At 50.9% G+C, this 57,671-nt stretch carries 57 protein-coding genes and 1 tRNA gene (1 of these 58 running past the window's edge); 44 read left to right on the top strand and 14 right to left on the bottom strand.

The features are described 5' to 3' along the window. The 32 genes from ACO0LF_RS12315 to ACO0LF_RS12470 all read left to right on the top strand — a co-directional run. Positions 1–192 carry the 3' portion of a gp16 family protein gene (locus ACO0LF_RS12315; protein ID WP_423014367.1) on the top strand. 231 nt of this gene lie to the left of the window's left edge, so only the last 192 of its 423 coding nucleotides appear in the window; the start codon falls outside the window, past its left edge; the stop codon is at positions 190–192. Continuing rightward, positions 189–608, top strand: coding sequence for a Mor transcription activator family protein (locus ACO0LF_RS12320; RefSeq protein ID WP_423014368.1), 420 nt, complete (start codon positions 189–191; stop codon positions 606–608). Before ACO0LF_RS12315 ends, ACO0LF_RS12320 begins: the two co-directional genes overlap by 4 nt. 14 nt (positions 609–622) lie before the next feature. After that, positions 623–1,273, top strand: coding sequence for a hypothetical protein (locus tag ACO0LF_RS12325; RefSeq protein WP_423014369.1), 651 nt, complete (start codon positions 623–625; stop codon positions 1,271–1,273). Between the two features lie 153 nt (positions 1,274–1,426). Beyond that, complete coding sequence (locus tag ACO0LF_RS12330) at positions 1,427–1,780, top strand: putative holin (RefSeq protein WP_423014370.1); 354 nt, start codon at positions 1,427–1,429, stop codon at positions 1,778–1,780. Between the two features lies 1 nt (position 1,781). After that, positions 1,782–2,414, top strand: coding sequence for a transglycosylase SLT domain-containing protein (locus ACO0LF_RS12335; RefSeq protein ID WP_423014371.1), 633 nt, complete (start codon positions 1,782–1,784; stop codon positions 2,412–2,414). Then, positions 2,411–2,959 (top strand): hypothetical protein, encoded by a 549-nt coding sequence (locus tag ACO0LF_RS12340; protein WP_423014372.1) that lies wholly within the window; start codon positions 2,411–2,413, stop codon positions 2,957–2,959. The genes ACO0LF_RS12335 and ACO0LF_RS12340 overlap by 4 nt, the downstream gene beginning before the upstream one ends. Continuing rightward, positions 2,949–3,191 carry a TraR/DksA C4-type zinc finger protein gene (locus tag ACO0LF_RS12345; protein ID WP_423014373.1) on the top strand — a complete coding sequence of 81 codons (243 nt, stop codon included), beginning with the start codon at positions 2,949–2,951 and terminating at the stop codon, positions 3,189–3,191. Before ACO0LF_RS12340 ends, ACO0LF_RS12345 begins: the two co-directional genes overlap by 11 nt. Before the next feature lie 9 nt (positions 3,192–3,200). Then, positions 3,201–3,527 (top strand): hypothetical protein, encoded by a 327-nt coding sequence (locus ACO0LF_RS12350; RefSeq protein WP_423003633.1) that lies wholly within the window; start codon positions 3,201–3,203, stop codon positions 3,525–3,527. Continuing rightward, positions 3,527–4,036 carry a DUF1804 family protein gene (locus tag ACO0LF_RS12355; protein ID WP_423014374.1) on the top strand — a complete coding sequence of 170 codons (510 nt, stop codon included), beginning with the start codon at positions 3,527–3,529 and terminating at the stop codon, positions 4,034–4,036. Before ACO0LF_RS12350 ends, ACO0LF_RS12355 begins: the two co-directional genes overlap by 1 nt. Beyond that, the gene (locus ACO0LF_RS12360) at positions 4,033–5,826 is read left to right on the top strand and encodes a hypothetical protein (RefSeq protein WP_423014375.1); all 1,794 of its coding nucleotides are present in this window, start codon (positions 4,033–4,035) and stop codon (positions 5,824–5,826) included. The genes ACO0LF_RS12355 and ACO0LF_RS12360 overlap by 4 nt, the downstream gene beginning before the upstream one ends. A gap of 15 nt (positions 5,827–5,841) precedes the next feature. Continuing rightward, on the top strand, positions 5,842–7,404 hold the full coding sequence (locus ACO0LF_RS12365) for a DUF935 domain-containing protein (protein WP_423014376.1): 1,563 nt from the start codon (positions 5,842–5,844) through the stop codon (positions 7,402–7,404). 1 nt (position 7,405) lies between these two features. Then, entirely contained in the window at positions 7,406–8,572 is a 1,167-nt protein-coding gene (locus ACO0LF_RS12370; RefSeq protein ID WP_423014377.1) for a phage minor head protein, read from the top strand. A gap of 86 nt (positions 8,573–8,658) precedes the next feature. Beyond that, complete coding sequence (locus tag ACO0LF_RS12375) at positions 8,659–9,204, top strand: phage virion morphogenesis protein (protein WP_423014378.1); 546 nt, start codon at positions 8,659–8,661, stop codon at positions 9,202–9,204. A gap of 204 nt (positions 9,205–9,408) precedes the next feature. After that, positions 9,409–10,494: a phage protease gene (locus ACO0LF_RS12380; RefSeq protein WP_423014379.1), complete on the top strand. Its 1,086-nt coding sequence runs from the start codon at positions 9,409–9,411 to the stop codon at positions 10,492–10,494. Positions 10,495–10,551: 57 nt separating this feature from the next. Further along, positions 10,552–11,469, top strand: coding sequence for a Mu-like prophage major head subunit gpT family protein (locus tag ACO0LF_RS12385; protein ID WP_423014380.1), 918 nt, complete (start codon positions 10,552–10,554; stop codon positions 11,467–11,469). A gap of 80 nt (positions 11,470–11,549) precedes the next feature. After that, on the top strand, positions 11,550–12,020 hold the full coding sequence (locus ACO0LF_RS12390) for a hypothetical protein (protein WP_423014381.1): 471 nt from the start codon (positions 11,550–11,552) through the stop codon (positions 12,018–12,020). A gap of 1 nt (position 12,021) precedes the next feature. Further along, positions 12,022–12,435, top strand: coding sequence for a gp436 family protein (locus ACO0LF_RS12395; protein WP_423014382.1), 414 nt, complete (start codon positions 12,022–12,024; stop codon positions 12,433–12,435). Then, positions 12,435–12,878 (top strand): phage tail terminator protein, encoded by a 444-nt coding sequence (locus ACO0LF_RS12400; protein WP_423014383.1) that lies wholly within the window; start codon positions 12,435–12,437, stop codon positions 12,876–12,878. The genes ACO0LF_RS12395 and ACO0LF_RS12400 overlap by 1 nt, the downstream gene beginning before the upstream one ends. A 10-nt stretch (positions 12,879–12,888) precedes the next feature. Continuing rightward, entirely contained in the window at positions 12,889–13,077 is a 189-nt protein-coding gene (locus ACO0LF_RS12405; RefSeq protein ID WP_423014384.1) for a DUF7210 family protein, read from the top strand. 34 nt (positions 13,078–13,111) lie between these two features. Continuing rightward, positions 13,112–13,876: a hypothetical protein gene (locus ACO0LF_RS12410; RefSeq protein ID WP_423014385.1), complete on the top strand. Its 765-nt coding sequence runs from the start codon at positions 13,112–13,114 to the stop codon at positions 13,874–13,876. A gap of 107 nt (positions 13,877–13,983) precedes the next feature. Continuing rightward, entirely contained in the window at positions 13,984–14,457 is a 474-nt protein-coding gene (locus tag ACO0LF_RS12415) for a DUF6631 family protein (protein ID WP_423014386.1), read from the top strand. Between the two features lie 166 nt (positions 14,458–14,623). Beyond that, positions 14,624–18,679, top strand: coding sequence for a hypothetical protein (locus ACO0LF_RS12420; RefSeq protein ID WP_423014387.1), 4,056 nt, complete (start codon positions 14,624–14,626; stop codon positions 18,677–18,679). Positions 18,680–18,798: 119 nt separating this feature from the next. Then, on the top strand, positions 18,799–19,077 hold the full coding sequence (locus tag ACO0LF_RS12425) for a hypothetical protein (protein WP_423014388.1): 279 nt from the start codon (positions 18,799–18,801) through the stop codon (positions 19,075–19,077). 2 nt (positions 19,078–19,079) lie between these two features. Then, positions 19,080–22,697, top strand: a complete 3,618-nt coding sequence (locus tag ACO0LF_RS12430; protein ID WP_423014389.1) for a hypothetical protein — start codon at positions 19,080–19,082, stop codon at positions 22,695–22,697. Between the two features lie 84 nt (positions 22,698–22,781). Next, on the top strand, positions 22,782–23,876 hold the full coding sequence (locus ACO0LF_RS12435) for a hypothetical protein (RefSeq protein ID WP_423014390.1): 1,095 nt from the start codon (positions 22,782–22,784) through the stop codon (positions 23,874–23,876). A gap of 3 nt (positions 23,877–23,879) precedes the next feature. Then, entirely contained in the window at positions 23,880–24,863 is a 984-nt protein-coding gene (locus ACO0LF_RS12440; protein WP_423014391.1) for a LamG domain-containing protein, read from the top strand. Further along, on the top strand, positions 24,860–25,249 hold the full coding sequence (locus tag ACO0LF_RS12445; protein ID WP_423014392.1) for a hypothetical protein: 390 nt from the start codon (positions 24,860–24,862) through the stop codon (positions 25,247–25,249). Before ACO0LF_RS12440 ends, ACO0LF_RS12445 begins: the two co-directional genes overlap by 4 nt. A 2-nt stretch (positions 25,250–25,251) precedes the next feature. Continuing rightward, positions 25,252–27,162, top strand: a complete 1,911-nt coding sequence (locus tag ACO0LF_RS12450) for a hypothetical protein (protein ID WP_423014393.1) — start codon at positions 25,252–25,254, stop codon at positions 27,160–27,162. Continuing rightward, on the top strand, positions 27,155–27,376 hold the full coding sequence (locus ACO0LF_RS12455) for a hypothetical protein (protein WP_423014394.1): 222 nt from the start codon (positions 27,155–27,157) through the stop codon (positions 27,374–27,376). Before ACO0LF_RS12450 ends, ACO0LF_RS12455 begins: the two co-directional genes overlap by 8 nt. 101 nt (positions 27,377–27,477) lie before the next feature. Then, a complete protein-coding gene (locus tag ACO0LF_RS12460; RefSeq protein WP_423014395.1) occupies positions 27,478–27,708 on the top strand; it encodes a Com family DNA-binding transcriptional regulator in 231 nt (76 codons plus the stop codon). Further along, on the top strand, positions 27,656–28,447 hold the full coding sequence (locus ACO0LF_RS12465; protein WP_423014396.1) for a DNA adenine methylase: 792 nt from the start codon (positions 27,656–27,658) through the stop codon (positions 28,445–28,447). Before ACO0LF_RS12460 ends, ACO0LF_RS12465 begins: the two co-directional genes overlap by 53 nt. A gap of 305 nt (positions 28,448–28,752) precedes the next feature. Further along, on the top strand, positions 28,753–29,100 hold the full coding sequence (locus ACO0LF_RS12470; protein ID WP_423014397.1) for a hypothetical protein: 348 nt from the start codon (positions 28,753–28,755) through the stop codon (positions 29,098–29,100). Between the two features lie 159 nt (positions 29,101–29,259). Here ACO0LF_RS12470 and ACO0LF_RS12475 read toward each other — a convergent pair. Further along, positions 29,260–29,349: transfer RNA gene (locus tag ACO0LF_RS12475), tRNA-Ser, on the bottom strand. A gap of 323 nt (positions 29,350–29,672) precedes the next feature. On the opposite strand from ACO0LF_RS12475, the gene ACO0LF_RS12480 reads away from it, so the two are divergent. Next, the gene (locus ACO0LF_RS12480) at positions 29,673–31,442 is read left to right on the top strand and encodes a GGDEF domain-containing protein (protein ID WP_423014681.1); all 1,770 of its coding nucleotides are present in this window, start codon (positions 29,673–29,675) and stop codon (positions 31,440–31,442) included. Between the two features lie 71 nt (positions 31,443–31,513). Here ACO0LF_RS12480 and serS read toward each other — a convergent pair whose 3' ends face one another. From serS to ACO0LF_RS12505, 5 genes are all read right to left on the bottom strand, one after another. Continuing rightward, entirely contained in the window at positions 31,514–32,809 is a 1,296-nt protein-coding gene (gene serS / locus ACO0LF_RS12485) for a serine--tRNA ligase (RefSeq protein WP_423014398.1), read from the bottom strand. A gap of 107 nt (positions 32,810–32,916) precedes the next feature. Next, positions 32,917–34,365, bottom strand: coding sequence for a DUF4139 domain-containing protein (locus ACO0LF_RS12490; protein ID WP_423014399.1), 1,449 nt, complete (start codon positions 34,363–34,365; stop codon positions 32,917–32,919). Positions 34,366–34,447: 82 nt separating this feature from the next. Continuing rightward, the gene (locus ACO0LF_RS12495) at positions 34,448–35,755 is read right to left on the bottom strand and encodes a replication-associated recombination protein A (RefSeq protein WP_423014400.1); all 1,308 of its coding nucleotides are present in this window, start codon (positions 35,753–35,755) and stop codon (positions 34,448–34,450) included. Positions 35,756–35,764: 9 nt separating this feature from the next. Beyond that, positions 35,765–36,412 carry an outer membrane lipoprotein chaperone LolA gene (gene lolA, locus ACO0LF_RS12500; protein WP_423014401.1) on the bottom strand — a complete coding sequence of 216 codons (648 nt, stop codon included), beginning with the start codon at positions 36,410–36,412 and terminating at the stop codon, positions 35,765–35,767. Positions 36,413–36,465: 53 nt separating this feature from the next. Continuing rightward, positions 36,466–38,802 carry a DNA translocase FtsK gene (locus ACO0LF_RS12505; RefSeq protein ID WP_423014402.1) on the bottom strand — a complete coding sequence of 779 codons (2,337 nt, stop codon included), beginning with the start codon at positions 38,800–38,802 and terminating at the stop codon, positions 36,466–36,468. A 271-nt stretch (positions 38,803–39,073) separates the two neighbouring features. Between ACO0LF_RS12505 and trxB the strand changes: the two genes are divergently transcribed. Next, positions 39,074–40,018, top strand: coding sequence for a thioredoxin-disulfide reductase (trxB, locus tag ACO0LF_RS12510; protein ID WP_423014403.1), 945 nt, complete (start codon positions 39,074–39,076; stop codon positions 40,016–40,018). Between the two features lie 22 nt (positions 40,019–40,040). Further along, positions 40,041–40,676, top strand: coding sequence for a Smr/MutS family protein (locus tag ACO0LF_RS12515; protein WP_423014404.1), 636 nt, complete (start codon positions 40,041–40,043; stop codon positions 40,674–40,676). Between the two features lie 64 nt (positions 40,677–40,740). Here the strand turns inward: ACO0LF_RS12515 and ACO0LF_RS12520 are convergent, their stop codons facing one another. From ACO0LF_RS12520 to ACO0LF_RS12530, 3 genes are all read right to left on the bottom strand, one after another. Beyond that, on the bottom strand, positions 40,741–41,928 hold the full coding sequence (locus ACO0LF_RS12520) for an ABC transporter substrate-binding protein (RefSeq protein WP_423014405.1): 1,188 nt from the start codon (positions 41,926–41,928) through the stop codon (positions 40,741–40,743). A 2-nt stretch (positions 41,929–41,930) separates the two neighbouring features. After that, positions 41,931–42,269 carry a P-II family nitrogen regulator gene (locus tag ACO0LF_RS12525; protein ID WP_110253085.1) on the bottom strand — a complete coding sequence of 113 codons (339 nt, stop codon included), beginning with the start codon at positions 42,267–42,269 and terminating at the stop codon, positions 41,931–41,933. 121 nt (positions 42,270–42,390) lie between these two features. Continuing rightward, positions 42,391–44,004, bottom strand: coding sequence for an NAD+ synthase (locus tag ACO0LF_RS12530; protein WP_423014406.1), 1,614 nt, complete (start codon positions 44,002–44,004; stop codon positions 42,391–42,393). A 26-nt stretch (positions 44,005–44,030) separates the two neighbouring features. Here ACO0LF_RS12530 and ACO0LF_RS12535 point away from each other — a divergent pair, with 26 nt between their 5' ends. Next, on the top strand, positions 44,031–45,212 hold the full coding sequence (locus ACO0LF_RS12535; protein WP_423014407.1) for a GNAT family N-acetyltransferase: 1,182 nt from the start codon (positions 44,031–44,033) through the stop codon (positions 45,210–45,212). A 31-nt stretch (positions 45,213–45,243) separates the two neighbouring features. Next, positions 45,244–46,284 (top strand): serine/threonine protein kinase, encoded by a 1,041-nt coding sequence (locus ACO0LF_RS12540; protein WP_423014408.1) that lies wholly within the window; start codon positions 45,244–45,246, stop codon positions 46,282–46,284. 112 nt (positions 46,285–46,396) lie between these two features. Here ACO0LF_RS12540 and ppa read toward each other — a convergent pair whose 3' ends face one another. From ppa to hemC, 5 genes are all read right to left on the bottom strand, one after another. Further along, positions 46,397–46,933 (bottom strand): inorganic diphosphatase, encoded by a 537-nt coding sequence (gene ppa, locus ACO0LF_RS12545; RefSeq protein WP_423003977.1) that lies wholly within the window; start codon positions 46,931–46,933, stop codon positions 46,397–46,399. Positions 46,934–47,091: 158 nt separating this feature from the next. Beyond that, positions 47,092–48,288, bottom strand: coding sequence for a heme biosynthesis HemY N-terminal domain-containing protein (locus tag ACO0LF_RS12550; protein WP_423014409.1), 1,197 nt, complete (start codon positions 48,286–48,288; stop codon positions 47,092–47,094). Positions 48,289–48,292: 4 nt separating this feature from the next. Beyond that, on the bottom strand, positions 48,293–49,453 hold the full coding sequence (locus tag ACO0LF_RS12555; protein WP_423014410.1) for a uroporphyrinogen-III C-methyltransferase: 1,161 nt from the start codon (positions 49,451–49,453) through the stop codon (positions 48,293–48,295). Beyond that, positions 49,450–50,232: a uroporphyrinogen-III synthase gene (locus tag ACO0LF_RS12560; RefSeq protein ID WP_423014411.1), complete on the bottom strand. Its 783-nt coding sequence runs from the start codon at positions 50,230–50,232 to the stop codon at positions 49,450–49,452. The genes ACO0LF_RS12555 and ACO0LF_RS12560 overlap by 4 nt, the downstream gene beginning before the upstream one ends. A 25-nt stretch (positions 50,233–50,257) precedes the next feature. After that, positions 50,258–51,205, bottom strand: coding sequence for a hydroxymethylbilane synthase (gene hemC / locus ACO0LF_RS12565; protein ID WP_423014412.1), 948 nt, complete (start codon positions 51,203–51,205; stop codon positions 50,258–50,260). A 308-nt stretch (positions 51,206–51,513) separates the two neighbouring features. Between hemC and trpS the strand changes: the two genes are divergently transcribed. From trpS to ACO0LF_RS12600, 7 genes are all read left to right on the top strand, one after another. Next, positions 51,514–52,533, top strand: a complete 1,020-nt coding sequence (trpS, locus tag ACO0LF_RS12570) for a tryptophan--tRNA ligase (RefSeq protein WP_423003987.1) — start codon at positions 51,514–51,516, stop codon at positions 52,531–52,533. A 68-nt stretch (positions 52,534–52,601) separates the two neighbouring features. Next, positions 52,602–53,828: a winged helix-turn-helix domain-containing protein gene (locus ACO0LF_RS12575; RefSeq protein ID WP_423014413.1), complete on the top strand. Its 1,227-nt coding sequence runs from the start codon at positions 52,602–52,604 to the stop codon at positions 53,826–53,828. Positions 53,829–53,981: 153 nt separating this feature from the next. Further along, a complete protein-coding gene (locus ACO0LF_RS12580) occupies positions 53,982–54,437 on the top strand; it encodes a universal stress protein (RefSeq protein ID WP_423014414.1) in 456 nt (151 codons plus the stop codon). Between the two features lie 112 nt (positions 54,438–54,549). After that, positions 54,550–55,179 carry a response regulator gene (locus ACO0LF_RS12585; RefSeq protein WP_423014415.1) on the top strand — a complete coding sequence of 210 codons (630 nt, stop codon included), beginning with the start codon at positions 54,550–54,552 and terminating at the stop codon, positions 55,177–55,179. A gap of 210 nt (positions 55,180–55,389) precedes the next feature. After that, positions 55,390–55,788, top strand: a complete 399-nt coding sequence (locus tag ACO0LF_RS12590; RefSeq protein ID WP_423014416.1) for a response regulator — start codon at positions 55,390–55,392, stop codon at positions 55,786–55,788. Positions 55,789–55,814: 26 nt separating this feature from the next. Then, positions 55,815–56,699 carry a helix-turn-helix domain-containing protein gene (locus ACO0LF_RS12595; protein ID WP_423014417.1) on the top strand — a complete coding sequence of 295 codons (885 nt, stop codon included), beginning with the start codon at positions 55,815–55,817 and terminating at the stop codon, positions 56,697–56,699. A gap of 101 nt (positions 56,700–56,800) precedes the next feature. After that, complete coding sequence (locus ACO0LF_RS12600; protein WP_423014418.1) at positions 56,801–57,640, top strand: universal stress protein; 840 nt, start codon at positions 56,801–56,803, stop codon at positions 57,638–57,640. The last annotated feature ends 31 nt before the right edge of the window (positions 57,641–57,671 follow it).

Genomic DNA, 57,671 nt, shown 5'->3' on the forward strand with positions numbered 1-57,671 from the left:
GCTGACCGTATGCCGAGGATGCAGAAGATAGAAGCCCTGCTTGCCGAGGCGAAGCGGCCCTGGGCGTATGTAACGCCAATGGTCGAGAACCTTGGGTATGAACGGATTGAATTCTGCTCAGTAGCCGACCTCGGTAAGATCATAGCAGCGCTTGTGAAAGACGCAGAAAGAAACGGGAGAGCCACGTCATGACCCAGCGCGACCCAGAATCCATTGTTAAGCTCCTCATCAGTATGATCGGGGAAAGTGCCGCCATCAGAATGATGGATACCAAAAACTTTGGTGGAGGCAGCTTTGACTTTCCGAAGTCAGAAACGGGCCTGGGTGCGCAAACGTTCGCTGCATTGGCGGAGGTCGTAGGCATGAGCAACGCGCATCGCCTCTGCCGTCACTTCGGTGGCGAACGTCTTTATATACCAAACCTTGCAAACCAATATAGACAAGAACGCAACAAAAATATCGTCAAGAAGTATAATGGCGGAACAGCAGTCCGTGAATTAATGCGGGAATACGGGCTTTCTGATCGCCGCATCTGGGAAATCCTAAAGAATACAGATATGAGCCAAGTCAATCAGATAAGCCGATATGTGCAAGAAAGTTTATTTTGAACAGTGAGGCTGAAATGAAAAACCTGATATTTCTGATGTGTCTTTTTACAATGACGTCCGTATACGCCGACGCTTTTAAGTGTTCAGTGAATGGCAAGGTTGTTTTTCAAGAATTTCCATGCGTAGGTGCTGGTGAAAAAATCCAGACTGAAAAAAGAGATCAGCAGAGACAGGACGATGGTTACGAGAACGTCAAGAGGGAGAATGCAGAATATGCACGTAGTCTTAAGGCTGAATACGACAACCTTAAAGAAAAGCAGGAGTCTCAAAAGCTAAAAGCTGAAATCAACGCGAAAATTTACAATGAGAATCTGCCCAAAATGCGTGCCGAACAGGAAAAAGCAGATATAGCCAAAGCAGAAAAATTTGAACTGCAACAAAAAGCAAACAAAGACGCTTTGAAGACTTGTTTAGAAACCAAATGCAGTTCAAGCTCCTATTATGTGCTGTTGAAGGACATGTTGAAAATAGACGTAGAAGACACTATCAAGAATTGTTCAACACAAGTACTAACAGGTGGCGACTTATTCTATTGTTCTGTTCCGCTTGTTGACAGTGGCCGTGTTAGGATAGCGAGATTACAAATGGAACTTGGAGTACCAAGTAACATTCCAAATTTGGTCAAAGTGAAAACGAAGAGAATAACGTCAGTCAATGTTTATTAGTCTTGGTTTGACTTAGCTTGAATTAGTATTAGAGCCGCTGACTTAGAATAGCGGCTTTTTGTTTGTACTGAACCCCTTCAAATAGTTTCAAAAGCAAGGTCTATCTATCCTTGGTGATGTATCAATTTACATCAACCTTGATAGGAGAATACCTTGAAAACACTTCCCCGCATGACAGAATGGCTGGTGGCCGCAGTGCTGCTGTCACTGGTAATCGGTGCATTCTACCCAAACCAATTTCCCGTAAGCCTTTATAAACTGAATCTGATTGCCATCGCCGCTGTGGTCGGCTACTGGCTGGATCGCAGCTTGTTCCCATACGCCCGCCCTGATGCATTCTTGGCGCGTGACCTGGAAGACATCGAAAACACGGCAGAAGTGGAAGATTCTCCGCTTCAGTTTGAGCTGGAATGTTCCCTGCAGAATGACATTCTGGCCGCAGTATCAATGATACGCCGCGCCATTATTGTTGCCGCTGCCATGGTCGCCGTGGGCCTGGGAGCCTAAAATGCGCCACTTCCTACCCGCATTCTCGATACCGACGCTGTTTGCGTATGTCATGCTGGCGTGCATCTGGTGTACATCGTCAGTCCAGGCACAAGAAATCCCAAAGGCAGCCCACCAGTACAGGAATGACTTAACACGCATTGCCCGGTCTGTATGGGGTCTTGATGCTCCAGTTCCCGTATTCGCTGCCCAGATACACCAGGAGAGCGGGTGGAACCCAGGCGCAGTCTCTAAGGTCGGCGCACTTGGTATGACTCAGTTTATGCCAGCGACAGCCAAATGGTGGTGCTCGTTAAACAGTATCAGTGCGGCTGACTGTCAGCCCCGCAATCCTATATGGTCGATGCGGTCACTGGTCGGATATGACTACTGGTTATATCAGCGCGTCTATGGTGATACTGAGTTTGACCGACTATGGGCGATGAAACGCAGCTATAACGGTGGACTGGGCCACTGGCAGAAGGAAGCTTCACTGGTATGGCCAGCACGCGACCACGACACTATAGACGCCGCCTGTGGCCTTGCTAGTCGCGCCCGCATCCATTGCGCAGAAAACCTGGGCTATCCAGATCGCATCCTCAACAGCTTCCAGTACAGATATTCAGCCTGGGGCAGAACGGTAGGCCAGCCATGAAATTTTTCTCAAACCTCGGCTGGTTCGACCTGCTTGCTGTTGTCTTCGGCATGACCATAGGCGCTGCTGCTACGCACGTCTTTGACACCGCGCAAATAGAAACCACTAAAGCTGCGATGGCAGGTGTTAAAGCCCAGCATAGCGACCAACAAGCCCAGGCCGCACAAGCTGCCCTGCAGCGTCTGCAAACCGCTAATGAAAGGGCCGATGCGCTGCAGACCGCACTGGACGTAACTGAGCAGCGCCTTTCCATCACCAAAACGGAGTTAAATCGTGAAATCCAAAAAAGCACCACTGGCCGCGCTTGCCTCAATGGCCGTACTGTCGGCCTGCTCAACCGCGCCGCAGCAGGTAGTGAGCCTGCCACCCTGTCCAACGCCTCCAGCGGGCCTGTTGAGACGAATGCCGGCATTGCCACTGATACCGACATCGCCACTTGGATCAACAGCGCCGCAGCCCAGTACAACGTCTGCCGGGCAAGGCTTGACGCCCTGATTGATTGGCACGTCAACCCCGCAAAGGCCAGCACAGAGCATGAGCAGTGATATCTCCGACCAGGCCACCGACCTGGAAGAAAAAAACCGGGAAGGCGCGATTCAAGCGGAGCTGGCCAGGCTGGCCAGCCTGAAGGCAAAGGCACCGCAAGTCAGCGCTGAGTGGTGTGTTGTTTGTGACGAACCGATATCAACAGAACGACGCAAGGCTTCCCCAGGGTGCCAGATGTGCATTGATTGCGCCAGGCGAAACGATGCAAGACAAAGAATTTTCAGGCGTTAAAGGAACTCTATGCAAATAAGTAACGACGATTTAGCCCGCATCCTGGGCCGGATGGAAGCCAAGCTGGATGCACAGGCACAGTCATCCCAACGCCAGGAAATTGCGCTGGCCAGCCTGGATACAAAGTTGACCCAACGCCTCGACGGTCACGAAAGCCGCCTGCGCGTCATTGAGGTGGCCAACCCGGCAAAGATTGCCGAAAGCGTTAAAGATCACGAGCAGCGCATCCGCGCCCTAGAGACGAGCAGCAACCGCGCTGGAGTGATAGCGGGTATAGGCTCCAGTGTCGGTGTCGCTGTCATTGTTGAAATCATTAAACGAAAGCTGGGGCATTAATGGCAAAACCCGCAGACGTGCGTGCCAAGGTGCGCAAGCACTATGTATTTGATCGTCTCTCACTTGAGCAGGCGGCCAAGCTGGCCAGCGTCGCGTATGCAACCGCCCGGCGCTGGAAAGAAAAGGCCCTGGAGACTGGCGACGATTGGGACAAGCTTAAAAGTGCGTCGGCCCTGGCAGGCGGCAACGTCGAACAATTGTCCCAGCAGATTTTAACGGAAATGCTGGTGCAATTTAACAGTGTCCTGGACTTGATCAAGGCCGACGACAAAATGCCTGCCGTCCAGCGCGTCGAGCTGCTGTCCAGCCTGATGGATAACATCCATAAGTCCATGGCCGCGATGAAACGCTTTCTGCCAGAAACCAACGCTCTGGCGATTGGCATGCTGGTCTTGCGTGGCCTGGCGGAGTTTGTCCAGGAGCGCTACCCAGAACACGGCGGAGCCTTTGTTGAAATCCTAGAGCCATTTGCAGACGTATTACCCAAGTTACTGGCCAAGACAAAATGAACCTTGATTTTTCCATTACCAGCACTGAGTTCAAGAACCAGATTGCAGAGCTGACAGCCGCGTTACGTAGGGACATAGAAGCGCACCACATCGGCCTGGATGCTTCTAAGACTGCCATCGCCGAGCGCCGCAAGCGTGTCTTGATGGGTGACTTTCAGTTTTTTGCTTACACCTACTTTCCACACCATATCAGGGGTGAGCCGTCCTTATTCCAGGGCCAGTTCTGCCAACGCTATCCGCAACTATTGAGGCAACCTGGGGGCGTTAAAGAATGGTGGATAGCTCCCAGGGGTGAGGCAAAGTCATCCATGCTGACCAAGATCGGGCCAGTCTGGATTGCAGTTCAGGCGCTCCTGCAAAGGGAAGAAATCAGGAAAGAAATAGGCTGGAGTGATCCAGCCCCTACTTTTATTGACTACATCATTCTATTGGGAGCTGAGACCAAGTTACCAACCAAGCTGCTGGAAGTCGTTAAAACAGAGCTGACGGTTAATGCTGCCCTCGCCATGGATTTTCCGGAAGTGTGCGGCAAAGGCCCGACATGGAAGGTCGGCGAATTCATTACCAAGACCAATGTCAAGGTAGAACCGTTCGGTGCAGAACAAGCGATTCGCGGAACGTTCCACGGAGCCAGCCGCCCAAAGCTGTTGCTGGGTGATGACTTGATCACCGATGCGGAAGCCAAAAGCCCGACTGAACGTGACAACCGCTGGAGCTGGCTGAGCAAGGCCATTGACTACCTCGGCCCGCCTGACGGTAGCGTTAAATATCTGGGCGTCGGTACTATCCTGGACAAGGACGACCCGATCAGCCGGGCCAAGCGCACTATCGGTCATATCGTTCATCACTTCCGCGCCATCCAGACCATGCCAAGCAATATGGACTTGTGGGCCGAGTGCGAGGAGCTGATGCGTAACGCAGACGTTGCCCAGGCTGCAGAGGCAGCCAAGAGTAACCGGGTCGTTGCCAATGATGACCTGGTGTCTTATCGCTTCTACCTGGCAAATAAGACCGCCATGGATGAAGGTGCAGTCACCTCCTGGCCCACAGTCCGGTCTCTGTTTTGGCTGATGCGTCAGCGGGCCACGGCATCAAAGGCGTTTAACACCGAGATGCAAGGTGACCCACGGACAGATGAAGACAAGGTATTTAACAAGATTCATTTCTGGGTGAAGCGCCTGCAGGACTGGCTGATCTTTGGAGCCTGTGACCCATCCATGGGTAAAGGCCAGACATCAGACCCATCCTCTATCCTGGTTGGCGGCCTTGACCCTACTACGAGGCGTTTGCACGTTATGGAGGCATGGATAAAGCGCCGGGTTCCATCGAAACTGGAATCTGACTTGATAGACATGCAAAGAGAATTTAAGTGCCTGGGTATTGCGTTCGAGAACAACAACGCTTATGAACATTCCCGCCAGTCTTTCATTAAAGCCGGACTAACAAAGGGTGTGGCACTACCGCTGATTGGTGTTACTGCCACAGTGCCAGCCGAGGTCAGGATAGATTCAATAGAGCCATATATCACAGATGAATTTGCCCCGACGATCATCCTACACGCGAAACTGATCCAGTTACTCAGCGAGCTGGACACCTGGCCGGAACCACAATCGAATCACCACTATGACGGTTTAACGGCTTTGCATTTGTTGCACTGGATCGCAGTCACCAGGGGCGCGGGCATGTTTGAATTCCAGAGCGTTAAACGCCGAAACGAAGAGCCCCGCTCGTTTGCCTCCGACTGGACGCAAGACGACACCCCCGACTACCAGGGCCGGGGCGGATATTAAACAGGAGCAGGAACAATGGGAACAATCGTCGATATCAACGGCAATCCGATACAGCAGGAAATCTTGCACGAACCACAGACGGCCCGCATAGCCACATTACCGACCGAGTATGCGAACCATCCAAGCCGGGGTTTAACGCCTTACAGGCTTGCCCAGATACTGGAGGAAGCAGAACGCGGCAACCTCCAGGCTCAGGCTGACTTGTTTGCGGACATGGAAGAGAAAGACGCGCATATCTTCAGCGAGATCAGCAAACGTAAGAACGCTATCCTAACCATTCCCTGGAAAATAGAACCTCCAGAGAATGCAACGCCAGCCGAAAAAGACGACGCAGCCTGGCTGACCGAAATCATGACTCAGGTCAGCGGCTTTAGCAATTGCCTGCTCGCCCTGATGGATGGCATAGGCTACGGGTACTCAAATGTGGAAATGGAATGGGGCATGATAGAAAAGCAGTGGATACCCGCTGCCTTGCATCATCGGCCCGCCTCCTGGTTCCGCCTGGCGCAGTTCAACCAGGATGAACTGCGTCTGCGCGATAGTAGCCCCCTGGGTGCAGAGCTGATCCCTATGGGATGGATAAAGCACGTCCACCGGGCTAAGTCGGGCTATATTGCCCGCTGTGGCCTGCACCGGGTACTAGCCTGGCCCTACCTGTTTAAAAACTTCGCCATCCGTGACCTGGCCGAGCTGCTGGAGATTTACGGTATTCCCATTCGTCTGGGTACTTACCCAACAGGTACGGGCGAAAAAGAGAAAGCAACGCTGCTGCGGGCCGTGACCGAGATCGGCCACGCTGCAGCCGGGATCATCCCGGAGGGAATGAAAATAGAGTTTGAGCAGGCGGCAAGAGGTACACATGATCCACATCTCGCCATGAGTGATTGGGCAGAAAGGTCTGTGAGCAAGGCTGTCCTGGGCGGAACACTAACCAGCCAGGCAGACGGCAAGTCCTCGACCAATGCACTTGGCACCGTTCACAATGAAGTACGTCACGACCTGCGTGATTCAGATGCAAAGCAAGTTGCCGCGACCATAGGCCGCGACCTGTTCTATTCACTGTTAGCGTTAAACAGACCGAATGCCAACCCGCGACGCTTACCATTACTGGTCTTTGACACATCAGAGAAAGAAGACTTTACAACTTTTGCCACGGCCTTGCCTAACCTGGTGGACGTAGGCACACCTGTTCCAGTTTCCTGGGTACAGAAGAAGCTTGGCATCCCAGCGCCACTGAAAGATGAACCTATCCTGGTACGCATGCCAGGGACGAGCGCTGCCAACATCAAAGGCAAAGCGCTGGGCCTGAGTGCCTTTGCTGCACTCAGCGCACGTAACCAGCAAACTTCAGCAGACACCCAGGCCGTGACGCTTGAGCAAGAAGCAGCGGAAGCCTGGCAAGCGGTAGTCAGTCATATAGAAAGCCTGGTCAATGAAGCCGATAGCCTGCCAGCGCTACAGGCGACCCTGCTTAACGCCTATGCGGGCCTGCCCCTGGAAGACCTGCAGGCGGTCATGGCGCAGGGCTTTGCCGCAGCCCTGGTCGCAGGTATGTATGAAGTAAAGGCAGGTCGATAGCGTGGCAGACCTGGAACAACTCCCACCATGGAACAAGCCGTTCCAGGAGCAGCTTACCTTCTTCAAGAAAAAGCTGAATCTGCCCACTGAGCGCTGGGACGACATCGTGCGCCAGGCGCATGACCGGGGCTTTATGGTCGCAGGCGCGCAAACTGCAGACCTTTTGACGGATTTGCACAATGCAATACAAAAGGGCATCGAGCAAGGCACTGGCTTAGGGGCGTTCAAGAAGGACTTTAAACAGATCGTTGCCAAGAACGGCTGGACGGGTTGGACTGGGGAAGAGTCGGAAGCCAGGACGGCCTGGCGCACCAAAGTCATTTACCAGACAAACATGAACGCCAGCTATGCCGCCGGGCGATGGCAACAGCTAAATGACCCTGAGCTGGCAAAAGCAAAGCCGTACTGGCAGTATTTGCATAGTGACAGCGTGACCTTCCCAAGACCCTTACACAAGTCCTGGCACGGTTTAACGCTGCCGCGTGACCATCCTTTCTGGACAGAGCATTTTCCGCCTAACGGCTGGGGATGTCAGTGCCGGGTCATCGCAGTCACAAAGACCGTATACATGAAGGCTGTAGCTAACGGGCGCGGCCCTGCAGATGCGCCAGGCAATACTGATGGTATTGACGACGGGTTTAACTATGCGCCAGGTGCAAACATTGCCACCTCGTTCCGGGAGCTGGTGCAAGACAAATTGATCACTTACCCCCCGGCCATCAGCACGGCGCTGTCCCGGCTGATGAACAAGACTGTGCATGCTGAGGATGTCGTCCAGTTCGTCAAGGACGCTTTAGCCAACCCAGATGTCACAGAAAACCAGTTCCTGGGCTTTGTGGAAAATCCTGCCGACATACAGAAGGCCGTGGGCGAAGACACAACAGGCTTTATGGTCATGCTCAAAAGTGAGTATGCCAGGCACGTCAATAAGAGCCACAGCCGTGATGGCGGCAAGCAGCGCCCGCCAACGCCGGACGACTTTGCCCATGTGCTGACAGTGTTAAATGAGGCCGACAAGCTGACGCCAGGTGATGCATCCAAGCATGAGCTGCCCACGGTCAAGGCGAGTAAGGAAATAAATGGGGATTTGATAACGGCGGTGTTTGAATTGCGCCTGGGCAAGAAAAACCGGGTGTTAAACCTGTTGTCAATGTATATCAAGACATAGCAGGCATCTGGCTGATGTATGTTCCCCCCAACCATTACGTCCAGGACGGTGACGCCAATGCCTAAAATAATAGCACAGGAAAGCCAATGTTAGAAATTCAAAGCAATGACCAGGTAGTCCAGACCCTGCTGTCCAGGATTGTGGCCGCTACCCAAAACACCGAGCCAGCTATGCGGGCAATCGGGGAAAACCTCATGGAAGTCAGCAAACAGAGTTTTGAGAAATCGGCTTCCCCGGCAGGCGTTCCCTGGGCCAGCAATACCCAGACAACAATATTGCGTTACCTGGAGCAGTTGGGCGGCGGCAATTACAACAAGGCCGGGAAACTGTCCAAGAAAGGCGCAGACCGCGTCATGTCAAAAAAGCCCTTGATAGGCATCAGCAAGGACTTGATGCGCCAGTTTAGCTATGTGGCTACACCAGATTCTGTTACAGTCAGTAATAGCATGGTGTATGCAGCCATGCAGCAGTTTGGCGGTACACGCTCGCAGTTCCCTAACCTGTGGGGTGACATTCCGGCCAGACCGTTCATGCCATTAGACAGCGACGGCAAACCGGATGATATGGCCCAGCAAATGGTGGTCGAAACCATCCAGGAATACATCGAAGACGTGATAAACAGCCAAAATTGATTTGCGGGCTTTTGGGGCGTTTAAACCAGTCAGGACGCACCAACCCGCAGGCCATCCTGTTTCTACCGCGTTAAACACGCGTTAAATCGCCCCACAGCCGCCAATCGTCCCGGCACCCCCACCTCAAAACCGACAAAAACAAAGCAATAAGGCACTGAACCCCTTCAAATAGTCCACAGGTTGTCTTGCGCCGATCATGGCGACATGGACAAAAAAACCTTACTCAAAAAACGCAACGGCACGGCTTTAGCAGCCTTGTCTTTGCAAATCGATGTCAAGGCAGGCAAAGAGATTCAATTGCTGCCAGCCGGCCGTTTTACCGCCATCGATGGCCGCCCCGCAAGTATGGAAGGCTGTAACTGTACCGAATGGGTACTGGATGCAGACAACGCGCAAACCTTGATTGCCGCTGCCGCTGCCCGTGGTAACCCTGCGGTAATCGACTATGACCACCAAACCTTGTGGAAAGAAAAGAACGGCCAGCCAGCACCCGCTGCAGGTTGGTTCAAGACGCTTGAGTGGCGTGACGGTGTCGGCCTGTTTGCCATTGATGTGGAATGGACGCCTGCAGCAGCCCTGGCCATCGAGACCAGCGAGTACAGGTTTATCAGTCCGGTAATCAATTTTGATGCAAATACGGGTCGTATTACCAAGCTGACGATGGCAGCACTGACTAATTACGCAGGTATAGACGGGATGCAACAGGCCAGGCTTGCTGCTCTGTCATCCCATTTTTTTGATGATGAAGAAGAGGAGCAACCAATGAATGAACTGTTAGCAGCACTGCTGAAAGTCCTGGGCCTGGACGACAAGGCAAACGAAGCCACGGCCCTGTCAGCACTGAATGCCTTTGTGATCAAGGCGAAAGAGCAACAAGACAGCGTCACAGCCTTGTCCGCCCAACTGGCATCTGCAGGGACGACTACACCTGACCCGGCCAAGTTTGTGCCCATTGAGGCAGTGAATGCACTGCAGACACAACTGTCTGCGTTAGCAAACCAGGTCAACGGTAGTGCCGTGGACAAGGTCGTTGAAGCTGCCCTGGCCGCAGGAAAACTGCTGCCAGCCCTGGAAAAATGGGCGCGTGACCTGGGCACAAAGGACATGGCTGCCTTGAATGCCTTTATCGCCACGACCCCGCAGATCGCCGCCCTTGCAGGTACGCAGACATCCACTACCAAGCGTGAAATCGATGGTGTAGCGCTGTCCGCAGAAGAGTTGGATGCCGCCCGCTTGCTCGGCCAGACGCCGGAAGCCTATGCCGCTGGCAAGAAGAAGTACGGCAAGTAAGCCCCAGTAGATCGACTACGGTTGACAACAAACACTTAACATCATCAGGAGAGTTTCATGGCAATAGTTACGCCCCCACTACTGAAAGCCTTATTTACAGGCTTTCTGAACACGTTTCAAGGCGCACTGCAGTCCGCACCAACCCAGTACGAGAAGATAGCCACTGTTGTGCCGAGTACGTCGGCCAGTAATACCTACGGCTGGTTGGGCCAGTTCCCAGATTTGCAAGAATGGATTGGTGAACGTCAACTCAAAGACATGGCAGCGTATGGCTACGCTATCACCAATAAGCTGTATGAAGGCTCGGTGTCAGTAAAGCGTACTGACATCGAAGACGATAATGTCGGTGTGTACACGCCTCTTTTCCAGGAAATGGGCCTGAGTGCTGCACGTTATCCAGACAAGCATTCGTTCGGCATTCTCAAGGTCGGGCAGTCCACACTTTGCTTTGATGGGCAAAATTTCTTTGACATTGATCACCCTGTCTATCCAAATACAGACGGCACAGGCACACCTCAGAACGTCTCTAACCTGCTTACGCCTGGCTCTGGTGCTGTGGCCCCCTGGTATCTGCTTGACACATCCAGGGCGGTAAAACCGATCATCTTCCAGAAGCGCTCATCACCTGAGCTGACTGCAATGCAGTCGAATGAAGATGAAAGCGTGTTCATGAAAGACATCTACCGTTACGGTGTTCGGGCTCGCTCCAACGTTGGTTTCGGCTTCTGGCAAATGGCGGTGTGTAGCACTAAGCCACTGACCAAAGCAAGCTTTGAAGAAGCTTATGACTTGATGCGCGGCTTCAAAGGTGATGGCGGCATTCCCTTGAACATCACGCCAACCATCCTGGTTTGTCCAACAGTCCACCGTTCTGCCGCCAACGAAGTCATCAAAGTGGCACGCATGGCCAACGGCGCGGACAACCCAAATTACAACTTGGTCGAAGTACTGGACTCTGCCTGGGTGAACGCATAACCAACTAGCCAGGTGTCGCCCCTCCCCCAGTTGTGGGGGGAGGCTTGGGACAGGAACATACAGAACATACAGGAGTAGCTATGGGCAAGAAACAAGACAAAGCTGGTGATGATGCTGAAAAACAGCCCGACCAGTCAGCGGGACAAGGGCAACAAGAGGCGCAGACCGAGCCAGTCCAGGACAAGCAGCCAGACCCATCTGGCCAGGGCCAGTCTGCAGGTGATGAAGGCAAGCAGGTTGAACAAACCGAATCGCAAGCCCAGCAAGACCAGGCAGTAACTCAAGACGCGGCATTGACAGAGCAGCCACCAGCAAACGACAAATTCCAGTCACTCGTCAAGGCGCTGATGCAAGTCAAGGCAGAAGATATAAACGCAAATGCTGTTGACATACGCCGCATCGTCAATATTCGCACAGTCAACGTGCCTAACAATCGCCGTTACAGGGGCGGCATCTGCTTCACCGATCAGGGGCAACCAGTCAACCTGGACGACCTGACCGAAGAGCAGTTCAAAGCCATCATGAGCGACCCTTACCTGCGGAAAGAGTGATATGTACTGCAGTGTTCAGGACTTGATTGATGCCTTTGGCGAAAAAGAGCTTATCTCTTTGAGTAACCGCGACGTGCCAGGATCAACTGTAAATGTGGACGTGGTCAACAAGGCTATTAGTCAAGCCCAGGCAGAAATCGATGTGTACCTGGAGGGACGCTACCCGCTGCCTCTCGCATCGACACCCATCATCCTGCAGCAAATCAGTCAAGACCTGACACGTTTTTTCCTACACACCAGGATTGACGATGATCACCCGGTATCGAAGCGCTACAACCAGAGGATCAGGCTGTTATCTGAAATATCCAAGGGCAAGTGTTCACTCGGCCTGGATGTTGAAAACAAGGTGGCGATGACTGCAGACACTGTTCAGATTGCACCTGGTCGCAGTGTGTTTGGTGGGAGGGACTGGTAATGGCAATTGATGATTACCTGTTCATAGAGAAGCCTTTGATTGCCCGAGTCAAGGAAGAAATGCCTGGCTTGCAAGGGGTCTATGCATGCGCCAACCTGGCCGACCTGGCGACACAGCAGCAGATCACCCCTGCGGCGCATGTCATCTACGTTGGTGATGATCCAAGCACATCACCCCAGGGCACCCTGGGTAAAACCCAGGCAGTCATCCAGCTTTGGGCAGTGATTCTGGCTGTGTATGACGCTGACCCTAAGAATACGGGCGAAGGTGCCAGACGCATTGCCGGGCCTTTGATTGCCTCATTGCTGCGGGCAGTCTGCGGATGGAAGCCGGATGACACCGTTAAACCCTTGGTGCGCAGCAGACCGGTTCCACCTCATTACGCAAATGGGTACGGCTATTACCCATTTGTTTTCAAAGCCGAGTTTGTTTTTAATACTTAACGGAGGATTTATGAGTAATCAAAATGTAGCAGTTCGCCTGAAAAAACCGCACACACATGCAGGCGTTAAATATGAGACAGGTGCAGAAATCTCAGTGTCGCCTATGGATGCTGAATGGCTGACTGCAGTCGGTGTGGGTGAACTGGTCAACCCGGAAAAGGAACCAGACGGCAAGAGCGGCAAAGACGCCAAGAAATAAAACGGATTGACTACATTACAAAGGAGTCCATAACATGACTTACCAACCACAATACTATCTGGGCCAGGGTAAAACATTCTTTGGCTTGCGAGACGCCAACGGCAATCCAAAATCATTGCGCTGGCTCGGTGACGTTGACGAAGCAAAAATCACTTTTAAAACAAACAAGGTCGAACGCAAAGAGTCCTGGTCTGGCGAGCGCGGCAAATCCATGAGTCTGGTGCTCGATAAGGAAGCCAACCTGGATTTGACACTGATGGACTTCAGCCCTGAAAACGTCAGCCAGGTGATCTTCGGTAAGAGCAGCCTCATAGCGAATGGGACGGTGACAGGAGAGGTGCTGCCAAGCGGTTTGGTCAGTGGTGACCGGATAGCGCTGAAATACCCTCAAGTGTCAGCCGTGACAATCACCGATTCTTCAGCTACACCTGTGACACTGAACCCAAGCAAGTATGATGTGGAAGCAGTATACGGCGCGGTGACTATCAAAGATGCCACAGGCTTGACCGAGCCGCTCAAAGTAGCCTATACACATGGCGGAGTGAACTCAATATCAATATTCAGCAAGATACCGGATGATGTTTACTTCCGCTATGAGGGCATTAACCTGGCACAAGGCGGTGCACCCATCATAGTAGAGCTGTACAGGTTGAAAACGGAACCATTGAAAGAACTGGCTCTGATCACTGAAAAGCAAGGCGATATGAAAATCAGCGCTGAAGTCCTGATTGACAGCACCAAGCCTGCCGATGGTGAGATGGGCCGATTCGGACGAATACTCCAGGTATCGACCGCTTAAAAAAAGCCGTCACTAGACGGCATGCATCCCACTGAAGCCCATCAACTGATGGGCTTTTTGTTTGCTCTCTACACTGGTTGCACTTACCCAAACAACCAGGAGCGAACATGTCAACAGCAGATAACACACCGCCACAAGACGACCTGAGCAAGGTCATTCCAACCGTTAAAACCATCATCATTGCGGGTGAATCATTGCCGATTCAGCCCTTCAAAGTGGGTCGCCTTCCTGTGGTCTTAACTGCCGTCCAGCCAATTGCTTATGTATTGATGGGCAATGCTGAAACTGCAAAGCTTGACATACTCAACCTTGTTATCGCGCACACAGACGACAGTCTTAATCTGCTCGCTGTCTTGGCGGACAAGCCGCGTGACTGGGTAGATGACCTGGATTTAGACGATGCAGTAACTCTGCTGTCCGAACTGTTGGAGGTCAACCTTGATTTTTTCGTCCAGCGAGTGCTGCCTCGTCTGTTGCAAGCAGTAGGCACGCTCAGCACCGCAGTAAAAAGCAACGCCCAGGCTCTGACAGCCATTGGGCAGACAGCATCCAATCCCTCATCGCCGCAGGCCACAGCCTGAAAGACATCCTGGAATACACCTGGCCGCAGTTCAAGACATTCGTCAGCAGCGTGGCCCGGTTCAGGAGCCAGCGGGATAGTGAGCTGTTCCACTTGATGCTGGTTGCTACCAGGGGTGACGAGGATAGCGTCAAAGCATTGGTAAAGCATTTTGGAGACCTGAAGTAATGTCAACAGTCCTGGAACTGAAAATTAAAGCCCTGGTCGAGGGACTGAATGGAGTCACGGCCTTAGCCCAGGAAATCACCGGGCTGGGCGAGTCTGCCAAGACAGCAGGTGCAAATGCGTCTGCAGGAAAGCAAGGTTTTACTGAACTCAGCAGCCAGGCCGAAGCATACAAGGCCATCGGTGTCCGCTCCTTTGCTGAAATCCGGGCAGAAATCGCCAAGGTGACCCAGGCGCATCAGCAACTGACTAACACTGGTGAGTTATCAGGTAAAGAACTGCAATCGGTGACCAATGCCACCAGGTCAAAGCTGGCTGAGCTGCACCAGGAGCTGAAAGGCGTATCTGACAAAGCCAGTGACGCGGCGGGAGGTGGTGGCGCGTTAAACAAAGCCCTGGGGCTTATGGCTCCAGAGGCTGCCGCCGTCACAACTGGCATTGGCATCCTGAAAGACAACGTCGGCGCGTTGATGACGGCATTTATAGCGCTGGCCGTGTCCTATGGTCTCAAAGAGTCTGCCGAGTATGCAGCCAGAACAGAGACTCTGGGCATTACCATGAACGTTGTGGCGAAGAATGCTGGGTATGGCGCGGCGGAGATCGGCAAGTATGAAAAAGAGGTCAAGGGTCTGGGTATAACGACCCAGGGAACCCGTGAAGCCATCACACAAATGATCCAGGCCGGGCTGGAGATCGGCCCCAAAGCAGAAGGCCAAGTGTCCCAGGTGGCGAAATTGGCCAGGGCCGCGCAAGACCTGGCCGTGGTCACAGGTGAAAACTCGTCTGCCACCCTAACACGCCTTATTACCAACATATCCCAACTGGACACCGTTGGTCTGCGGTACATGGGTTTAACGGTCAACGTCGAGGCCGCAGAGCGCCAATTTGCCCTGTCTATCGGCAAGACCGTGGAACAACTGACACAGAAGCAAAAAGCGCAGGCAGTCATGGACGAAAGCCTGAAGCAGGCTGAAAAACTGCAAGGCTCGTATGAAGCATCCATGGACACGGTCGGCAAAAAAGTCCAGTCGCTGAAACGTTACCAGGAAGAACTTGCCAATGATATTGGCACTAAGCTGCTGCCCGCGTATGGCGCACTGGTGGACGCGGCCACACGCTTTCTGAAGGATGCCGACAGGATCGCCCAGGGTATCGACAAGTCCGGCGCTGCATCACGTTTGCTGGCCGAGGGTGTTTCTTCGTTCGGCAATGCCATGGGTGGCGTGTTAAATACTGTCCTCGGCATGGTCGGAGAAATTTACCCATCCATTGCAGCGCTTGGTAAAGGCTTCATGGAACTGCTCGGCTTTGTGATCAAGGTCGGTACGGAAATTTTAACGCTAGGCCACTACACGGATGCTTCTGGGAACAAGATTACAGTCCTGGGGCAGATACTTAAATTTTTGATTGGCACTATTGCCCTGGTGTTGGCTGGTCTCAAGGACGGCATAGACCTGGTCACGGCCACGATATTTGGTATGGGTGGCGCTGCCCTGGATATCATCGGCAAAATCATCTCTGGCTTTGGCAAACTGGTCGGATACGTGAACAAGGACTGGGGTAAGGCTATCCAGGGTGTGGGCGACGGTCTGCAGGCAACTGGTAAGGACATGATTGGCTTCGCGGATCAGACCGTTAGCCAGTTCGCCAGGGGTGAAAGCGCAGTGGGGAAATACCGCCAGTCTCTGAGGGATGCGGCAATCTACCAGCAGAAGCTTGGCGAGGTGACGGATTTTAGCAAAGCCGAGGCGGAAGTATTGCGCCTGGCTGAAGCGGTGCGCCAAAACGGTACAAACACAAAGGAATTCACCGCCCAGGCAGAGGCGATGAATGGCAAGTTGCGGGATATGCAGGCCGCTGGCCAGCTTAGTGCTGCCCAACTTGACGAGCTGCAAAAACGCCTGCAGCGTCTGTCCAGTGACGACCTAAGCAATTTCTCAAAAGCCGTCAATGAGGCTGGTTTAAAAGTAGTCGAGCTGGCGGGGAAAGATCGTCTAGCACCGTTAAACAAAGAATTCGATACAGCGAAAGCCCTAGTGGCTGAGCTGGGTAGTAACACCAAAGCGACATCTGCAACGATGGCAGACGCATTTTCTAAAGGTGTTGATGCATCAAAGACGCTGGCGGAGTTAAACCAGATCGGTGCGTCTCTGGGTGATGTAAAAAAAGCGACTGGAGACATCAAGCCAGCACTTGCAGAGGTGGGCATCAAATTTGATGAACTGTTTGAGAAAGCGTTAAAAACTGCAAAGACCGATAAGGATTTTGCAGACTTGCGGGCGGAAGTTGAACGCCTGGCGAAAGCTGGGACTATATCCGGCGAGGCTTTGGCTAGGGCATTAAAGGATATTGAAGAAAAGAGCAAGGGTGCAGAAGCTGCTATGGCAAGGCTTGCTCAGCAAGCTGCAGATATGTCGCGCTCAAACGCCGATCTTGCAAAGGCACACTTAGACCTGGTGAAAGCGCAGGCTGACGTTGGACGTGCAAATCTTGATGTCTTGCTAAAGCAAAATGAATACAGAAAATCCGGGTCTGAACTGGCTAAGGAAGAGCTGAACCTAGCCAAGATAAACAAGCAATTGGCGACTGAAAAGGCCACAGAAGCTAAATTGGCTTACCAGGTAGCAGTCGATTCTCAAAAACTTCTGATTAGCTTGCAACAGAAGGTAAATGCGGAAAAAGAAGTAGAGCTACATCTTGGTAAAGAAGACGTAGATGTCTACAAGGACAAGGCAAAAGGAGCTGCGGACGCCGCACGTCAAGCCGAAGAGGCTGTGAATTGGTCGCGCTCTGAACTGTCTGGTCAGCAGGCTATTGTCAGTCAAGTAGAAGAAAAGAAGGTTAAGCAGGAATTAGTTCGTGACACTGTCAAGGAAACAAACGTTGCCTATGACTTGAATCGAGGTGTTATTGAACAGATTAACAGTAGCACTAGCACGGTGGCGCAAAGCCAAACCCTCGTCACTGGCAAAGTCAACGACACAAAGACAGCAGTAGGGGCACTCAAAGGAGAGATAGAGAAAACAGGAGATGCTGTAGGTGGATTGATCACAAAGTTTGATAAGGCTGCTGATGCAGCAGGAAAAGTAAAAGTACCTGGCGCTGGCAGTGGCAACGTTCCACCTAAACCTGCTGAAAATGCAAATCGGCTCCCTGCAGATATACCTGCCCCAAAAAATGAGACCTATGCACCAAAGTCAAATGCTTCAAAGGAGCGTTACACAGGACTTGGCCCCGTTGGCAAGGATGACGTAACCACGTCTGACGGTGAGCACCTGCGCTACACCAGCAAAGGTCATTATGAGAATGAGCAAGGCGTTATCGTCGATAAGTCCGGCAAGGCATCCAGTACCGCTTCGGATGGTTTCGGTGCTGCTGCAATGGACAATGACATTGCCAATATGCTGTTTGACGCTGAACACGGTAAGAAAATTGAACCGACAGCAGAGAACAAGCAACGCGCCCAGACAGCCTGGAACGCTGCCAAGGCTAACAAGGAAATGTACGACGCAAACTCTACTGCATTTTCCTCTGCAGGCGCTGACAGCATCATGCGCAGCTATAACCGCGCCAAGACACTGGCCGATTCCATGGGCATCAACACCAGTGAAGCGGGCAGCGCCGGGATAAACGATGGCAGCGGCGGTACTGGTGGCTTTGCTGCTCCTGGAGGTGGCGGCGGTGGCTTCTATCGCCGCGTGGATGGTTCCCATAAGGGTGGTCTGGATCGCGTTCCTAAAGATGGTTATGTCGCTGAGCTGCACGAGGATGAAAAAGTCCTGACTGCACCAGAGGCAGCCAACTATCGCAATGCGCCGACTGTCTCCGACCTGTCTCGCCAGTTGCTCAGCCAGATAACCTTTCCCAGGATGACAGATGATCCTGCAATCAAAGAGCTGGCCAAGCAGTCAGCCAGGCCAGCCACCAACCAACGGCCAGAGAAAGTTATCCAGGTGAATTTAACGGGCGGCGGCAAGACCATACCTGTCACCACAGACGCAAGTAACGAACGCGCCTTGCTTGACATACTGAAGCGCGCAAAAGGAACAGCATCATGATGCTACGCAATTTAACGCTAAGCCAAGACCAGGAGCTATCGCACGACCTGCTCTGGGTGGATGAACACGAATGGACACCTGTTGTGTCGTCCGTTGAATACAGTCTGAACGGAGCGCTCTTGGTCGAAAACGCCACCCGTCAGGCTGGCCGACCGATCAGCCTACAGCCGCCAGAGAACAGCATGGCCTGGCACACCAGGGCCGTGGCCGACCTCTTGCGCGCCTGGTCAACTGTACCAGGTCAGCAATTCCGCCTGACCCTTGACGATGGCCGGGGCTTTAACGTGGTCTTTCGCCACCATGAACCGCCAGCGCTGGAAGCTGAGCCGGTTCGCCAGATGGCGACGTATGACGCAGATGATTATTGGTTAGTGAAACTTAAGTTTATGGAGATTTAACGATGCCTATACAAGCAGGCGATGTCGCCCTGGTGACATCCAGAGTAATGGATGACGTTCCCGAAGGTGGAGGCGGACCGACTGCCGCGACCATATTGGACGGTACTAGCAATAGCATTTTTCCCGACATATCCGAACTGGACAGAGCTGGTGGTCGTGTGAATTTGCGCAAGGTGTTTGCATCTGTGCTGACAAACAGCGTTGATACCTACTTTGGCGCAAACGTGATTGTGGCCGAGCCGCCAACAGACCCCAAGGTATCAGTTACCCTTTTTTCCACTGGCCAGGTGTTTGATACCAGGGCATCAGCGAAAGGCAGGATTGAATCTTATCTGTCTTTGGGCGCACGGTATCCCGGCAATTTGTTTGGCGACCACATCGCTGGCCAGCGTATCGTCACACTCCTGCAGCGTGAAAGTATCCCTGCACCCGCAGTCGGTGACACTCTGGTCATGCGCAAGAATGACGGCCTGCCTAATCAGCTTGAGCAGTACATCAAGGTCATAGCCGTGTCTTCTCGTGTCCGTACCTTCACAGACACAAATGGTGATTTTACCCGCCTGGAAGTGTCTTTAACGCTGAGCGACGCATTGACAGCCGATTTTGCTGGCCTAGATGCCAACCGCACCGAACCGGGCGCAAGCGAATACATCGGCAAGACCCGTATGTTTTCAACCATCGTGGCTGACGCAGCCCGCTACTATGGCGTAGTCCCTCTTACCCAGGCTGCTGCCCTTGGTGACCTGGTCGTCAAAGGTGCAAGCATATTCACCCAGCTTGTACCCAGCACGAAGGTTGAAGTACCGATTGCTGATGCACGCATGAGCCAGCGGGCATTGCCACTACTCAAAGCTGGTGACCCATACACAAACACAGTCAACGCCGCACTGAACAAAACGCAGTCCTTGTACATAGGCGGCAAAATACTACCTGGCTCTTTCAGCCTGGCCGTGGGTAGCGTATCGGTCAATGACAAAGGTGGCGTCTTGTTTAATTCTGACACGGCAGTAGGCGCTATCGACTATGAAAACGGTGTGGTGTCTGTATCGACAAACATTTTCGGGACAGGCGTGAATTCCACGACTTACACCTATACGCCTGCAGACACACCCACATCCGTCACTTCTTCTGTCGGCGTACCTGTTACGGCACAAGGGCAGCGCGCAAATTGGGTATTTTCTATCGCATCCATCCCAGCGCGTGGAACTCTGCAGGTCAGTTACCGCGCATTGTCTCGCTGGTATGTGCTGTCCGATGACGGTTCTGGTGCTATCCGTGGATCAGAAAGCGTCATAGGTGCAGGTTCGGTTAATTTCTCTACGGGGACAGTTTCCGTGACCCTGGGGACATTGCCGGATGTAGGTAGTCAGATCATCCTGCAATGGGTAGATACGTCCACCTCCCGCCCAATGGCCTTAATCCCAGGACAGCTTAATGACCAGGTCAAAGCCTTTGGCAAAGTGGTCACCATCAATGACGCGATCAAACCAGGTTCGCTCATGTTGACCTGGAATGATGGCGCAGCCCGTACAGCAACGGACAACAATGGCGCATTAACTGGCGATGCAACCGGGACAGTCAACTACGCAACAGGCAAAGTACATTTCTGTCCAAAGTCGCTGCCAGTCAAAAACACAGCAGTAGCAATGGCCACGATCAACGCCGCTGCCGTGATTGGCGCAATTACTACATTTACTGATGGTGGTGCGAATTGGACTTTCTCAGTAGTTGGCCCAGTTAGGCCCAGGACTCTCTTATTGTCCATTTATACCAATTACAGTGGCCAGACCTGGTATTACTCCAGTGTGGACAAGCAAGAGCTGCTCAAAGTCGTGGACGACGGTGCAGGCCATCTGCAGATCGCTAACTATGACAGCAATCTCACAGTCGGGACAATCAACTACACCACAGGCGAATGCACGCTGCTTAAAACCATAGGCGGTTACAAGAAGGAAGAAAACAACTACCAAAGCACCAGTTTTCTGCCAGATGGCACGGTGCAAGTGGGCCAGGTCATCAGCAAGAGCATGTACATCAGGACATTGAATATCCAGAACGGCGCAACCACTCCACCTGGCGAAATAACGTCCCCCTGGGCCTGGTGGGTCGGCACACAGCACAACGCTGCAGAACTGATGTACGTCGGTTCTGATGGCACAGGTCAAACCTACAATTTCACGCTGGATAGCCTGTTCATGCCAAGTGCACCAGTGCCATCTGCATTTAACCTTAGCGGTAAAAGGCATTTCGTTACCGCAGATAATCGCCTGGTCAGGGACATATCTACGACAACAGGCACAGGCACGCTGTGTGGTTCTATAGGTGCGGTTTCCAGTGTGAATGGTGTCGTCCTGACAGACTGGGCCGCAGGTGCAAGCAACGCGCCCAACGGCATCGCTGGTATTGATTCTGAAGGGACAGCGTCCCTGACAGATGCTGTGACATTCAGGACAGCAGTTGCCCCACTCTTTAACGGTGGTTTTTCACTGGATGGCACAAAGCAAAACGGGGACAATTTCTCAGTGTCGCCTGATATTAACGGCATCATCAACAATCCGGCCTCGGGTGTTTTTGGCGTGGTTGATTTTAACAATGGTATTTGCTCCCTCCGCTTTGGCGCAGCGGTGGACGACACCCACGCCAATGACCCAGGCATAATGAACTTGTCCTACCTGGGTATCGCTGGCGTTAAATACGTCAAGACCAGTGCCGTTAAAACTGACTCGCTAAGATACAACGCGGTAGGCTATTCCTATCTGCCATTGGATCAAAACATCCTGGGCCTTGATCCAGTGCGCCTGCCCACAGATGGCAAAGTACCTATCTTCCGCCAGGGTAGCTTTGTGGTGGTCGGGCATACGGCCACCATTAATCCAGGAACAGTGGTCAACGGCCAGACCATCAACTGTGCCAGGGTTCGCTTGTCGCGCATTCGTGTGATAGCTGGCAATGGCCAGGTGATTAATACAGGCTACACCCAAGACCTGGAAGCCGGAACAATCACTTTCGTAGATGTATCAAGTTACGTTATGCCCGTGACGGTAGAACATCGTATTGAAGATATGGCCATGGTGACAGATGCGCAGATTAACGGGCAATTGACACTATCCAGGGCGCTAACGCATAACTTCCCTGTGGGTTCCTATGTATCAAGCGCCATGATTATTGGTGACACCCACGCCCGCGTGTCTGTGCTGTTTGACCAGGCGACATTCAATAACGCCTGGCAAGACACGGTCAACGGTGCAGATGCACAAGGCACATACAACGACACCCTTGCCCCTATTGTGGTAACCAACAAAGGCGCACTGACTGAACGCTGGGCAATTCGATTTACCAACACCACTAGCTACGACATCATCGGCGAGCACGTGGGAGTTATAGGCACAGGCACGACCACTGCCGATAGTTCACCAATCAATCCAGCTGCCAACGTTCCCTATTTCACGCTGAAAGCGATCGGCTTTGGTTCGGGCTGGGCGGTGGGCAATGTGCTTCGCTTTAACACTATAGGGGCCACTAACCCGATCTGGGTGGCCAGGACGATCCTGCAAGGTCCACCAACCACAAACAATGACAAATTCACGCTGCTAGTGCGTGGCGACATTGATCAACCTTGAGAGTAAAACATGCCAAACACAACAGTTAAATACTTTAGTTCTGACATGCCAGGTGCACCAGTCTTATCTGGCCTGGTGGGCAGCATGATTGCCGTATTAGATGCCTGCCTGATCAATGGCTTTGGCCTTGTCTCTGTCACATCTGCCGTTGTGGCTGGAAATGTGGCCACGTTAAACGTAGGCGCTGGCCACAGCTTTACCGTGGGTACAGTCGCTTTGATCGCAGGTGTAATTAGCCCTGCAGAATTAAACGGTGAAGCTAGAGTAACTGCTGTAACTCCCAATTCAGTATCGTTTACTACTACTGGGATAGGAAACCAGACCGCCACGGGCACGATCACTGCCAAACTGGCTGGCGCTGGCTGGGCTAAGGCATACACTGCTACCAATACTGCAGCATACAAGGCTACCGACACACAAGGCACTGGATGCTATTTGCGCCTCGATGACACAGCAACTATTCATGCTCGTGCTATTGGCTATGAGGCAATGACTGATATCAATACTGGTACAGGATCATTTCCAACAAATTTACAGGTTGCTGGCGGCTACTGGTGGCAGAAGTCTGGTACTGCAGATGCAACACCGCGAACCTGGATGGTTTTTACCGATACCAGGATGTTTTACCTTGTCCGATTTTCGGGAACGTCCTACCTCAATGTTCCAGAAATTACGCATTTTGGGGACATTGTGCCCACCAAAACCAGTGGTGATCCATTTGCATGTGCGATATCTGGTAACGGCACAGCGTTAAATGGCTCTTATCAAACTAACTCTGCGCAATTGTATTTTTCTTCCAACGGTGCAGCAGATGTGTATCTGCCTCGGTCTTACACTGGCCTTGGCTCAGCTATACAAATGCTGCGGACATTCCCTTTGATGAATGCGGATTACAACGTCTACTCAGGCAATGTGTCTAGTGCCATGCCATTTCCAAATGGGCCTGATGGCGGTGTTTATACGGTCAATTTCACGCTGACTGAATATGGTAGCAAAGCATATCGCGGAAACCTGCCTGGTCTTTATGCTATTCCGCAAAACAATGCTTATGCCGTCCTATCAACAAAGGACTTACTCATAGGCCAGGCGGATTTGGCCGGACGTTTTCTGCGTGCAGTGGTATCCAATGGCATAGTGAATGGAGCAGTCTTGTTTGATACCACTGGGCCTTGGAGATAGATCATGGCCGATCCATATTTTTTGAACACGCCTATCATCTTACCGTTTAACGGCGCGAACAATAGTGCTGCAATTCAAAACGCCGGGGCAAAAAACCTGACTGTGACCGTGGCTGGAGGAGCCAAGTTATCGACTGAGCAAAGCGTTTATGGCGGCTCAAGTTTAAAGCTAAATGGTGACGCAGATTTTTTGTCTATCCCAGATTTGTCCCTGGGGTCAGGCGATTGGACAACTGAGTGCTGGGTATATTTGCGTAGCGCTACCAGCACTTATGCCGCGTTAATTATCAGCAGTGGAGGTAATGGCGGAATATATCTTCTCGGGCAAAAACTGATCTTTTATCCTCAAAACACAGGTAATACGGCAACCTTGAGTTTGAACGAGTGGCATCACGTTGCGGCTGTGCGTTTGGCTGACAAGCTCTATCTGTACTTGGATGGCGTCGCTTCTAGCAATGTGCCAAGCGTCTCAGGCACATTTAATGTCAATGTAATTGGTTCTGATCGCGGCATCCAAGGATCACAATGCTACCTTGATGACTTACGTATCACTGCGGGCATTGCAAGGTATACGGGCAATTTCACTCCACCTGGTCCAGCCGATACGACACGAGTAGACATCTTTGCTAAATCATCAAATTTAATGCACCGGGCCATGGCAATTGGCGGACCTCCGACCACCCTGAAGCCCTTGCAATATGGTTTACTCAAGAACAGAGAGAACGACCTCGTTTTTGGTGGACGTGGTCGTATCTCAGGTGTAACGAAGGTAAAGGGTACACCCGATTCCGCTGTGTCTACAAAAGTACGGCTATACCGTGAAAAAGAGGGCTTGCTTATACGTGAAACCTGGAGCGACCCAGTAACCGGGGCTTTCTCGTTTAACTATATTGCGCCAGGCATCAAATACACTGTACTGACGTATGACCATACCCACAATGAGCGTGCAGTGGTTGCTGACAATTTAACACCCGAATTGATGCCATGATTTTAAATGTATCCCAGGCACATCAAAACGCCAGGCACGCTGGTTCGCTGGGCCATCTCGATGCTGGTTCGTCACCTGCAAAGATACGTATTTTTACAGGCGTTCAACCGGCACCTAGTGGGCCGGAGTCGGAATTGCTGGTAGAGATAGTACTGACCAAGCCAGCCGGAACAGTGGCAGAAGGTGTGCTGACACTGACTGCCGCCAGCTTTGGATTAATTATCAAAACGGGCCAGGCTACGTGGGCACGTGTCATGACTGGTGCGGGTGTAACGGCTTTTGATTGCGATGTATCTGACCAGACTGGTGATGGTGTTATCAAGCTTGAGAAAACCCAGCTTTATGAAGGTGGCAAAGCCCTTCTTACATCGGCTGTCCTGGGATAAACGTGTCTGAACCTAGCCTTTTACTGTTTTCTGATACACCATTGACAAACCCAGTCTTGCTGGTGTTTGGCAGCGGGCCAGCGCCATATGAGCCTGTTGAATTGGTGTTTTCGGATAAACCTGTAGAGAACCCAGTGACTCTAGTATTCGGTGGACATGACATTGTGCTTCCACCATTGCCAGACATCCATAGTGCGCTTGCCGGAGCGTTCCCGGCTTTGTCTGTCCGGGGTGTTGTAACCTATTTGTCAGATACAGCCAGGCCCGTGGTGAGTAGGATAATCAATACCTGGCAAAAAGCTGACCAGGTTGAATCCAGCGTTAAATCACGCTATCAGCGCATGCTGGCCAGCAGTTCCACTGTCCCTGAGCGCTGGCAAGCCGCCAAACCACTATTTGCTCGTGGCCAGGTCAAACTGGCCCACACGATGACAGGCAATCGGGCGAGTGCAACGGCAAAGCATGCCGAGGCAGTACATGGAGCAATGGGCGTGCTGGCGGGTTTCGCGTCGATGTCGCCAAGGGCGCGGGTATCAGCCAATACAGCCTGGCAGTCTGCCAAAGCCATCAAGGTCGAATTGCGCCTGGCGTTTCAGTCCATGCAGCCAATTGGCAGGGCTGTACGCGTATCAAGCTGGAGCGATGGACAGGCATACCTGGTGCAAGGGCAAACCGGTTTCCAAAAGGCCAAAGGGTTCCAGGTAAAGGACCGTACGGCCTTTCAGACAGCAATGAGGCCGCGACCAGGGAAAGCTGCTGAAGTCCTGCCACCCATTAAAACGCCTTGCTACGTGCCGCCTCTAGGCAATGCAGTTGACCTGGTGTTTTCAGCTCCCTGGACAGATAACGCCAACCTGGTGTTTGTTTGTGATCGAACAGCACCACCGATTAACACCATAGTGATACCCGTTAAAAGGACATATATTGTGCTGAACGACGTACTGATAAAACGTGTTGAAGGCAATCACATTTTGCCCGCCACTACCCTGCAAATGCAGATTGATATGGATAGCTGGACATGGTCGTTTTCTACAGCGATGCCAGCGTCCGCGCTGTCCCTGGTTGAGCCTGGTCAAGCTGGTGATCGGGTGATCTTGGAAGCGTCGGTCAATGGGCAAAAGTTTTCTTTGCTGGCCGAAGATATCCAACGAGAAAAGGTGTTTGGCAAATCCACCATTTCCATTAGTGGCCGTGGGCTTTCTGCCATGCTGGCAGACCCATACAGCCCGATCCTGACGTTTAAGAATGACATCGAGCGCACAGCACAGCAACTCATGAATGACGCGCTGATGATTAACGGTGTGCCTATAGGCTGGTCTGTAGATTGGCGCATAGATGATTGGCTTGTCCCTGCAGGAGTCTGGAGCCATCAGGGCAGCTACATGTCTGCATTGACGACGATCGCCAGTGCTGCAGGCGCATTCATCCAGCCAGACCCTACAGCCCTGACACTGCGGATATTGCCGCGCTTCCCGGTTAAACCCTGGGAATGGGCCGACGCCTCGCCAGATATTGAATTGCCATCAGCAGCAGTGACAAGGGAGTCTATTAGCTGGATGGACAAGCCGGACTATAACGCTGTCTATGTGTCTGGTGCGACGGCTGGCGGCATTCTTGGGTACGTTAAACGGGCTGGTTCTGCTGGTGACAAGCTGGCCCCTATGGTCACAGATGCCCTGATTACTGACAGTGCGCCTGCCAGACAGCGCGGCATTTCTGTTCTTGCTGAGACAGGCCGCAATGCCAGCTACTCGCTGAGCTTGCCAGTGCTGCAGGAAACCGGAATCATCTTGCCAGGCAAGATGACCAGGTACGTGGACACTGGCCAAGTAATGGGCGTGGTTAAAGGCGTCTCGCTCAGTGCGGAAATGTCCAAGGTCAGGCAGACAATAGAGGTGCAAACCCATGGCTAACATCTACAAAGTATTCAAAGCCTTGATTCCAGACCCGCCGCTGCTGGTTGGCAAGGTGATTGCAGTCCGGCCAGGTCACAACATCATAGAGCTGCCTGGTGGCGCTCAGGTGACTGCCAGAGGCCCAGCAACGGTGAACAAGATGGTTTTCTTTAAGGATGGCGTAATAGAAGGCGATGCGCCAGATCTAACAGTAGTCAGTATCGAAGTTTAGAACAGAGCGACCGGGCTAGTGCGGTAACACCAGCCCAGTCATCTGATTGCAGAGTAACCTGCGCTCAAACCACGGCCCTGCCACCTGTACAGGTGGGCCGAATGTTATCACGGAGCGTTAAATTGCAGGAAATACGATGTGGAAAGTGTAGTAAAAAACTTGGGGCAGGCGAATACACCAGGCTCAGTATCAAATGCCCCAGGTGCAAAGCGTTAAATGAATTGAGCGCCACGAGTGCCATACCTGAACGCCCAGGAGCGTCACCAGGAGTAGCAAAGAATGACGAATCCAATCATCCCTTGGCTGGGTGGCAAACGAAGACTGGCGGATAAATTGATACCGCTTTTCCCGAAACATGAGTGTTATGTCGAGGTATTTTGCGGTGGCGCTGCCTTGTATTTCTTACGGCCAGTGCCAGCGGCAACAGAGGTAATCAACGATATCAACGGCGAGCTGGTGAACCTTTACAGGGTCGTCCAGCATCACATGGAAGAGTTTGTAAGGCAGTTTAAGTGGGCGATTAGCAGCCGCCAGATATTCAAATGGCAGAAGGCCGCTATCCCGGAAACTTTAACGGATATACAGCGTGCGGCCAGGTTTTACTACCTGCAACAGCACGCCTTTGGCGGCAAGGTGACAGGTCAGAACTTTGGCACGGCCACGACCGGATCACCGATTAACCTATGCCGCATAGAGGAAAGCCTGAGCGCAGCCCATCTGCGCTTAGCTGGCACTTATGTGGAAAACCTGCCCTGGTTAGACTGCATGAAGCGATATGACCGGGCGCATACCTTTTTCTATTGCGACCCGCCGTACTGGGAAACAGAGGGGTACGGTGTAGATTTTGAGTTTGAAAACTATGTGCTGATGGCTGAGTTTATGAAAACCTGCAAGGGAAAGGTCATGGTCAGCATCAATGATCACCCAGTTATTAGGGAGGTGTTTAACGGTTTGCACATGCTGGGATTGGACATAAAGTATTGCGTATCCAATACACATGGACAGCCAGGAGTGAGCAAGGAACTGGTGATTGTTAATTGGGAGCCACACCTAATGGACAGTTTGTTTTGATGAGATCGTATAGGATTTACTAAATTCTATCCTCTGCAGATTTGCATGTTATTGTTACTACAGAAATCGCTCGACTCATAACTAGCCCTTTAACGGAGTGTTGCCATGAATAACAAAATTGTGCCTGTTTGCCCAGACTGTGGTGGCCAGATTATAGACACCAGAGAGGTCGTCCAGTCATATAGCGACCATGATAGTTTTGCTGGATTTAGATGCAATGAATGTAAAAAGGAGTTCACCGACGTTGAAGTAAAGAAGATTTTGAATTCCCCATTAAATTGATACTTGCTTAGGAGTTAGTTGGAATGACTGAGAAATGGGATCAGGCACTATTTGAGGAGTTTATTCGCCTCCGAGATACGCTCCGTATTGCTAAGAAAGGCAAGGACTACCTAAGCGTTGTTTCAGTCGGAATTGAGATTATCGAATTAGACAAGTCGGCTCAATTTTTAAAGATAGCCACCCCTATCTTCCTTAAGGAAATGGGGGAGGCTTCAATAAAACTGGGGGATATCAGCAGTGCCGTTAAATACTTTACATTTGCCAAGGAGCAATTAACTTTGATGAATTCGGTAACAGAGGACTGGCAAAAACAAATTGAATTGATCAATAAGAAACTTGAGAAAGTATGTAACTTGGCGAGCGCCAAATAAAACGCAAAAAAGTAGCTAATTCACGATTTCACTCAGGGACAAACAAAGCGCGAACGAGGGACAAAATCGGCGCGAGCTTACAGTAAAAAAAATAAAAAGACCAGCAATTGCTGGTCTTTTTATTTCAAGCTAAGTGCTTGACTAAGTGCTTGATTATATTGGCGGAGAAGGAGGGATTCGAACCCCCGATAGTATTGCTACTACGCCTGATTTCGAGTCAGGTACATTCAACCACTCTGCCACTTCTCCGGCTTGGGTTGTTCGTTATCAAACGAAGCCTCAGATTATAGCAAAAAAACCGCTCAAATCAAAATGAGCGTTTTAACACAATCATAGTGCCTTGAATTGCCAGATCACAGGACGACATGAAGATGTCATAAAGCAAGATTATATTCTGGCGCAATGCACTAAGTTAGGCGACTTGCGTCTGTAGCGGTAGTGATATGAATTAATTTTAGGGCTTGGCTTCAATGGAAAGTAGTTTAGCGGGAGATACTGTGGATTATTTGTCTCAGCAAAACCTGGTATCAGGGCAGGATGTCGATCAGTTTGGTGCGCAGTCAGCGGCGCTGATGCTAACGCATCTGCGGCGCATTATCGAGCAACGCCTCCTTACCGCACGCTTTCAGCCCATCGTGCAAATGCAGAATGGCGATATCCTGGGCTATGAGGGTTTAATACGTGGCCCATCGGATAGCCCCTTGCACTCCCCTGTCAATTTATTCAAGGCGGCGTGGGACAATAACCTGACAGTCACGGTGGAACATCTATGCCGCCGTATCGTCCTGGAGCAGTTCGCTGCGCAAAAATTGCCTGGCAAATTATTCTTGAATGTCAGTCCGGAATGCCTGCTGCAAAGAGATGTGCGCTACGGTGAGACGCTGGATTATATCCATGAGCTGGGTATCAATCCTGAGCGCGTCATCATAGAGCTGACTGAATACCAGCCCACGCATGACTACGCCTTGCTATGCGAAGCTGTCATCCATTATCGCGAAATGGGTTTTGAGATTGCCATTGATGATCTGGGCGAAGGCTTTTCCAGCCTGCGCCTATGGTCGGAATTAAAGCCTGAATACGTCAAGATAGACATGCATTTTATCCAGGGCATAGATCACGATACTGTCAAAGCGCAATTTGTGCGCTCCATACAAAGCATTGCAGAGAAATCTGGCACCAAAGTGGTGGCAGAGGGCATAGAAACCCAGGCTGAGTTACTGGCCGTGCGTGACCTGGGTGTGGCTTGCGGCCAGGGTTATCATATTGCCCGCCCTCACCCTACGCCAGCACGTGCCGTGTCGGCGGAAGTTGCGCGGATTTTAACGCCGAATCAGTATCAGGCTGCGCGGCGTACAGCAGGCAGTTTTGAGCAGGCTGCTACAGTAGAAAAGATTTTAAAGACGCCACCAACGATTTCTCCACGCATGCTGAATAATCAGGTGGATGATATTTTCTTGCAAAATCCGAAATTGCAAATCATCCCAGTAGTAGATGATGGCGTTCCAGTTGGTTTGATCAATCGCTACCATATGATAGATCGCTTTGCCCGCCCTTATCAGCGCGAGTTATATGGCAAAAAGCCTTGCACGGTATTCATGGAAGCGCATCCTGTCATCGTCGATAAAAATACCAGCATGCAGGATGTCAGCCATATCATTGTGGAAGCCAATCCTGAGCAGTTAATCAATGGCATTATCATTACTGATCAGGGGCGCTATATAGGCCTGGGTAGCGGGCCGGATTTGATGCGTGAGATCACGCAAATGCAAATCAATGCGGCACGCTATGCAAATCCACTGACGCAACTACCTGGCAATGTGCCCATCAATGAGCATATCGATGTATTACTGCAAAAGAACCAGCCCTTCTGTGCCTGCTATTGCGACCTTGATCATTTCAAGCCCTTTAATGATGTCTATGGTTACAGGCGCGGCGATGACATCATACAAATGACCAGTGATGTACTCAAACAGCATTGCGATTCGCAACTGGATTTCATAGGCCATATCGGTGGTGATGATTTCATCATCCTGTTTCGCAGCGAGGATTGGGAAGTACGCTGCCAGGCCATACTGGCGAGTTTTTCTGCTGCCATCCATGATTTTTACAGCAATGAAGACAGGGAAAGAGGCGGCTACCTCAGCGAAGACAGACAGGGCAAGAAAGTCTTTTACCCACTCGTCAGCCTGTCTCTTGGTGTGGTGAAGTCAAGAGCAAACCGCTATTACTCACATCACCAGATATCCATCGCTGCATCAGATGCGAAGAAGCAGGCCAAAAAAATTCACGGCAATAGCCTGTTTGTGGATCGCCGTTCTGAAATGGATTTGTTGGTAGGCTAAACGCAATCTTCCAACAAAAAACGCGCTTCACTTTATGTAGTGAAGCGCGTTTTTCTTTAAACCAAAACCATTTAAACTGCTGGTGCCAGCTTTTCCAGGCCACCCATGTATGGGCGCAATGCTGTCGGGATGACGACAGAGCCATCCGCCTGCTGATAATTTTCCAGAACAGCCACCAGCGTACGGCCAACTGCCAGTGCGGAGCCATTCAGGGTGTGCACCAATTCTGGTTTGCCCTGGGCATTGCGGAAGCGGGCTTGCATGCGACGCGCCTGGAAGTCGAACATATTCGAGATAGATGAAATCTCACGGTAAGTGTTTTGCGCTGGCAGCCATACTTCCAGATCGAAAGTCTTGCTGGCACCAAAGCCCATATCGCCCGTACACAGGCTCATGACGCGGTAAGGCAGTTCCAGCTTGGTCAAAACGGCTTCAGCATGGCCTACCATTTCATCCAGGGCTTCCATGGATTTTTCTGGATGAACGATTTGCACCATTTCAACTTTGTCGAATTGATGTTGACGTATCATGCCGCGGGTGTCGCGGCCTGCACTACCGGCTTCAGAACGGAAACATGGTGTGTGTGCAGTCATTTTGATAGGCAGCGCATCGGCAGCCAGTATCTCGTCGCGCACGGTATTGGTGAGTGTGACTTCTGAAGTCGGGATTAAATAAAACGTCTCGCCTGTACCTTCTTGCCCACCTTTTTTTACCGCGAACAAGTCTTCTTCAAATTTGGGCAACTGGCCTGTGCCACGCATGGAATCAGCATTGACCATGTAAGGCGTATACATTTCGGTATAGCCATGTTCCAGTGTTTGCGTGTCCAGCATAAACTGGGCCAGTGCACGATGCAGACGTGCCATGCCACCTTTCATGACGGAGAAACGCGAACCTGTCAGTTTGACCGCAGTTTCAAAATCCAGACCCAGCGCAGAACCTATGTCCACATGATCCTTGACTTCAAAGTCGAACGCACGTGGCGCACCGATCTTGCGCACTTCCACATTACCGGTTTCATCTTCACCTACGGTAACTGATTCATGCGGCAGATTAGGGATGGTTTGCAGGAAAGCACTCATTCTTACCTGTAAATCGCTCAAATGTGCTTCTGATGCTTTCAACTCTTCAGGGATGCTGGCCACTTCCGCCATCAAGGCAGAGGCATCTTCACCCTTGCTTTTCAAATTACCGATTTGTTTGGACAAGGTATTGCGCTTGCCTTGCAGCTCTTCAGTGCGAGACTGGATTTGCTTGCGTTCGGCTTCCAGGGCATTAAAGCTTTCTACATCCAGCTGGAACTTGCGAGTAGCCAGGCGCGCTGCCACATTGGCAATGTCTTTGCGCAAAAGTTGAATATCTATCATGATTTTAAGTGCAGTGAACTAAGCTAATCGTCTATTGTATCAAGGGATAGGCATTTCCCCTATTTTCAAGCAAGGGGAAATGCCGTTTTTACATCAACACACTTACATTAATACTTGACCAGACTGCGATAAGTCAGCTTGGTGTTGCCCTCTGCAGGCACGCTGATTTTCCATACTGCGGTATTGCTGGCGCTCTTGGTGTAGGGGTGGCTGCTATTCAAGACTTGCCAATCACCAGGCATGGGTTCTTGCACGGTGACGATGACGGCTTCTTTTTTAGCATTCTTCAATACCAGCTCATAGGCGCTTTCAAATACATTATTGTATTTGCCTGTTACCGCAAGTTTTTTGAAGTCAGTCTGCTTCTTATCAGCTGTTACATCAAAAGCCTCACCCAATTTAAGACGCACTTTCTCATTCTTTGGTGTGTGATCTACACTATCTTCGCCAATGAACTGGGCATTGCCTGCACCGTCTTTTTTGTAGACGCGCACGACACCTTTGGGTAAAGGCATGCCTAACTGTGAGGCTTCTTTGTTGTCGAATTCAACAAAAACACCTATCTTCATTTTTTGACCAAGATCGCCATAACTGCTTTGATAATAATAGTCGCTACCGGCCAGCAGCAACTCCTTGCGCGCAGGCACGCCAGAAGCTGTCAACAATGCTACTTGCTTGGTCTGGTTTTCTGCGATGGTGGTTGGCCTGTCCAGCGTATAGAGGTGATACTCAAACAAAGATTCTTCCGCCATGGCTTTTTTAGCCATCATGGGTGCTGGGCTATCCATTCTTTTGATTGAACTACCCGTAATTTCCACTCTTTGCAGCACTTGGTGAACATCACCCGCCACCAGTTGCAGCTTGGCATTACGGTAAGTTGTGCCACTGGTATTGCCCAGTGTGACCCAGCCTGAAATATCAAGCTTGTCGTCAGCCGCATTCAGTTCGACGACATAATCTGCTTTCCAGGATAAGCCACCCGTCAGGTAACTGAGCTCTACATCCTGCTGTTGTGCCCCATTGTTATCCAATGCCATGACCAGAGTCGGGCGGTCGCGCAAATTCGCTGGCACATCCGGATAAATAATACGACCAGGTAAACCGGTTTCTATACGATCACCTATTTTCAACACCACGCCGCTATTTGCAGACAGTACTTGAGCGGACTCTGTCGTCTCTACTCCGGTCGCATGGTTGGTGCGGATGATATTGACATTACGACCCACATATTTTTCCAGCAGTTTTTGCGGTGTCAGCAAATCGAAATTAAAGTTTTGCTCAAGCACAGACAAACTGCCGGGCGATGACAAGCTGCGTAACAAGGCAGTTTCAGGACGCATCCTGGCACTGACATCACGGAAAGCCAGCGCTGTTGCACCGCGCTTCAAAGACAGTTTGCGCTGGTCCTTGATCAAGGCCAGGTTTTCATTATAAATTGTGACGGCGACTTCTTTTTGGTCAGCCAGAGTACTGCGCTGCTCTTCTGTCTGTGCATAGACTGAGCCTGCCAGTGACAATAACAATATGCTTGCGCTTGCGGTAAATGGTTTATACATAAAATTCCTTATTATGATTTTTGGAACTGAAATGAAATTGCGGGTAACACTGACGGTGATACGGCCTGCTTATTTGATCTACTCATTTAGCCTGCTCATCCAGACTACGCAAATACGCGAGTTTTTCTGCAATCTTGATTTCCAGCCCGCGTGGTACGGGGTGATACCAGGATTCATTCTCCAGACCTTCAGGCAGATAGGTTTCCCCTGCCGCATAAGCATCTGGCTCATCATGGGCATAGCGGTACAATTTGCCATAACCCAGTTCTTTCATGAGTTTGGTCGGCGCATTGCGCAGATGTTCTGGTACGACGCGCGATTTGTCTTTGGCGATCATGGCGCGCACGGCATTGTAGGCTTTGTAAACCGCGTTTGATTTGGCTGCACAAGCCAGATAAATCACCGCCTCAGCCAAAGCCAGCTCACCTTCAGGCGAACCCAGTCTTTCATAAGTTTCTGCTGCATCCAGACAAATGCGCAAGGCGCGTGGATCTGCCAGGCCTATATCTTCGGATGCCATACGTACTATGCGTCTGGCCATGTAGCGAGGGTCAGCACCGCCATCAAGCATGCGTACCAGCCAGTACAAGGCTGCATCGGGATTGGAACCTCGCACCGATTTATGCAGAGCAGAAATCTGGTCATAGAAAGCATCGCCGCCTTTATCAAAACGGCGCAAGGCATCACCCAGACATTCGCCCAGCAAACCCTGATCTACTGTGTCGAGATGCTTGGCGACCGCTGCATGGGCAACAATGTCGAGATTATTCAGTAATTTGCGGCCATCACCATCAGCGCTGGAGACCAGGCTGGCCATGGCTTCTGGCGTCAATGTCAAGCCATCCAGTTCACGCGCGCAGGCACGCACTACCATGGCAGCCAGGTCTTCATCCGTCAGTGATTTCAATACATACACTGAGGCGCGCGACAGCAAGGCGCTATTGACTTCAAAGGAAGGATTTTCTGTCGTCGCCCCAATGAAAGTGAACAAGCCACTTTCTACATGCGGCAAAAAGGCATCTTGCTGGCTTTTATTGAAGCGATGAACTTCATCGACAAACAGTATGGTGCGACGATGCGAGGTAGCCTGCAATATCTGGGCGCGCTCTACTGCCTCGCGTATGTCCTTGATACCCGACAAGACCGCCGACAAGGCAATGAACTCACACAGAAAAGCATCTGCCATCAGACGCGCCAGCGTAGTCTTGCCAACGCCTGGCGGCCCCCACAAGATCATGGAATGTGGCTCGCCTGACTGGAAAGCCACGCGTAAGGGCTTGCCCTCACCCAGGATATGCTGCTGACCGATGACATCGTCCAGCGTTGTCGGGCGCATGCGCTCTGCCAGGGGAGCAGGTTTTTTGCGCGAATTGTTGTGCAGCATATTCATTAGACGCTACTACTGGCGAAATACATCTGCACCGGCAGGCACAACAAACTTGAATTCATCGGCCTTTAAGCTTGGATTTTTTTCCAGGTTTTTCAAGGTCAGGATAGAAAACTGACCAAAATTATCGCGCAATTCCAGTGCCACAGGCACACCATCCTTCATGCCTATCCCTATGCTTTCAAACTGCGTATCCTTGGCCTTGGGTATGGCTTCCAGCCATTCCAGACCTTGTTTATTACCAACTTCCTTGAAGCTGAAATTTTTATCCAGGTCAGCCGAACTGGCGCTACCGAACAAGATCGCCGCCGGGCTGGAACCCAGGGCATTGCCCAATGCCTTGATGGTGACCTGGTTTAAGTCTTTATCATAGATATACAACTTGTCGCCATCTGCCTGCAAGACTTGCTCGTAAGGCTTGGTATAAGCCCAGATGAACTTGCCTGGCCGGGCAAACACAAAATTACCGGTTGCCGTTTTGCTGATCTTGCCATCGGCTTTTTTGACTTGCTGCTGGCTAAACTCTCCCTTGGCACTTTTATTATTCGTGACAAAGGATTTAAATTGCTCAACAGCAGATGCCGATGCCAGTGCAGGCATCAAGGCAAGGGCAATGATACCAGCCGCCAACTTTGTCATCATGGTAGTTTGTTTCTTCACTGATTTATCCTGTTCTGTTGCTATTCTGTTGCCGTTCTGCTACTGATTTGGCGTTATTCTGTATTCCCGGCCGGGACCAGGATTTCGCGGTTACCGTTAGACTGCATGGTAGATACGACACCACTTTGTTCCATTTGTTCCAGCAGACGGGCAGCGCGGTTATAGCCTATGCGTAAATGCCTTTGTACCAGCGAGATCGAGGCACGGCGATTCTTGAGCACGATGGCAACGGCCTGATCATACAAAGCATCCGCTTCTCCGCCTCCTGCACCTGCACTCTCACCACCAGCTTCTCCGCCCTCTTCCAGCGTGCCACCTTCGAGTATGCCTTCGATATAATTTGGCTCGCCCTGGGATTTCAAATATTCAACCACGCGATGTACTTCTTCATCCGAGACAAAAGCACCATGGACGCGGACAGGCAAGCCTGTACCTGGCGGCATGTAGAGCATGTCACCCATACCCAGCAGAGCTTCTGCCCCCATCTGATCAAGGATGGTGCGCGAATCTATCTTGCTACTGACCTGGAAGGCGATACGGGTAGGAATATTCGCCTTGATCAGACCGGTAATCACGTCTACCGATGGTCTTTGCGTCGCCAATATCAGATGCAAGCCTGCAGCTCGGGCTTTTTGCGCAATACGGGCAATCAGCTCTTCCACTTTTTTACCGACTACCATCATCAAATCAGCCAGCTCATCAATAATAATGACGATGGTCGGCAATTTTTCAAGGGGCTCTGGCGCATCTGGCGTCAGGCTGAATGGGTTGGGGATATGCACTTCCTTGCGCTCAGCCTCAGCAATCTTGGCGTTATAGCCTGCCAGATTACGCACACCGAGTTTGGACATGAGCTTGTAACGGCGTTCCATCTCTGCCACCGCCCAGTTCAGAGCATGGCCAGCCTGACGCATGTCGGTGACCACCGGTGCCAGCAAATGCGGTATGCCTTCATAGACCGACATTTCCAGCATCTTTGGATCAATCAAAATCATACGCACATCATTCGGATCTGACTTGTACAGCAGCGACAAAATGGTCGCATTGATGCCCACGGACTTACCAGAACCGGTAGTACCCGCCACCAGCAAATGCGGCATCTTGGCCAGGTCGGCACAGATAGGAAGACCGCCAATATCCTTACCCAGCGCCACCGTCAGACTCGACGAGCTATCGTTATAGACTTTGGATCCCAAAATCTCGGTCAGGCGCACAATCTGGCGTTTGGGATTGGGTAACTCCAGGCCCATAAAATTCTTGCCTGGAATAGTCTCAACCACACGTATTGATGTCAGTGACAATGAACGCGCCAGGTCACGTGCCAGATTAACGATCTGGCTACCTTTGACGCCAGTCGCCGGTTCGATTTCATAACGGGTAACCACAGGGCCGGGATAAGCTGCCACCACCTTGGCATCGACACCAAAGTCTGAGAGTTTTTTCTCTATCAGGCGGCTGGTGAATTCCAGGGTTTGTACGCTGACCGTTTCTTGTACTGGTGGCGGTTCATCCAGCAGGGATAAAGGCGGCAAATTAGTATCCGGCAATTCATTGAACAGGGATACCTGTTTTTCTTTTTCCACACGCTCTGAGCGCTGAACAGCAACTACTTGTGGCTCTATGCGTATTGGTGCGGCTTCAACGATCTTGGCTCTTTCCTGTACCACGACTTCTTCGCGCTTGACAGCTGCAGTCTGGCCAGCACGCCGGTCTTCTGCATCAGCATGCTTGTTTTGCACGAAAACAAATACCCATTCTATGCCCGCGCCTATGCGCTCAACGATGGTCAGCCAAGATACGTGGAAATACAGGCTGATACCGAGGGCAATCATCAGCAATAAAGCCAGCGTCGCACCAGTGAAACCCAGCGCGGCAAAGCCAGCCTTGCCTATCAACTCCCCGAGCACCCCGCCTGGCCCTAATGGCAAGGCCACTTTGAGGCTGTGCAGCCGCAGATATTCCAGGCCCATACTGCCAGCAAGCAGTAAGCCAAAGCCAATATTACGCACCAGGATTTCAGAAAAGCCGACATCGGCCTCAGGCTCGGGATTGAGCTTTACCCTTTGCGACAAGCTGCTGTAGGAAATCCACACCTGGCGACAGGCAAACACACACCACCACCAGGCAGAAACGCCAAAGACGTAAAACAGCACATCGGATAACCATGCACCAAACTTACCGGCAATATTATGGATCCGCGGAATATCAACAGACCTTGACCAACCGGGGTCTTGTGTGGAAAAGCTTGCCATGATCAGTATCAGGCAAATGCAAAATGCGGCCAGGGCAATCCACTTCGCCTCCATCAAAAGAACCAGGAAACGATTTGGAGGTGCAGCAGGCGGCGCAGTTTTCTTGCTTCGAGTATAAGCTTCGTTACTAGTAGTCATAAAACAGAGAGCAATCTCATCTGAACAGCCATCAAAAGCTGACAAGATAGCATGAAGCCGCGTATGCGCCAAACATGTGCGCTGTAACAGTTGCAACAGACAGGTTATGGTTCCAGAGGATGGTGGCAAGACGGCTGCTATGAGGATAGTCTATAATTTAGCCTTATCTCAGGATGACGATGCAAAATAAGCAAAAAGCTTGAAATTTGCATGAAAAACGCCATCTATTGCCAGTAACTCAGCTATTCATCAACTTTTTATCAGGTCTGCTATGTCCACTCCCAAACATGCTCGCGTACTAATTCTTGGCTCTGGCCCCGCAGGTTATTCCGCAGCGGTCTACGCTGCCCGCGCCAATCTGAACCCTGTACTGATTACTGGTGTAGAGCAAGGCGGTCAACTGATGACGACAACGGATGTAGAAAACTGGCCTGCCGACCCCATGGGCGTACAAGGTCCAGAATTGATGCAACGCTTTCTGCAACACGCAGAACGCTTCAATACTGAAATCATTTTCGATTACATCCATACTGCCAAACTGGATGAAAAACCGATACGCCTGATCGGCGACCAGGCGCAATACACTTGTGATTCCCTGATCATTGCCACTGGTGCATCCGCTCAATACCTGGGCTTGCCGTCCGAGCAAGCCTTCATGGGCAAAGGTGTCTCGGCCTGTGCAACCTGCGATGGTTTCTTTTATCGCGGCAAGGAAGTCGCTGTCGTCGGTGGCGGCAATACGGCAGTGGAAGAAGCCCTGTATCTGTCGAATATCGCCAGCAAGGTCACCGTCATCCACCGTCGCGACAAGTTCCGCGCAGAAGCAATTTTGATTGACCGCCTGATGGCCAAGGTTGCCGAAGGCAAGATAGAAGTCAAATGGAACCATACCCTGGATGAAGTGGTCGGTGATGAATCCGGCGTAACAGGCATCAATATCAAAGGCGCTGACGGCACTATTACGCCAGTTACAGTACACGGCGTCTTTATTGCCATTGGCCACAAGCCAAATACCAGTATTTTTGATGGTCAGCTGGACATGCATAATGGCTATATCAAGACCCGCACAGGCACTGAAGGCATGGCCACAGCCACCAGTGTCGCTGGTGTATTTGCTGCTGGTGATGTGCAGGATCATATCTATCGTCAAGCCATCACCAGCGCTGGCACAGGTTGCATGGCAGCCCTGGATGCGCAACGCTTCCTGGAAGAATAAGCTTAATTCAAGGATGTGAAGCATGTCGTCTTTTAAAAACCTTGCTGACCTGAAGTCACTCAGTCAGCAATTAAAGCTGCAGGAAGAAAGCCGACAGCGTGCTGAAGCAGAACGTCTGGAACGGGAAAAGAAAGCCAGGGAAGAAGCCAATATTTTTCGTTCCAGCGTAGGCAAGGTCGAAGTGTTGAAAACTGCGGTAAAGCATCACCCGGCTCCCGCAAGGCTGGAACCTCTGCCCTTTCAGCATATCGCTGATGAACAGGCGGCATTGCAGGAATCTTTATCAGATGAGTTTGATGCAGACTCTTTGCTGGAAACCGATGAAAACCTGAGCTATACCAGATCAGGCGTGGGCCAGGATGTCGTCCGGAAGCTGCGCAAAGGCCATTGGGTCATACAAGCCCAACTTGACCTGCATGGCTTGCGCCGCGATGAAGCCAGGGATAGCCTGGGAGAATTCCTGCGCAAATGCATGCGTAATGGCACACGCTGCGTGCGCATTATCCATGGCAAAGGTTTGGGATCGGTCAACAAGGAACCAGTACTGAAACAAAAAGTCAGGAACTGGCTGATACAGAAAGATGAAGTATTGGCATTCAGCCAGGCAACGGCTGCAGATGGCGGCGCTGGTGCCTTGATCGTATTACTGAAATCCTGATTGTGTGATTTTTGGCCTGAGTCCAGACCGGACTCAGGCGCAAATTACTTAACTACTTAATTACTTAGTTACGAAACTTCTTGTCTTTGGAAATAACGGTCATATCCACATATTTAGAACCGTTATGATTCGAAGGCGAGAAGCTGACGTCAAAACCACCAACATCATAACTACTGCGATTAATGCTTTCCAAAGCAGAAATCAGTTTTTCCCTGGTCAAACCAGGTCCTGCACGCTTCAAACCCTCGACAAATACTTTGGCAGCGACATAGCCTTCGAGACTGGAGAAATTCAGGTCCTTAACCCCGACCTTTTCCATGGTTTTCTGATATTCAGCCACCACAGGAATGGATGGTGACCATGGAAATGGCGTCACCTGAGAGATCACCACACCAACACCGTCCTTGTCCAGTGTATCTGCCAATGCCTGACTACCAACAAAAGACACATTGTAGAACATGCCAGTATAGGAGGCCTTGTGCATTTCCCTGACCAGGGCACTACTGGATGCATAAGCGCTGATCTGTATGATGGCGTCCGGGCGTTTAGGCAATAACTTCGCCACGGCAGCCGCTACATCCTTGCTATTTCTTTCTACGGTTGCGGTCTCAGAAATACGCAAATTTCTTTTTTTCATCGCCAGCTCTACGCCAGCCAAACCTGCCTTGCCATAGGCATCGTTTTGATAAAAAACAGCGATATTTTTAGTCCCCAGATTTGCCAGGCGATCGACCAGATATTCAGTCTCATCGTTGTAACTGGCGCGGATATTAAAGATCTGCTTATTGAAAGGTTCCCGCAAAGATTGCGCACCCGTATAGGGGGCAAAGAAAGGGACTTTTGCTTGCGTGAAAATAGGTAATGCTGCATTACTGGTAGCTGTGCCTACATAACCAAATAAAGCAAACACGCCATCATTTTCTATCAGGGCCTTGGTGTTGGCTGCCGCCAGATCCGCCTCATACTTGTCATCTTTTTGTATGATTTCTATCTTGCGACCATGCACACCACCTGCCGCATTCACCTGATCAAAATAAATCTTGGCGCCAGAATTGAGTTGCAAACCCAGTTCCTTGGCAGGCCCTGTAAATGCAGCTGACTGCCCCAATAAAATTTTTCTATCTGTGACACCGGTTTCAGCATGGACATTCGCCATCGCCATCAACACCAGTGCCACCCCTATTTTTGCTTTTGCTCTTGCTTTTGAAACACCAACAAATTCAAGTACTGCCAACTGCTTTAACTTCTTCATATTTAAACCGCATCAGGTCCCGTCTCGCCAGTGCGAATACGTATCACCTGCTCCACATTTTGTACAAAAATTTTCCCATCACCAATCTTGCCGGTGTGGGCTGCCTTGATAATTGCATCGACAACATTGTCGGCAATCTTGTCATCGACCACGACTTCTACCTTGATCTTAGGTAGAAAATCGACGACGTATTCTGCGCCACGATATAGCTCAGTGTGTCCTTTTTGACGGCCAAACCCCTTGACCTCGACGACGGTCAGGCCCGTCACGCCAACATCAGCGAGTGCTTCACGCACTTCGTCGAGTTTGAATGGCTTGATGATAGCGGTAATTTGTTTCATTTCCCTCTCCTTAAATATGACGAATATTACGAATTAGTGTGAATGAATCCATGATGGGATCGTCGCTCTGGCAGGCCATGGCAGGTAAATACCTGTCACGCCCACATCAATTGACAATCCCTTAGTCTCTGAACTTCGAAGTAATAGGATAACGCCAGTCGCGCCCAAAAGCACGGTGGGTAATCCTGATACCTATGGGCGCTTGACGCCGCTTGTATTCGTTAATTTTGATGAGGCGCGTAATACGCTCCACATCTTCTGACTGATAACCGGCTGCGACAATCTCTGCACGCGCCTTGTTTTCTTCCATATACATGGCCATGATGCCATCCAGGATGTCATAGGGCGGCAAGGAATCCTGGTCTTTTTGATCAGGTCGCAATTCAGCTGATGGCGCCCTCGTCAGTATCCGCTCGGGTATCACGGCTGACAGGGTATTGCGATAGGCACACAGGCGGTATACCAGGGTTTTGGCAATGTCCTTGATGACAGCAAAGCCTCCGGCCATGTCGCCATACAAAGTGCAGTAACCAACAGCCATTTCACTCTTGTTGCCTGTCGTCAAAACGATGGAACCGTATTTGTTCGACAAGGCCATCAAGAGTGTGCCACGTATCCTGGCCTGGATATTTTCTTCTGTCGTATCTTCTTTCAAGCCAGCAAATTCCTGGCTCAGGGTAGAACGGAATGCACTGAAACAATCACTGATAGCAATTTCATCATAGCGCACGCCTATCCGTGCCACCATGTCACGCGAATCCAGCCAGGATATATCCGCCGTATAAGGTGAAGGCATCATGATGGCCCTGACCTTGTCTGCACCCAGCGCATCCACTGCAATCGCCAATACCAGTGCAGAATCAACACCACCGGACAAACCTAGCAAAACACTGGGAAAACCGTTCTTGCCTACATAGTCACGGACTCCCATGACCAGCGCCTGATATACCTCGGCTTCCAGCGACAACGCCGCCTCGATATGGGCAGGCAAAGGCTGTGCACCGTCGAATTCCAGCAATTGCAAATCTGCTTCACAGTGCTTCAATTGTGCACAGATCTTGCCCTGGGCATCCATAACGAAGGAATTACCATCAAAAATCAATTCATCCTGGCCACCAACCAGGTTGGCGTACACCAAGGATAATCCTTGAGAAATGACATTGGCACGCATGACATCATAGCGTTGATGCTGTTTGCCCATATGGTAGGGTGAACCATTGGGTACCAGCAGTACTTCTGCACCAGCCTGTTTGGCCAGCAAAGGAGCATCGGACGACCAGGTATCTTCACAGATATTGATACCAAAGTTCACGCCCTTGATGGTGAACACGCAAGCCTGATTGGCAGATGAAAAATAACGCTTTTCATCAAACACCATATCATTGGGCAAGTCGCGTTTGAAATATGTTGCCAGTACTACACCGTCTTGCACGACAGAAACAGCATTATACCTCTTTCCGTCCACTTCACTGGGATGACCGATTAAAACAGCAACTCCTGGAAATAGCGTAAGCTGTTTCTTTAAGCTATCGAGCGCCTGTGCAGCCTCCAGATAAAACGCCTGGCGCAGCAATAAATCTTCTGGCGGATAACCAACCAGGGATAGTTCAGGTGTGACGAGGATGTCCGCACCCTGCTCTGCTGCGAGACGGGCATACCCTATTATCTGTGCGGCATTACCGGTAAGATCACCGACAACGCTATTCATCTGAGCAATGGCAACTTTAACTGTCATAGTGGTAAATCTGTATAAAATCGAAAATGAAATTTGAAACTTCTGCACCGCATTATCGCATGCGCATCGTGACTTCACTGAGCGAGATCGCGCCATCACTCTGGGATGACCTGGTAGCAGATCAGGCAGACAACAATCCTTTCTTGTCTTATACCTTTTTAAGCGCACTGGAAGAATCCGGCTCAGCAACAGAAAAAACTGGCTGGCAAAGCTGTTTTATAACGATCTGGGATGGCGATAAACTGGAAGCAGCCCTCCCCCTCTACGAAAAATCGCATTCTTATGGCGAGTATGTGTTTGACTGGGCCTGGGCCAAGGCTTTCAAGCGCCACGGCTTTGATTACTATCCCAAATTGCTATCTGCCATTCCATTTACCCCCATCGCTGGCAGTCGCTTGCTGGCACGCGGGGAGGCAGCGCAAAGAGCCTTGATCGCGGCTTTGCAAGAACTGCAGGAAGCTGGCGCGTATTCTTCCAGCCATCTGCTCTTCCTGCCTGAGGCACAAGCACGGCTTTTGAGTGAAGAAGGCTATCTATTGCGCAAAGGTGTGCAATTTCACTGGAAAAACCAGGGCTATCTATGCTTTGATGAATTCCTGGCGACCCTGGATAAAAAGAAACGCAAGAACATACGCGCAGAGCGTAGGAAAGTAGAAGAAGCAGGCATACAGTTCCAGCACGTGCGCGGTACAGACATGCTGGAAGATGATTGGCGCTTTTTCAAAAGCTGCTACGACCAGACCTATGAAGAGCATCACTCCACGCCCTATTTGAATCTGGATTTTTTCTTACGTATAGGCAGGGACATGCCAAAAAACATCCATCTCATCATTGCATTGCGCGAGGGCAATAGAATTGCAGCATCCTTGCTCATACATGATGAGCAACGCGTTTATGGTCGTTATTGGGGTTGCCTGGAAAGCCATCCCTGCCTGCATTTTGAGACAGCCTATTATCAATCCATAGAATTTTGCATACAGGAAAGAATTGCTATTTTTGAAGGTGGCGCACAAGGCGAGCACAAAATGGCGCGAGGTTTCCTGCCAGTAACAACATGGTCTGCACATCACCTGAGCCACCCTGAATTTTCTGATGCGGTCTCTGATTTTCTTGAGCGCGAATCCCAGGATATTGAACTATATTTAAATGAGTTGCACGAGCACTCGCCTTATAAAATCCTGAAACACTTTGAAGTCAGCGCTACTTGAGTTTTTACCTGGATCAAGGCATCCTGTTGCCATGCAAAATAATTTCATATCCACACCCAATACGCCAACTGCTGCATTACCGACCAAACGCGTAGGACGCTTTTATCTGAGCGAACGTATAGGCATGGGATCAAATGGTGCTGTGTATAGAGGACACGATCCTGTCATAGACCGCGATGTCGCCATTAAAATATTTAGTGCAGGCAATAATGCTGCCGACAAAAAACAGCGCGAACAACAATTCATTAACGAAGCACGCGCTGCTGGCAGATTATCCCATCCCAATATCGTGACTATTTTTGATGCGTCCAGTGAAGGTGGTACGGCATTTATCGCGATGGAATTTCTGCAAGGCAAGGATTTGCGACACTTGCTTGCAGATGGCAAGCAATTCGACATCATAGAGACGACCAATCTCATACAAAAGATAGCAGAAGCACTGGCCTATGCACATAGCCATGGGGTGATACATCGCGATATCAAACCTGGCAATATTTTTGTGCTGCCCAACCAACAACCCAAAGTCGTGGACTTTGGCATCGCCCGCGCGCCCAATCGCGTACTGGATGAAACCAGGGAGCAAGCTCATACCCTGTTCAACAATAATATTATGGGTACGCCCAACTATATGTCGCCAGAACAGGCAAACGGCAAACCCGTCAATGCACTGACGGATGTGTATTCCCTGGGCACTGTGATGTATGAAATGTTAACGGGCCAAAAGCCGTTTCAGTCGCAGGATGTGGACAAATTATTGCAACAGATTGTAAATAAAGTAGCAAAATACCCCTCTGAAATTCGCCCGAGCATCCCGGATTCGCTCTCCAAAATCGTCATGAAGGCGATGCAAAAAGACCCGGCAGCACGGTATGAAAGTGCCGCAGAACTCTCTTTGGCGCTGGAAAAATTCCTCGATCGCGACAAGAAATTGAAACGCAAACGTCAAAAGCAAGGGGATGATTTTAGTGGCGCAAGGGAAGATGAAGACAAGCAGCCAAGCTCATGGTTAAGCTGGCTGGCAATGGCTGTTGCCGTCGTGGGCGTTGCTGCCTATCTGATGCACAGAATTTGAAGTAACTCATTTCAGGCGAATATTACCGCGGCAAATATTACCGCTGACAAAAACTAAAAAGGCGCGATATCAATATGATATCGCGCCTTTTATCTAATCAAGCCTGGCTTTATTACGCTTCCGCTTTTTTGAAGCTTTCTACGCCGGCCAGAATTTCTGCTCTGGCATCATCAGGGCCGCCCCAACCTTCGATCTTGACCCATTTACCTTGTTCCAGATCTTTATAGTGCTCAAAGAAATGCTGGATTTGGCGCAGGCGCAGTTCGTTCAAATCTTCCGGTTTTTGCCAGTGTGTATAGATAGGCAAAATCTTGTCTACAGGTACAGCCAATACTTTGGCATCATTACCAGCTTCATCCGTCATCTTCAGGATGCCGATAGGACGGCAGCGCACAACGACGCCTGGGATCAACGGGAATGGCGTGATAACCAGAACGTCAACCGGGTCACCATCACCAGCCAGCGTTTGCGGTACGTAACCGTAGTTGCAAGGATAATGCATGGCAGTACCCATAAAACGGTCCACAAAAATAGCGCCTGTGTCTTTATCAACTTCGTATTTAATCGGGTCTCCGTTCATAGGAATTTCGATAATGACGTTGAAATCATTTGGCAGATCACGACCTGCTGGTACTTTATTCAAGCTCATCTTGCACTTTCTGTATAAGTATCAATAGAAGAAATGGTTTGGCGTGATTATATAGTTTTTCAAAGCAAAATTGTGCGACGCAACAGGCGTCAACACAATTTAGGCTGCACTTAGATAATCAATTTCCTCAGAACCTGTTTACGATCGTAAGCAGGTTCTCATAACATGGTGGCAATTGCGCACTGACGATAATGGCTGGCAGCTTCTTCGGCTTGCCCCAGCGCCTCATGCAATTGCGCCAGTTTCAAATTGGCTTCGCGCACGGTGCGCGGCTCCACCGCATCTGACAAGGCTTGCTCCATATGCCTTTGTGCCTTACCCCATAATTTTTGGCGCAGACATAGTGTACCAAGTGTCAGGGCCAGTTCAGGATCAGTAGGATGCTGCTCTGACCATTTTTCACAATGTTCAATTTGTGACAACAAGGCGGCTGAGCCTTCTGATGCCGCAGCATCACGATAGGCACGCATGAGGCGTTCATCCCAATCTTCCAGCAAGGCTTTTTCAACAACACCACGGGCATCATCAAACAAGCCATGAGAATTGAAAGCGGATGCTGCAGTAAAGGCAACGAAAGCAGATTTGCGATCAGCTTGCGGAATTTCATACCAGACCCTGCGTATGGACTCAGCATCATGGCCCTGGTTTTTCAGCAAATCTTCATAAGCCAGCTCACGCAAGCGTTGCGACAATGCTGGATGCAGGGCGCGATGTTTGTCCAGGGTGCGCACCAGTTTCAATACCTCTTGCCATTTATGGGCTTGCTGATTGGCCTTCAAAGCCCAGCGCAATACCTGGATATGGCGCGTGCCATTGGCATTCAGTTCACGTACTGCTTCCAGTGCCTTGCCATGCTGGTGCTGATCCACCAGCAATTCCGTCATGCTGACCAGTCGGGCAACCTTGTATACATTGTCTTGCTCAAGACCAGCAAACCAGGAGTCACGGCGTTCAAACTGACTCATGTGATGAGCGGCGCGCGCGCCTATCAATGAGGCTATGCCGGCATTGTCCGGCAACTCGGTAGCACGCATGGCCGCTTTTTCAGCATGCCCAAAACGACCTTCAAACAAGGCTTTCACTGCTTCACGTAAAGCCTTATTACTATCTTTCTCCCGCTTATTCTGACGATACAGGGCAACCTTGCGCGGCATTTTCCTGGTGGTGACAATGGCACGTATTACCAGATAAATCAGTACAAAAACGACGAGCAACAGGAACAGGAAGAAATTCAGGGACAAGTCTATCCGGTAAGGTGGAAAGAACAAGACCACGTTCCCGGGGTTATAACGGGCGCCCACGGCAAGGCCAACGGCAAGCGCAAATAAAATCAGAAGCCGGATAAAGATACGCATACGTTTATGGCTTCACTTTATAGTTACGCACGGCATTCAGGCTCTCCGCCAGTGTCGGCATTTCTATCGACAAATTACTCCCCTGGACCTGGCGCAGCAAGGCTTGCACAGTCTGAGTCTGCTTGGCGCGCGTATCAAAATATTTGGCGATGGCATCCTGGGCAGCGATCATATCGCTCCTGAAGATGCTTTCATTTCTGGATAACAGTGCCAGTCTGGCATTCAGCAGGCGCAGCTTCAGGTTTTCACGGGCGAAATAAGATTGCGATGGTGTCAACAGCAAGACATCGGGCGTTTCCACATTCCTGACGCGTATCAACTGTTTAACTTCATTCCACATTTCGCTGGAAAAACTCTGCCAGCCATCTTGCAGGCGCATGCTCCAGGTGCTTTCTTCTATCTCTTCTGCCGCTTTCTTTTCAGCCTTGGCATTGATGGCAGATTTAGGCAAGACGCGCAAAGGAGCTTTGGGTGGCGTCGCTGACACCACGGATTTTTCATCCGCCCATAAAGGGATGTGATCGATCTGGGTGATAACGCTATCGAGGCGCAGAGCGACGCCGGGCAAATCCAGGGCAGGTAAAGACTTCAATCTTTCTATGTCTTTGGCTATGGCGCGGCGTATGGAAATAAATTGTGGCTTATCAGACTTGGCCAGGCGACCATCGGCGTTTTGCAAGGCGATCAATGCCCCCTGCACATTACCCGCCAGTTGCAATTGCTGGCTGGCAGTTGCCAAGACCTGCTCAATTTCAGCCAAAGCCCAGTCATCACGATTCTTGGACAAGTCCTGATACAACTGCTCCAAAGCCAGTTGCTGACTTTGCGCTTCAGATTGCTTGCCTTCGAGCAGGATGACCTTGGACTGGATTTCCTTGGCATTTTCTTGCACATTGCGCGCCAATACCTTGGTTTCACTGCTATTGGTGTCTGCCGTTTGCAGTCTTTTGGCGACTTCTTCTCGCAGACCACTGATCTGGTTTTGGGATGACCACCAGCTCGCTGCCAGCAACACTGCCAGCACGCCAGAAACCAGGTAGGCAGGATGATTCCAGCCGGGCTCTTTTGCCAGCTCGGCAGGTAAAGTGGGGGCTGGCTGTCGCGCCGCAGCTTCGACAGGGCTTGCCGTTATGACGGCTTCGGGATTTGATTGCTGTTCACTCATAGACGAGATTGTAACGCGACAAGCAGTTGTTCGTCGCCAGAAGCTGTTAAGGTTATGGATAGAAACCCCAGAGACTTTGCGGTTTCTTCGATACGGCTATGTGGCACCAGCAAATGTTGCCGTTGCATTTTTGCCACGCCGTCAATTAAATTCAATTCTGCTACATAGTCACACAAATTGCGCAAAGCTTCAGAACTGGTGATGATCCAGTCATTCTCACTGCCAAGAAGTTGTGCCAAATACTCTTTATTTTCATCATTCAAAACAGGTCTGACTCTGCGATAAGCAGCTACCTGTACCACTTCCACATCATGTGCACGCAAGGCTTCTGCCAATAATTCCCGGCCAGATTCTCCCCGCACAATCAGCACTTTCCGGCCACGCAAGGCATCCAGGTCGAGTTCGGCCAGCAGGGTTTCCGAATCTGTCTTGCGCAAATTGCGGGGACGTAAAACGGTCGCCGTCTGATCATTGACGCCATATTCTGCCAGTTTCGCCCGGCTCCCCTCACCCATGACGGCAAACGTCAGCGCAGATGGCACGCTAGTCAGATGGCGAAAAAAAGCATCAATCGCGTTCGGGCTGACAAAGGCTATCAATGCATAGTCTGGTAAACGCTGTATTTGTGCAATCAGGGCAGTATTGTCTGCCAGCGCCTCAATTTCCAGCAAAGGAAAATGCGCTACAACACCTCCCATTGCCTTCACCTGCAGGGCAAAATCCTGTGTCTGTGCAATTGGACGTGTCAATATCACTTGTTTGACCTGTTGGTTCTGCATGCCTGGGCTGTTCTGAGCTATATCGTCACTCTGTAATCTGGGCTTTGCAAACAGCCAGTATGGCTTCAGCATCCTGCGCAGACAAGGCTTGCGCCAGCTTCAATCCCAGCTCCTGCGGCTGATCTGCTGCTCCAGATGCTTCCGCCCGGGCAATGCGTGCGCCATCCGGTGTTGCCACCATGGCCCTGATCTGCATTTGCCCCTGACTGACCGTGGCAAATGCCGCCAGTGGGATTTGGCAACTGCCGCCAAAGGCTTTGGACACGGTACGCTCGGCTGTCACGGCCTGCGCCGTTTCAGTATGATTCAAGGCAGCCAGCATGGCTTGCAGCTCTGGTCGGTTATCGGGTATTTCTATCGCCATTGCACCCTGCCCTGCGGCTGGCAAGCTTTCTTCAGGGTCCAGGCAGGCACGTATGCGCTCAGGTACACCAAGGCGCTTAAGGCCGGCTGCAGCCAGGATGATGGCGGCATATTCGCCATTGTCGAGCTTTCGCAAACGGGTATCAAGATTGCCACGGAGAGGCCGTATCACCAGATGTGGGTAGCGTGCAGAAATCAAGGCCTGGCGTCGCAGGCTGCTGGTGCCGACGACAGCAGCTGCAGGCAAATCGTCCAGCCCGGCGTAGTCATTGGAGACAAAGGCATCGCGCGGATCTTCGCGCTCCAGTATGGCAGCCAGCATGAAACCTTCAGGCAAATCCATGGGTACATCCTTGAGCGAATGCACGGCCAGGTCAGCCCGGCCTTCTGCCATGGCGACTTCAAGTTCTTTGACGAATAAGCCTTTACCACCCACTTTGGAGAGAGCACGGTCAAGTATCTGGTCACCCCGGGTCGTCATGCCCAGGATCTCTATCTGCCAATCAGGATACAGTGCAGCCAGACGCTCACGCACATGTTCTGCCTGCCACATTGCCAAACGGCTTTCGCGTGAAGCAATAATCAATTTTTTAGAACTTGAAGATGTCAAAATAAGGCTACTTTCAACTATAGGGGCTATATGTAAAACCGAACCGCGATTTTATCATTGCAGTCAATAACTTTATAAGCAATTCAGATGACAAGATGATAGTTTTCAGTGAATTAAATGAAATGCAGAGACAGATTGAGGATAGAAACACGTCAAATCTGGTCAAACTTGACACAGCCAGCCTGAAAACGGCATCATAGCCATAGAACACGCTTTGATATAGGTCATGCCGCTCATGAACAAGCGGCTTTTTTTACGTATACTCTAAGCCATTAGCAATTTCACCGCATTACCCAACTGGATTTAGCATGCTCCCTGGTACCGAAGATAAAAAACACCTGATACTGACTGGCGACCGCACTACCGGCCCCCTGCACCTGGGCCATTTTGTTGGCAGCCTGCGCAACCGCGTCAAATTCCAGAACCAGTATGAGCAATACATCATGCTGGCTGATGCCCAGGCATTGACTGACAATATGGAAAATCCGGCCAAGGTGCATGACAACGTCATGGAAGTGGCACTGGATTATCTGGCAGCCGGCATAGACCCTGCCAAATCAACCATCTTGATACAGTCGCAAATCCCTGAATTGACGGAGTTGACTTTCTACTACCTCAATCTGGTCACAGTAGCCCGCCTGGAACGTAACCCGACGATCAAACAAGAAATCGTCCTGCGCAATTTTGAGCGCGACATCCCGGCTGGTTTTTTCACTTACCCAGTCAGCCAGGCTGCTGATATCAGCGCCTTCAAAGCCACCCTGGTACCGGTCGGTGAAGACCAGATACCAATGATAGAACAGACCAATGAAATCGTGCGTCGTTTCAACCGTCTGGCAAATAAAGATATTCTGGTGGAATGCCAGGCACTGGTGCCAGAAATTGGCCGTCTGCCTGGTGTGGATGGCAAGGCCAAGATGAGCAAATCTTTGGGCAATGTCATCAACCTGGGCTTTACACCTGCTGAAATCAAGGCAGCTGTACGCAATGTGTATACCGATCCACTGCATCTGCGCGTGGCTGACCCTGGCCATCTGGAAGGCAATGTGGCCTTTATCTACCTCGATGCATTCGATGAAGATAAAGTCGGCCTGCAAGAAATGAAAGACCATTACGTCCGTGGCGGCCTGGGTGACAGCATCGTCAAAGCCCGCCTGGAAGGCATCTTGCAAGATTTGTTGAAACCGATACGTGAACGCCGCGAAGAATTTGCCAAAGATCGTGGCCAAGTCTTGCAAATACTCAAGGACGGTACGCGCAAGGCACGCGAGATCGCTGCACAAACCACTGACGAAGTCAGGGCAGCATTGGGTTTGAAACACTTCTAAACTCGCTATCTTCATCTACCGGGGGATTCGAACCCCCGGGGCTTTTTTTCCCTTTGGGCGAAAACTTTATGAGCGCAACTGATTTTCATCTGACACTCAGTTCCGCTCGCGCCCTGCATCTGGCAGCACAAGGTCTGTTACAGCCACCGCCGCGCAAAACGGGCAAACAAGATGTGCTGGCGTGCATACGCAATATGTCGGCCCTGCAGATAGACACCATCAACGTGGTGGCCCGCAGCCCTTATCTGGTGTTGTGGAGCCGCCTGGGTCAATATGAACATGCCTGGCTCAATGAATTGCTGGAAGAAGGCCATTTATTTGAATACTGGTCGCACGAAGCCTGCTTCCTGCCTATAGAAGATTATGGCCTGTATCGCCATCAAATGGTGTCACCGCAAGGTCTGGGCTGGAAATACAATCACAAATGGCTGCAAGAAAATGCAAGCCAGGTAGAAGCCATCAGACAACATATACGCGACAAGGGTGCCAGCCGTTCTGCTGACTTTGAACGCACCGACGGCAAGAGTGGTGGCTGGTGGGAGTGGAAGCCGGAAAAACGCTCACTGGAAGTCTTGTTCACGACAGGTGAAGTGATGGTGGCCAAGCGCCATAATTTCCAGCGCATCTATGACTTGCGTGAACGTGTGCATCCGAAATGGAATGATAAAAAACATTTGCGCTCACCTGCTGAATGCGAACGCACACAGGTCTTGCAAGCCGTGCGTGCCTTGGGTATTTGCAAAGCCAGCTGGATGGCAGATTATTTTCGCATGGGTAAATTCGATGTAAAAAACCAGCCCGCACAATTGGTCAAAGAAGGCTTGCTGATTCCTGTGCAAATAGAAAACCAGGGACAGCTTTTTTACGTTCATCCAGATCGCATCACCACATTGCAACAAGCGCAGGACAATCAACTCAAGGCAACAGCAACCCGCATACTCTCGCCTTTTGATCCTGTCGTGTGGGATAGAAAACGTGCCATAGAGTTATTTAATTTTGATTACAAACTCGAATGCTATACCCCCGCTCCGAAACGGCGTTATGGCTATTTCACCCTGCCTATATTACGCAGGGGTGCACTGATAGGCCGCATGGATGCCAAAGCCCATCGCAAGGATGGCGTATTTGAAATCAAGAGCCTGCATCTGGAACCCGGTGTGCGTATCTCACAGGCACTGGCCACCGATCTGGGTAAAACCTTGCGCGAATTTGCCAACTGGCATGAGTGCACAGACATACAGTTGCAGCAAAGCAGCGCAAAAGAATTAGCACAACTTCTCTCTGCTCAATTTTGAGCCCCCCCAGTTTCTCAAAAAAAACCGGAAGTGAAACAGTAAATACATTGCCATTTTATTGTGCACTTTCTTTGATTCTGCTTGTTTGAAATCAAAGCTGGTGTAACAATTCAAGTGCACTATGTAGCGCATTCACGCTCAAAGGGTTCTCAAATGTACAAGCGCATATTGTTACCAACTGACGGCTCGGAACTGTCACATGCCTGTGTTGCTGCAGGCCTGGAATTTGCCCAGCAATTGCAGGCAGAAGTCATCGCTGTCTATGTTGCTAGCAATTATCAATACCCCTTATATGTAGACATACTCCCCCCCAACGGACCAACCGAAGAAGAATATCAGGCGGCCATGCAAACCATGGCAGAAACTTACCTGCAACCTGCCAGGGAAGCAGCAGTAGCCGCAGGTCTGTCTTATCGACAGGTCATACAGTTCAATGACTCCACCGCCAGGGAAATCGTCCACACTGCCCAGGAATATGCCTGCGATCTGATCTTCATGGGCTCACATGGCAGGAGCGGCCTGGGACAATTCATCCTTGGCAGCGTGACGACCAAGGTGTTGTCACTGTGCCTGATCCCCGTACTGGTACACAGGATCAAACATCACTGAGTCAGACTTAGGTCACATATAGTATCGGGCTACAGTACAATGATGAAAATCCTTACTCTGGCACAAGTAGTTGCTGCCAGACGACCTCACTGAACATGTACTGTAGCTGCCTATGACCCGCATCCTGATCGCCGACGACCACACCATCATGCGTGAAGGACTGAAACGCATCCTTGAAGGCATAGAAGACATACAAGTGGTTGCCGAAGCAGTAGATGGTTTCGACACCCTGGAAAAAGTACGCAACACTGAATTTGATGTCTTGCTGATGGACTTATCCATGCCTGGCCGCAGCGGGGTAGACCTGATACGCCAGATCAAGGATGAATTTCCCAAGTTACCGATACTGATACTCACCATGCATGAAGAGGAGCAGTATGCCGTGCGCGCCATACGCGCCGGTGCACGCGGTTACCTTACCAAGGAAAGCGCAGGCACACAGTTGGTTACCGCTCTGCGCAAGGTGGCATCCGGGCGACCGTATATCAGCATAGAAGTGGCAGAACAACTGGCCATGAGTGCCATGCCTGCGGACGATAGCCAACCCCATACCAGTTTATCTGACCGTGAATTTGAAGTATTCACTCATCTGGTGAAAGGCAAATCCATCACTGAAATCGGAGAACTCTTGCACCTGAGTGTGAAGACAGTCAGCACCCACAAGACCCGCATCATGCAAAAAATGAACATGAATAATTTGTCTGATCTGGTGCAGTATGCTGTTGCTCATCACCTCTTATAAACACAGCCCGCCTGAGCCAACCTTCCTCCTCGCCCAAGTTCTTCTTTAGCATCGCCAAACCAACCGGGATGGCTTGCGCCTCATCTCCTCACGTGCTTACCCTCTAGGAATATTCCTACCCAGGCAGCGCCAAATCTGACAGTTCAAATCAGCATCTCCTGATGTAAATCAAAGTCCATGCTCAGCATAATAGAGTCTGAGCAAACACACATGGCAAGCAAGAACATGAACCTGTACATCCTTGAGGATTCCATCCTGATTCAGAACCGCCTGATACGGTTCGTGGAAGAAGTGCCAGGCATACATGTACTGGGCGTCGCCAGCGATATGAGTAGCGCCTATCAAGACCTGCTCGGCAATGATGCCGATGCATTGATACTGGACCTGCAGCTCGCCGATGGCAATGGTTTGCAATTTCTGAAAAGCATAAAACAAAGCAAGCCCGCCATCAAAGTAGTGGTACTGACCAATCATGCGACTGAGGATAACCGCCTGCATGCCTTGCGGGCAGGTGCAGACGGTTTCCTGGACAAATCCACTGATTTTGGTTTGCTACAAGATTATCTGCTGCGCTGGCAGCAACCGAATTCGAATCATCAAATTAACTAATGTCACCTACCTTTAGGGAAAATATCATGACTACCGCAGTCTTCACCAACAGCATCGGCAATTCGCCCTCAGTCAGCAAAAGTGCTTTTCCTGCCATTTCCAACGAAGCTGGCTGGCGCTGCCATGGCAATCTCTGGTCTGATCTGCCTGAAGTGTGCGAACTCTTGCGCATTCCTGCTCCTGCCGCTTCTGCTACAGAAGAAGTGCTGTTCCAGCATGTGCGCTACAAGGCTGGTCAAAGAATCCACACCATAGGACAAGACTTTGAAACCCTGTACATCGTCAATTCCGGTTTCTTGAAAACTGTATTGATTGATGAATATGGCAATGAGCAGGTACTGAGCTTTCCTATGAAAGGTGACTTGCTAGGCATAGATGGCATCCACAATCAACAACATGCATCTGAAGCAGTGGCTTTATCTGATTGCGACGTCATCCTGCTACCTTACAAAACCTTTTCTGCGCTTGGCCGTACTTATGCAGAACTGGAACAAGCCATGTTCAGCGTCATGAGCCGCGAGCTGGTGCGTGAACAAATCATGATAGGCATGCTCAGCGCCCTCAGTGCCGAAGCCAAGGTGGCACGTTTTCTGACGACCTTGGGCGAGCGTTTCAGTCAACTCGGCTACTCAGGCAAATCTTTTAATTTGCGCATGACCCGCCATGAGATAGGCAGCTACCTGGGCCTGACACTGGAAACCGTCAGCCGCACCCTGTCTGCCTTCAATGAAATGCGCTTGATCAGCGTGGATCAACGTCAGATTGCCCTGCTCGATATCAGCGCCCTGAAAACCCTGCGCCGCCTGCCACCAGCCAAGGCGCGCAGCAAGGTCAGTGAAAAAGTATCCGCTCTGGTTGGCAAGAGTTTATTGCCGCAATGGAGCAAAGAAGTTGCTGTTGCCTTAAATTAGTGTAAGCTTTAGCAAGTTTTATAGATTTTTGCCAGGATTAAGCTTGGCAAAAATCTAGCTAACTTGTTTTTTTTCCACGATTTAACATCAAGGAGCAAAACATGCCCTACAAGACCATCCTGGTTCATGTCGATGAATCTGAACGTTCCAAGTTTCGCGTGCAGGTCGCAGCAGAAATTGCCCGGATTGATGAAGCTCACCTGATAGGTACTGCCGTGACCGGTGTCTCGCGCTTTATCTATCAGGATGGCAATATCAGCGCCAATGACCCCAATCTGACGATACATTTGAATTATTTGCGTGAACGCGCAGAGAAAGCGGCAGCCATCTTCCATCAACAGGTTCAGGCTCTGGGCGTCAATTCCTTTGAAAGCGTGATTGCCAATGATGAAGCTGGCGGTGGCGTAGGCTTGCAGGCACGCTATAGCGATCTGGTCGTCGTAGGCCAGACCAATCGTGATGAGCCTTCACCATCGGTATTACCTGACTTTCCTGAATACCTGATCATGAATTCTGGTCGCCCTATTCTGATCATTCCTTATGTTGGTGATGTGACGACAGTCGCCAAGCGTCCGCTGATTGCCTGGGATGCCAGCCGTGAATCGACCCGCGCCATCACTGATGCCATCCCGCTCTTGCGTCGTGCTGACCTGGTACAGGTGGCGATCTTTAATCCCAAGGCCGTGCCCGACGCTCATGGCGAACAACCTGGTGCAGACATTGCCCTGTATCTGGCCAGGCATGGCATCAAGGTAGAAGTTGGCGTGCATAAAACCTCTACTGATATAGGCAATGCCCTGCTCTCGCTGGCACATGACCTGGACAGCGATATGCTGGTCATGGGTGGCTATGGACATTCACGTTTCCGCGAGATGATCATGGGCGGCGTCACCAGGACCATCTTGCAGAGCATGACCGTGCCAGTGCTGATGTCGCATTAGTCGCTAGTCGCATCAAGCGAATTTTTCTGCC

Source organism: Undibacterium sp. Di27W (genome assembly GCF_049340345.1).
Classification (GTDB): Bacteria; Pseudomonadota; Gammaproteobacteria; order Burkholderiales; family Burkholderiaceae_D; genus Undibacterium.

Bases quoted from the DNA above. Each gene is read 5' to 3' on its own strand.
- ACO0LF_RS12405 (WP_423014384.1), top strand. From the start codon at position 12,889: ATGAGTAATCAAAATGTAGCAGTTCGCCTGAAAAAACCGCACACACAT.
- ACO0LF_RS12345 (WP_423014373.1), top strand. From the start codon at position 2,949: ATGAGCAGTGATATCTCCGACCAGGCCACCGACCTGGAAGAAAAAAAC.
- ACO0LF_RS12380 (WP_423014379.1), top strand. From the start codon at position 9,409: ATGGACAAAAAAACCTTACTCAAAAAACGCAACGGCACGGCTTTAGCA.
- ACO0LF_RS12335 (WP_423014371.1), top strand. From the start codon at position 1,782: ATGCGCCACTTCCTACCCGCATTCTCGATACCGACGCTGTTTGCGTAT.
- ACO0LF_RS12400 (WP_423014383.1), top strand. From the start codon at position 12,435: ATGGCAATTGATGATTACCTGTTCATAGAGAAGCCTTTGATTGCCCGA.
- ACO0LF_RS12490 (WP_423014399.1), bottom strand. From the start codon at position 34,365: ATGTATAAACCATTTACCGCAAGCGCAAGCATATTGTTATTGTCACTG.
- ACO0LF_RS12455 (WP_423014394.1), top strand. From the start codon at position 27,155: ATGGCTAACATCTACAAAGTATTCAAAGCCTTGATTCCAGACCCGCCG.
- ACO0LF_RS12360 (WP_423014375.1), top strand. From the start codon at position 4,033: ATGAACCTTGATTTTTCCATTACCAGCACTGAGTTCAAGAACCAGATT.
- ACO0LF_RS12465 (WP_423014396.1), top strand. From the start codon at position 27,656: ATGACGAATCCAATCATCCCTTGGCTGGGTGGCAAACGAAGACTGGCG.
- ACO0LF_RS12365 (WP_423014376.1), top strand. From the start codon at position 5,842: ATGGGAACAATCGTCGATATCAACGGCAATCCGATACAGCAGGAAATC.
- ACO0LF_RS12560 (WP_423014411.1), bottom strand. From the start codon at position 50,232: ATGCAGAACCAACAGGTCAAACAAGTGATATTGACACGTCCAATTGCA.
- ACO0LF_RS12375 (WP_423014378.1), top strand. From the start codon at position 8,659: ATGTTAGAAATTCAAAGCAATGACCAGGTAGTCCAGACCCTGCTGTCC.
- ACO0LF_RS12320 (WP_423014368.1), top strand. From the start codon at position 189: ATGACCCAGCGCGACCCAGAATCCATTGTTAAGCTCCTCATCAGTATG.
- ACO0LF_RS12350 (WP_423003633.1), top strand. From the start codon at position 3,201: ATGCAAATAAGTAACGACGATTTAGCCCGCATCCTGGGCCGGATGGAA.
- ACO0LF_RS12410 (WP_423014385.1), top strand. From the start codon at position 13,112: ATGACTTACCAACCACAATACTATCTGGGCCAGGGTAAAACATTCTTT.
- ACO0LF_RS12470 (WP_423014397.1), top strand. From the start codon at position 28,753: ATGACTGAGAAATGGGATCAGGCACTATTTGAGGAGTTTATTCGCCTC.
- ACO0LF_RS12530 (WP_423014406.1), bottom strand. From the start codon at position 44,004: ATGACAGTTAAAGTTGCCATTGCTCAGATGAATAGCGTTGTCGGTGAT.
- serS (WP_423014398.1), bottom strand. From the start codon at position 32,809: ATGATAGATATTCAACTTTTGCGCAAAGACATTGCCAATGTGGCAGCG.
- ACO0LF_RS12585 (WP_423014415.1), top strand. From the start codon at position 54,550: ATGACCCGCATCCTGATCGCCGACGACCACACCATCATGCGTGAAGGA.
- trpS (WP_423003987.1), top strand. From the start codon at position 51,514: ATGCTCCCTGGTACCGAAGATAAAAAACACCTGATACTGACTGGCGAC.
- ACO0LF_RS12550 (WP_423014409.1), bottom strand. From the start codon at position 48,288: ATGCGTATCTTTATCCGGCTTCTGATTTTATTTGCGCTTGCCGTTGGC.
- ACO0LF_RS12520 (WP_423014405.1), bottom strand. From the start codon at position 41,928: ATGAAGAAGTTAAAGCAGTTGGCAGTACTTGAATTTGTTGGTGTTTCA.
- ACO0LF_RS12340 (WP_423014372.1), top strand. From the start codon at position 2,411: ATGAAATTTTTCTCAAACCTCGGCTGGTTCGACCTGCTTGCTGTTGTC.
- ACO0LF_RS12440 (WP_423014391.1), top strand. From the start codon at position 23,880: ATGGCCGATCCATATTTTTTGAACACGCCTATCATCTTACCGTTTAAC.
- ACO0LF_RS12325 (WP_423014369.1), top strand. From the start codon at position 623: ATGAAAAACCTGATATTTCTGATGTGTCTTTTTACAATGACGTCCGTA.
- ACO0LF_RS12480 (WP_423014681.1), top strand. From the start codon at position 29,673: ATGCTAACGCATCTGCGGCGCATTATCGAGCAACGCCTCCTTACCGCA.
- ACO0LF_RS12395 (WP_423014382.1), top strand. From the start codon at position 12,022: ATGTACTGCAGTGTTCAGGACTTGATTGATGCCTTTGGCGAAAAAGAG.
- ACO0LF_RS12385 (WP_423014380.1), top strand. From the start codon at position 10,552: ATGGCAATAGTTACGCCCCCACTACTGAAAGCCTTATTTACAGGCTTT.
- ACO0LF_RS12515 (WP_423014404.1), top strand. From the start codon at position 40,041: ATGTCGTCTTTTAAAAACCTTGCTGACCTGAAGTCACTCAGTCAGCAA.
- ACO0LF_RS12535 (WP_423014407.1), top strand. From the start codon at position 44,031: ATGAAATTTGAAACTTCTGCACCGCATTATCGCATGCGCATCGTGACT.
- ACO0LF_RS12525 (WP_110253085.1), bottom strand. From the start codon at position 42,269: ATGAAACAAATTACCGCTATCATCAAGCCATTCAAACTCGACGAAGTG.
- ACO0LF_RS12505 (WP_423014402.1), bottom strand. From the start codon at position 38,802: ATGACTACTAGTAACGAAGCTTATACTCGAAGCAAGAAAACTGCGCCG.
- ACO0LF_RS12495 (WP_423014400.1), bottom strand. From the start codon at position 35,755: ATGAATATGCTGCACAACAATTCGCGCAAAAAACCTGCTCCCCTGGCA.
- ACO0LF_RS12595 (WP_423014417.1), top strand. From the start codon at position 55,815: ATGACTACCGCAGTCTTCACCAACAGCATCGGCAATTCGCCCTCAGTC.
- ACO0LF_RS12580 (WP_423014414.1), top strand. From the start codon at position 53,982: ATGTACAAGCGCATATTGTTACCAACTGACGGCTCGGAACTGTCACAT.
- ACO0LF_RS12430 (WP_423014389.1), top strand. From the start codon at position 19,080: ATGCCTATACAAGCAGGCGATGTCGCCCTGGTGACATCCAGAGTAATG.
- ACO0LF_RS12555 (WP_423014410.1), bottom strand. From the start codon at position 49,453: ATGAGTGAACAGCAATCAAATCCCGAAGCCGTCATAACGGCAAGCCCT.
- ACO0LF_RS12540 (WP_423014408.1), top strand. From the start codon at position 45,244: ATGCAAAATAATTTCATATCCACACCCAATACGCCAACTGCTGCATTA.
- ppa (WP_423003977.1), bottom strand. From the start codon at position 46,933: ATGAGCTTGAATAAAGTACCAGCAGGTCGTGATCTGCCAAATGATTTC.
- ACO0LF_RS12460 (WP_423014395.1), top strand. From the start codon at position 27,478: ATGTTATCACGGAGCGTTAAATTGCAGGAAATACGATGTGGAAAGTGT.
- ACO0LF_RS12445 (WP_423014392.1), top strand. From the start codon at position 24,860: ATGATTTTAAATGTATCCCAGGCACATCAAAACGCCAGGCACGCTGGT.
- ACO0LF_RS12420 (WP_423014387.1), top strand. From the start codon at position 14,624: ATGTCAACAGTCCTGGAACTGAAAATTAAAGCCCTGGTCGAGGGACTG.
- ACO0LF_RS12355 (WP_423014374.1), top strand. From the start codon at position 3,527: ATGGCAAAACCCGCAGACGTGCGTGCCAAGGTGCGCAAGCACTATGTA.
- ACO0LF_RS12415 (WP_423014386.1), top strand. From the start codon at position 13,984: ATGTCAACAGCAGATAACACACCGCCACAAGACGACCTGAGCAAGGTC.
- trxB (WP_423014403.1), top strand. From the start codon at position 39,074: ATGTCCACTCCCAAACATGCTCGCGTACTAATTCTTGGCTCTGGCCCC.
- ACO0LF_RS12435 (WP_423014390.1), top strand. From the start codon at position 22,782: ATGATTGCCGTATTAGATGCCTGCCTGATCAATGGCTTTGGCCTTGTC.
- ACO0LF_RS12590 (WP_423014416.1), top strand. From the start codon at position 55,390: ATGGCAAGCAAGAACATGAACCTGTACATCCTTGAGGATTCCATCCTG.
- ACO0LF_RS12575 (WP_423014413.1), top strand. From the start codon at position 52,602: ATGAGCGCAACTGATTTTCATCTGACACTCAGTTCCGCTCGCGCCCTG.
- ACO0LF_RS12390 (WP_423014381.1), top strand. From the start codon at position 11,550: ATGGGCAAGAAACAAGACAAAGCTGGTGATGATGCTGAAAAACAGCCC.
- ACO0LF_RS12600 (WP_423014418.1), top strand. From the start codon at position 56,801: ATGCCCTACAAGACCATCCTGGTTCATGTCGATGAATCTGAACGTTCC.